Genomic DNA, 56,796 nt, shown 5'->3' on the forward strand with positions numbered 1-56,796 from the left:
AGTCTTTCCCCTGTCCCGCCCCTTCCCGAAACCGGGGCGCTGCCCCGGGCCCCGGTTCCGCGCACGCGGCGCTGCTTCCGCAGGGCCTGGCCCCGCTTCCCAGGGCAGTGGGCCGGCATCCGGAGTGCGTGGCGCCGCGGGGCAGTCGCCGCGACGGGGGGAGCCGGGGCGGGTCCCGGGCCCGGGGCCGGGCTGTGCCCTTCCGTCCTGTCCGGGCCGGATCTTCGCCCGCGCGCGGCGGTCAGCGGCGGTCACGGGGGCGGGGTCCGGGGGAAAGAAACCCCCGCTGACCTGCGGGGTGGTGGGGAACGGAATACCGGGGGCGGGCTCGGGGTTCCCGACGCATGGGCACGAGCACTGTGGAACTCACCAAGGACAACTTCGACGAGATCGTCTCGGGCAGCGATTTCGTCCTGATCGACTTCTGGGCCTCCTGGTGCGGCCCCTGCCGGATGTTCGCACCGGTGTACGAGAAGTCCGCGGAGCGCCACTCCGACCTGATCTTCGCGAAGGTCGACACCGAGGCGCAGCCCGAGCTGGCTGCCGCGTTCGACATCCAGTCGATCCCCACGCTGATGATCGTCCGCGACAACATCGCCGTCTTCTCCCAGCCCGGCGCCCTGCCCGAGCAGGCCCTGGAGGACGTCATCGGGCAGGCCCGGGACCTCGACATGGACGCCGTACGCGCCTCTGTCGCCACTCCGGCGCCCTCCGACGGCCGTGGCTGAGCTGGTCCTGATCCGGCACGGCGAGACCGAGTGGAGCCGTACGGGGAAGCACACCAGCTGGACCGATCTGCCGCTGACGGCGCGCGGTGAGGAGCAGGCCCGGGCGCTGCGGCCGCTGCTGGCGGGCCGGAAGATCGGGCTGACGCTCGTGAGCCCGCTCGGGCGGGCCGCGCGCACCGCGCGTCTTGCCGGGCTCACCGACGTACACACCGTGGCTGAGCTGCGCGAATGGGATTACGGGGGGTACGAGGGGGTCACCACCGCCGAGATCCACGAGACGCGGCCCGACTGGGAGCTGTGGAGCGACGGGGTCGCCCCCGGTGATGCCGACCACCCCGGGGAGACGCCCGAGCAGATCGGGGCACGGGTCGACCGGGTGCTGGCCAGGATCGAGCCCGAGCTGGGCGCCGACGGCGGCGACGTCGTCCTGGTGGCGCACGGGCATGTGCTGCGGGTGCTCACCGCCCGCCGACTCGGCCTGCCGCCGTCCGCGGGGGCGCTCTTCCGGCTGGACACCGCGACCATCAGTCGACTGGGAACCGAGCACGGGCGTCCGGCCGTCGTGGCGTGGAACGTAGGCTCGGGGCAGCAGGTCCCGTAAGTTCCGTACGCCACCGAACAGAGGAAGCAGGGAACAGCGAGCATGGCTACGACGCGTACCGCGCACACCGTCTGGCAGGGCAATCTGGCCGAGGGCAAGGGGACGGTCACCTTCGACTCGTCCGGGATCGGCGAGCAGCCGGTTTCCTGGCCGTCGCGTGCCGAGCAGGCGAACGGCAAGACCAGCCCCGAGGAGCTGATCGCCGCCGCCCACTCCAGCTGCTTCTCCATGGCGCTGTCGCACGGCCTGACCCAGGCCGGTAACCCGCCCACCCAGCTCACCACCCAGGCCGAGGTCACGTTCCAGCCGGGCACCGGCATCACCGGTATCCACCTCACCGTGGAGGGCACGGTCGAGGGTCTTGACGAGGCCGGGTTCACGGCGGCCGCCGAGGACGCGAAGAAGAACTGCCCGGTGAGCCAGGCGCTCACGGGTACGGAGATCACGCTGACGGCGAAGCTGGCCTGACGTCCTCCACCCGCTGCAGCAGTCCCCAGGTGAACTCCGCCACGTGGTGGCGGAGTTCACCGCTTTCCGCGGCCGGGGCGTCGAAGGCCAGCCGGGAGCGGGTCGGCGCCGAGCCCTCCATCGGCCGGGCGGGCGGGAAGGCGCGCGCCACGTCGTCCACCGTGCAGGACCAGGGGGCGAGGTCGGCGGCCGTGCGCAGGGCGGGCGCGGGGGCGCCGGGGGCGCGTACCAGCCACTCGTTCCACACCGCCCCGCCCTGCGCGGTCAGCACCTCGAACCGCAGATCCGGCCACAGCGGTACCGGCCAGCTCAGCGCGTCACACGTCAGATCGCCGATGCGGCGCCGCGCGGTGGTCTCGGGCGGGCCCAGCACCGAGCGGTAGCGGGCGACGGCGGGGCGCCGGCGCGGCGAGCGCTGCATCGCCTGCCAGCGGCGGTTGGCCTCGCGCATCACGGCACGCCCGTGGCCCAGGTCGCGCAGCGCGTCCTCGACCATGCCCGGCTGGTAGTCGGCCATGCGGCGCAGCAGTACGAGGACGAAGGGGAAGGGGGTGGGGAACGCGTCGGGTGACGGGTCTTGCGCGGAGTCCATGGTGTCCATCGTGGCCTACGGATCGGACAGGGTCAGGGCGTGAGCCGCCGCGCCGGCCGTTCGTGTTCCTCATCCGGGACCCGCTCCCCGGACGACGGCAGCAGCTGCGCTCGGCGCCGTCTCGCCCCGCTCGCCGGGTGCGGTCCCGTCCAGGGGCGCCGCCGCCGTATGGTCGGTAACCACCAGTGCCTTTACGCAGCCATTGCCGTGCGAAGTGGCCTGCGCGTAATCTGTGTTCGCGATACCGGCCACCGGCCGGGATCTCGAACATTTGCCATCTGGACCAGAAGGGGTGGGCGAACCACATGGGACGCCTCGTGCCCGCGGTGACCCGGGCTCTGGACATTCTCGAGCTGTTCCTCGACGGCGACGGCACACTCTCCGCCCCCGAGATCACCCGCCGCCTCGGGCTGCCCCGGACCACCGTGCATGAGCTGGTGACCACTCTGGCCGCCCGCCACTATCTGGTCCACGTGCCCGACCAGCCCGGCCGCTACCGGCTCGGTGTGCGTCCGTACCAGCTCGGCAGCCGGTACGCGGAACAGCTCGACCTGGCCGCCGAGGGCCGGCAGGTGGCCCGGAGCGTCGCCGAGACCTGCGACGAGACCGTCCATGTGGCCATTCTGGAGGGCACGGACGTCATCTACATCGCCAAGGTCGACTCGACCCACGCCGTGCGCATGGTCTCCGCCGCGGGCCGCAAGCTGCCCGCCCACTGCACCTCCGTCGGCAAGATGCTGCTCGCCTCCCTCCCGGAGGACGAGCTGACCGCCCGGTTCCCCGAGGACCGGCCGCTGGTCGCGATGACGGACAACAGCATCACGTCCCCGGCCGAGCTGCACCGCCACCTGGCCACCGTGCGGGAGCGCGGCATCGCGGTCGAGCGGCAGGAGTCCAACCCGGATGTGAGCTGTGTGGCCGCACCGGTGCGGGACTCGGTGGGCAAGGTGGTGGCGGCGCTGTCCATCTCGGTGCCGACGATCCGCTGGAGCGAGGAGCGCCAGGCGGAGCTGGAGGAACTGGCGGCCAAGGGCGCGGGCGAGTTGTCCGTCCGCCTGGGACACCGGAGGGGGCGCGGCATATGAGCGCGCGGGGATGGGACGTGGCGGTCCGGGCGACCGCCGAACTGGGCGAGGGCCCGACCTGGGACGCGACGGCCGGGCGGCTGATCTGGGTGGACATCCTCTCCGCCCGCGTCCACACCCACGACCCGGCCACCGGCCGGAACACCACCATGGCCACCGAGCAGCACGTCGGCGCGGCGAAGCCGCGGGCGGGCGGCGGTCTTGTGGTCAACCTGCGCGACGGCATCGGGCTGTACGGCTCCGCCGTGGACGGCTTCCGCTGGCTCGTCCGGGACCCTGTCCCCGGCCGCCGCGGCAACGACGCGGCCGTCGCCCCGGACGGTTCGCTGTGGGCGGGCACCATGCGCTACGACGAGGCGGCGGGCGGCGGCACCCTGTCCCGTATCGGCTCCGACGGCGCCGTGGCGGAGATCCTGCCGGACGTGGCGGTCAGCAACGGCACCGGCTGGAGCCCGGACGGCCGCCTCATGTACTACGTCGACTCCCCGACCCGCCGCATCGACGTCTTCGACGTGACGGGCGAGGGCGTCACCGGCCGCCGCCCCCTCGCCCACATCGAGGACGGCGCGGGCTACCCGGACGGGCTGTGCGTGGACGCCGACGGCTGCGTCTGGGTCGCCCTCTGGGACGGCGCTGCGATCCGCCGCTACACCCCGGACGGCACACTCGATCGGGTGATCCGGCTGCCCTTCCCCCGCCCCACCGCCTGCGCCTTCGGCGGTACCGGCCTCAGCGACCTGTACGTGTCCTCGGCCCGCGTCGGCCTCGGCGCCGCCCCGCCGCTGGCAGGGTCGCTGCTGGTCATCCCGGATGCGGGGAGCGGGCTGGCGCAGCCGGCGTTCGCGGGCTGAGCTGGGCCGTACCCCGCCGGACCCGCCCGCTGTCCGCACAGGATCCTCACAGCGGGCGGCTCCCGCGCTCTGCGCAGGTCACATAATCTGCCGGGCGAAATGAACGATCCGCGCACGTCCCGCCGAAAGCCGAAGCTCCGCGGCCGCGGCCGCCGCGCCCGCCGGGGGCGCGGCCGCCGGGTCCTGATCATGGCCGCGGTGCTGGGCCCCGTCCTCGCCGCGGTGTTCGTGGCGGAGCTGGCCACCGAGGGCTACTGGCGCGCCCCGGCCCCGGCCCCGGCCTCGAAGCCGTCTCCGGAGCGCCCCTCCTCGGACCGTACGGAGCCCACCGCCCCGCAGCCGTCGGACGGCCCGAGTACGGCCGCCCCGGCCGAGGATGCCGACCGCGAGCCGGACGAATCGCCCACCTCGGACGACGCACCCCCGCCCACCGACCGGGGCCCCTCCTCTACGGGTGCAACCCGCGCCCCCACCCCCGGGGACAGTCCGCCCCCGGCCCGTATGACCCACTCACCCCCGTCCTCCCCGGCACCCCCGGCGCCCAGCCCGTCACCGACCTGCACCCGTTTCCTGTGGTGGTGCGGCTGAGCGAGGTGCCACTGGGGCCCTTCCGCGACCGGCCCTTCAGCCTCGCCGACGTACCGTCAACTCGCCTTGGCCGGGTCCGACGTGTCGATGGCGAGGCTGATGGCGAGGGCGCCGAGCACCGTGCCCATCATGTAGCGCTGCACCCTGAGCCAGGAGGGGCGGCGGGAGAGGAAGACTGCGATCGTGCCGGCGGCGAGGACGATGGTGAGGTTGACCGCGACGCTGACCACGATCTGGGCCGAGCCGAGGATGAGGCCCTGGAGGAGTACATGGCCCTTGTCCAGGTCGATGAACTGAGGGATGAGCGAGACGTACATGATGGCGATCTTCGGATTGAGCAGGTTCGTCAGCAGCCCCATCGTGAACAGCTTGCGCGGCGAGTCGTGCGGCACGTCCTGCGGGGTGAAAACAGAGATGCCGCCCGGCTTCAGGGCGTTCCAGGCGAGGTGGGCGAGGTAGGCGGCGCCAGCCAGTTTCACCGCGAAGTACAGCTCCGGCACTGCCGTGAAGACGACTGACAGTCCCAGATTCGCGGCAAGCAGGTACACCATGAAGCCCAGCGCCACACCGCCGAGGGAGATCATCCCGGCGCGCCTGCCCTGGGTGATGCTGCGGGAGACGAGATAGATCATGTTCGGGCCGGGGGTGAGCACCATACCGAGCGCCACCACCGTCACGCCGAGGATCCCGCTCAGTTCAACCATGAGTATCCCTTCCCGGTGGCGCCGGGCGGTATCCGTATCCGTTCCGGCGCATCATCTCGGTGCAATGCCCGGAGCTTATGGCAGTGCATAACTCGATGCAATATTTACATTGCTCTCGGTGCAATAGTGTGGTCGGGTGAGGTCATCTCACGAGGGGAGAACACACCGTGAAGGACTACCGGAGCGTCGCCGACACCGTGGCTGCAGAGATCAGAGCAGGCACCCTCCGGCCGGGCGACCGACTCCCCCCGCAGCGCGAGTTCGCGCGGCGGCACAGCATCGCCAACTCCACGGCCACGCGCGTGTACCAGGAGCTGGCCCGCCGAGGGCTGACGGTCGGCGAGGTCGGCCGGGGCACCTTCGTCCGGGCGGTGTCGGCGGTGTCCGGAACGTCCGTTCCCGCGCTCACCGAACCGGCTGACAGCCGGATCGATCTGGAGCTCAACTACCCGGTCGTACCGGAGCAGAGCGCGCTCCTCGCCGAAGGGCTCGGCGGGCTGCTGCGGCCCGACGCGCTCGGCCACGCCCTGCGCCCGGTCGGCGTTTCAGGCCTTCCGGCCGTCCAGGAGTCCGCCGCCGACATCCTCGCCCGAGGCGGCTGGCGCCCCGACCCCTCGAGGATCCTGTTCGCGGGCAACGGGCGGCAGGCCATCTCGGCCGTTGTCACCGCGCTGGTGCCGCCCGGCGCGCGACTCGGCGTCGAAGAGCTGACGTACCCCGTCGTCAAGGCCGTCGCCGCCCGGCTCGGCATCACTCTGGTCCCCCTGGCCATGGACGGGGCCGGCCTGATCCCGGAGGCTGTTGAAGAGGCGCACGCCGCCGCACCCCTGCACGCCGTCTATGTACAGCCCAGGCTGCACAACCCGCTCTCGCTCACCATGCCCACCCAGCGCGTCGAGCGGCTGGCCGAGGTGCTGGTGCGGCTCGGGATCCCCGCGGTCGAGGACACCATCTGGGCCTTCCTGCGGGACGAACTGCCGCCGCTCGCCGTCCACGCGCCCGAGCAGACCGTGCTGATCGACAGCCTGAGCAAGCGCCTCGCGCCCGGCCTGACCCTCGGCTTCGCGGTGGCGCCCGCCGCTCTGGCCGGAGAGATCGCCGCCACCCTGCGCTCGGGTGGCTGGGCCCCCATGCGGTTCGCCCTGGAGGCCGCCCACCGCTGGCAGCAGGACGGCACCGTGAAGAAGCTGGTCGAGGCCAAGCAGCGGGAAGCAGCCGTACGGCAGGAGATCGCGGCCCGGCACCTTGCCGGTTTCGCCGTGCAGAGCGATCCGTGCTCCTACCACTGTTGGTGGCAGCTCCCCCGGCCGTGGCGCGCGGACACCTTCGTCGCAACCGCCGCCCGGCACGGCATCGGGGTCGTGCCCGCAGCCGCGTTCACCATCGGCAGCAACCACGCCCCCAACGCCATCCGCTTGGGCCTCGCCTCGCCCCAGCGGGATGTCCTCTCCCAAGCGCTCGGCACGCTCGTCGAACTCGCGCGGTCAGCACCGGAGGACAACGTCACCGATTGACGCCCGCGGCGGTGAGCCGACCGTGGTCAAGGCCCACCAACTGCTTCGGCCCCTGATGAACACGGCCGTGGATGACACGCTGATCCGGCGCAACCCATGGCGTATCAAGGAGCGGACCGCTACGACGTGCCCGAGCGGCCGGTCTGTCCCCACGCTGGTGGGGGTCGGCAAGCTCGACTCGCCGACCCCCAAGGACATCGGCCGCCGATACGCCGCTGAGATCCCCGACGTCACTCTGGTCGAGTTTGCTGCCGCTGCACAGCGGGCCGCACGGCCGGGCCGTTGCGCCTAATCTGCACGGGTGACCATCGACCTGACCCTGCTGCCGCGTGTCGCCTATCGCGGGCGGGAGGTCACCGCGCCCCGGCTCCGGGCCCTCCTGGCGCTGCTCGCGGGTGACCTGCGCACGGGCTGCGGCACCGAGCGGCTGGTGTCGGGGCTGTGGCCGGACGCGTTGCCGGAGCGGCCGGGGAAGGCGGTGCAGGTTCTCGTGTCCAGGGCGCGGGCGCAGTTGGGCGCCGACGTCATCGCGAGCACACCGACCGGGTACCGGCTCGCCCTCGCCGAGGCGCAGGTCGACAGCTCCGCCCTGCTGCTGCACGCCGCCGCGAGCGCGGACCGGGCCAGGGCCGGGGACCACGCGGGATCGCTGTGCGCGGCCGAGGCCGGGCTCGCGCTGTGGGAGGGCACCCCTGACGGGGCCGGTGACACCGACGACCCCGTAGCCGCGCTGCGCGCCGAGCGCGCCCCCGTCCGGGGGGCGCTCGTCCGCGCGCGGGCGCTCGCGCTGGCCCGGCTGGGGCGGCACGCGGAGGCGGCCGTGCCGCTGGCCGCGGCCGCCGCGGAGCGTCCGCGCGACGAGGAGGTGCTCGCCGAGCTGCTGCGCTGTGAGGCGGCGACGGCGGGCCCGTCCGCCGCGCTGACGCGGTACGAGGCGTACCGCCGTGAGCTGCGCGACCAGCTCGGCACGGACCCGGGAGCCGGGCTTCAGGCCGTGCAGCGGGAGCTGCTGCGCGGCGAGGCGCCCGCGGGCGGGCACGGCGTGCCGCACGAGCCGAACCCGCTGCTGGGGCGGGATGAGGACATCGCGGAGGTGCGGCGGTTGTTGCGCGCCTCCCGGGCCGTCACCGTCGTGGGCCCCGGCGGCCTCGGCAAGACCCGGCTCGCGCACGCGGTCAGCCGCCGGGCTGAGCAGCGGGTGGTGTATTTCGTGCCGCTCGCAGGCGTCACCGCGGACGAGGACGTGGCCAGGGAGGTGGCCTCCGCGCTCGGTGCGGGCGAGGGGCGGCACGGCGCCCTGAGCGGCCTCGCTTCGGCCGACCCGGTGGCCGGCATCCTCGGCGTGCTCGGCTCCGGGCCCGCACTGCTGGTGCTGGACAACTGCGAGCACATCGTCGGGGGCGCCGCCGGCCTCGTACAGGCCCTGGTCTCGTCCTCGAAGGACCTGCGGGTGCTCGCCACCAGCCGGGCCCCGCTGGGCCTCACATCGGAGGTGGTGTACGCGCTGCCGGAGCTGGGTCTCGACACCTCGGTCGAGCTGTTCGCGCAGCGTGCCCGGGCCGCCCGGCCCGGTGTGGAGCTGCCGCCGCACGCGGTGGCCGAGCTGTGCCGCCACCTCGACGGGCTGCCGCTGGCCGTGGAGTTGGCGGCGGCGCGGGTGCGGGTGCTGTCGGTGCCGGAGATCGCCCGCCGCCTCGGCGACCGGTTCGCGCTGCTGCGCGGTGGGGCACGAGACGCGCCGGAGCGCCACCGCACGCTGCACGCGGTCGTGGAGTGGAGCTGGAACCTGCTCGCGGAGGACGCCAGGGCGGCGCTGCGCACGCTGTCCGTCTTCCCGGGCGGCTTCTCCGGCGAGGCGGCGGAGCGGGTGCTGGGCGAGGAGGCGCTGCTCCTGCTGGAGCAGTTGGCCGGTCAGTCGCTGCTGACCGTCGCCGACACCCCGCTGGGCGTACGGTTCCGGATGCTGGAGACCGTACGGGAGTTCAGCGCGGCCCGGTGCGCGGAGGCGGGCGGGGAGGAGGAGGCGGTCGGCCGGTTCCTCGTCTGGGCACGGGACTTCGGCGTCGCGTACCAGGACGTGCTCTTCGGCCCGGAACCCCTTGCCGACCGGGAGCGGATCAAGACCGAGCAGGACAACCTCGTGGCGGCGCTGCGGCACGCCCTGGCCCGTACGGACGGCCCCGCCACCGCCGCCGTCACCGCCGTTCTCGCCGCCCTGTGGTCCACCGACTCCGACTTCCCCCGCCTCGCCGTCCTGGCCGCGGACACCGGCCCGCCGCTGTCGCACTACCACCCCGAGCCGGAGTACGTCGAAGTCGCCCGCGCTGCCGCGGTGTTGTGCACGGCGGCCCTGTTCATGAACTTCGGCCCGCACGTCGTACGCCACCTCGTCACCCTCCGGCGGCTGCCCCCGGCCCCGCCGGACACGCTGCTGCGCGCCACCTCGGTGGTGCTGAGCGCGGTCCCCGAGATGCTGCCTCCCCACTACGACGTGCTGCGGAAGCTCTGCGACAGCGAGCAGCCGCTGGTCGTCGGCATCGCCGAGTGCGTCGCCACCTACGTCTGGGAGTACGAGCACGACTTCGACCGGGCGCTCGCCTCGGCTCGCCGGATGATCGCCGCACTGGCACCGATCGAGAACCATTCCCTACGGGTCATGGCCCACTCCCGGCTGAGCGAGCTGTGCTTGAAGCTGGGGGAGGGCGAGGCCGCGTACGGGCACCTCAGGACCGCGCTGGAGACGCTGCGGCGGCTCGGCGGCGAGCACGACTACATCGGCATCCGCTGGGGCCTCGCCCTTGCCTGCCTGCAGCGCGGCGATCCCGATGAGGCCGAGTACTGGCTGCGGCAGGCGGAGGGTGACAGCGCCCGGCCGCAGGACGCCTTCTACAGCCCCGATCTCGGCGTGCGCGCCGAGATCGCGCTCGCCCGTGGGCTGCCGGAGGCCGGGCTCGGCCTGTGGCGCCGCGCCGTGGAGCGGATGCGCGAGGCCGGCTCGCCGTACGGCGGCGACCTCTGGGTCGACCAGTGGGCGCTTCAGATCCGCTCGGCGGCGGTGACGGCGCACGCGCAGGCCGGCCGCCCCGACCTCGTCGCGGAGTCGGCCGACCGGCTGCGGACGCTGTTCTCCGGCCCGTCCTGCCCACCTGTGGAGCTGCCCGTTCTCGGGACGGTGCTGCACGCGCTCGGCATGGCGTGGCTCGCGACCGGCGACGCCGGTGCCGTACGGCTGATCGCGCTGGCCGAACGGCTGCGGGTGCTGCGCGATTTCCAGCCGACGATGTCGGAAGCCCGCGCCCGGCGGGCGGCCGAGGAGGCCGACGGGACGGCGTACGCCGACGCGGTGTCGGAGTACGCCGCCCTGGGGCGGGACGAGTTGCGGGAGGCAGCCCGCGCGCTCATTTCGGGTCGCGCTTGAACAGCGCCTTCGACCAGCAGTAGCCGAGCGCGGTCAGGCCCAGGCACCAGCCGATCGTGATCCACCCGTTGTTGCCGATCTCGCTGCCGAGCAGCAGCCCGCGCAGGGTCTCGATGGCGGGCGTGAACGGCTGGTACTCGGCGACCGGCTGGAACCAGCCCGGCATCGCGTCGACCGGGACGAAGGCGCTCGAGATGAACGGGAGGATGATCAGTGGCATCGCGTTGTTGCTGGCCGCCTCGACGTTCGGGCTGGCCATGCCCATTCCGACGGCCATCCAGGTGAACGCCGTGGCGACCAGGGTGAGCAGTCCGAATGCCGCCAGCCACTCCAGGACGGTGGCATCGGTGGACCGGAAGCCGATGGCCACGGCGACGGCGCCGACGAGCACCACGCTGATGACCGCCTGGAGCACGCTGCCGACGACATGCCCGATGAGCACCGACCCTCGGTGGATCGCCATCGTGCGGAAGCGGGCGATGATGCCCTCGGTCATGTCCATGGCTACGGATACCGCGGTTCCCGCCGGGGTGGCGCCGATGGTCATCAGCAGGATGCCCGGAACGAGATAGGCGATGTACTCGGAGCGGTCGGCGCCGCCGCCCCCGATGCCCGCGCTCATCACGTCGCCGAAGACGTAGACGAAGAGCAGCAGCAGGATGATCGGCGTCAGCAGGATGTTCAGGGTGAGGGACGGGTAGCGCCGGGCGTGCAGGAGGTTGCGGCGCAGCATGGTGGCGGAGTCGCGTACGGCGAGGGTCAGAGCGCTCATCGGACGGTCTCCTTGGGCTGGTGGGGGATGTCGGCGCCGCCGGTGAGGGCGAAGAACACGTCGTCGAGGTCGGGGGTGTGCACGGTCAGCTCATCCGCCTCGATTCCGGCCGAGTCCAGCCAGTCGAGGAGGGAGCGCAGCTCGCGCTGGCTGCCGTCGCTGGGGATCCGCAGCGACTGCGCCTCGTCGTCCGTCGTGACCTCGCGCAGGGCCAGGGCGGCGGACTGGTACGCGGCCGGGTCGGCGAACCGCAGCCGGACGTGTCCGCCCGGGATGAGCCGCTTCAGCTCCTCGGCGGTGCCCTCGGCGGCGATCTTGCCGTCGCTCAGCACCGCGATGCGGTCGGCGAGTTCGTCGGCCTCCTCCAGGTACTGGGTGGTGAGGAAGACGGTCACGCCGCCGGAGACGAGTTCGCGGATGATCTGCCACATGGTGTGGCGGGAGCGCGGGTCGAGTCCGGTGGTGGGCTCGTCGAGGAAGATGATCCGCGGGTTGCCGACCAGGGTCATGGCGATGTCGAGGCGGCGTTTCATGCCGCCGGAGTAGGTGGCGGCGGGCCTCGACGCGGCCTCGGTGAGGTCGAAGCGCTCCAGCAACTCGGCGGTGACCTGGCGTCTTTCGCGCTTGGAGAGGTGGTGCAGGTCCGCCATGAGGAGCATGTTCTCCTCGCCGGTGATCAGGCCGTCGACGGCGGAGAACTGCCCGGTGACGCCGATCGCGGCGCGGACCGCCTGCGGGTCGGTGGCGAGGTCGTGGCCGCCGACGCGCAGGTCACCGGCGTCGGCGGTGATGAGGGTGGAGAGGATCTTGACGGCGGTGGTCTTGCCCGCGCCGTTGGGGCCCAGGAGGGAAAAGACCGTGCCCTGCGGCACGGTCAGATCGATGCCGTCGAGGACCTTCTTCTCGCCATAGGCTTTGTGCAACCCCCTGGCCGCGATGGCGAGTGCTTGCGATGTCGTCGTCATGCCGCACAGCGTGCGGCGGGGCGGGTTCAGCGCGGTTTCATCGCGGTTTCAGTGCCTACGGCGTGACGCCCAGCATCCGTTGCAGCAGGTCCCGCAGCACCGTCCGCTCCTCCGCCGACAGCCCGGCCAGCGGCTCGCGGGCGAAGTCCAGCGAGCCGCGCAGCCGCTCGGCGGTCTCGCTGCCCGCCTCCGTCGCGGCGGCGAGCTTGACGCGGCGGTCGGCGGGGTCGAGGCGGCGCTCGGCGAGGCCGCGGGACTCCAGGCGGTCCACGATCCCGGTGACGTTCGACGGCTCGCACTTGAGCTGCTGCGCTATCCGCCGCATCGGCGTCGGCCCCCGGGAGAGCAGGCCCAGGACGCGCGCCTGGGCGCCGGTGAGGGCGTGCTTGGCGGCGGCTTCTTCGTACTCCTCGTGATAGCGGACCACGATGGTGCCGATCAGCTCGACGACCTCGAGCGTCAGCGGGTCGATGGGGGGCGTCATGCCTCCCAGGTTACTCGTTTACTTGACAACATGAAATATCGAGGCCCATGATTGTTTTAGTTACTGAAGTATTCATGAGGAGGCAGTTCGATGTCCGCGATCCCCGCCACCGGCCGTGAATGGCACCTCGTCGCCCGCCCCCAGGGCTGGCCGAAGCCGGAGGACTTCGCGCTGCGCGAGGTTCCGGTGGCCGAGCCGGGCGCGGGTCAGGTGCTGGTCCGCAACCTGTACATGTCGGTGGACCCGTACATGCGCGGGCGGATGAACGACGTGAAGTCGTACGTGCCGCCGTTCCAGCTGGACCAGCCGATGGAGGGCGGCGCGGTCGGCACGGTGATCGCCTCGAACGCGGACGGCCTCGCGGTCGGCGACCACGTCCTGCACTTCAGCGGCTGGCGCGAGTACGCGGTGGTGGACGGCAAGCGCGCGGTGAAGGTGGACCCGCAGGTCGCCCCGCTCACCACGTACCTCGGGGTGCTCGGGATGACGGGCCTGACCGCCTACTCGGGGCTGCTGGAGGTCGCGTCGTTCAAGGAGGGCGACGCGGTGTTCGTCTCCGGCGCGGCGGGCGCGGTCGGCAGTGAGGTCGGCCAGATCGCCAAGCTCAAGGGCGCCTCGCGGGTCATCGGCAGCGCGGGCTCGGACGAGAAGGTGCGGCTGCTGCTCGACGAGTACGGCTTCGACGCGGCGTTCAACTACAAGAACGGCCCCGTAGCCGAGCAGCTGAAGGAGGCCGCCCCCGACGGCATCGATGTCTACTTCGACAACGTCGGCGGCGACCACCTCGAGGCCGCCCTCAGCAGCCTCAAGGTGCACGGCCGCATCGCCGTCTGCGGCATGATCTCGCTCTACAACGAGACCGAGCCGCCCGCCGCCCCGCGCAACCTCGCGCTCGTCATCGGCAAGCGGCTGCGCATCCAGGGCATGCTGGTCAGCGACCACAACCACCTCCAGCCGCAGTTCTTCGAGGAGGTCGGCGCCTGGGTGCGCGAGGGCAAGCTGCGCTACCGCGAGACCATCGTCAAGGGCGTGGACAACGCGGCGGACGCCTTCCTCGGCATGCTCCGCGGCGAGAACATCGGCAAGATGATCGTCTCCTTCGAGGACTGAGCGAGGACCGGCTGCGGGGAGGCCGGCGCGCGCCCTACGGCAGCACCACCGTGGTCAGGGCGCGCGGCGGAAGCTCCACGTCCAGCGCGCCGCCCCGCACCACGGCCCGGCCGACCCGGCTCAGCGAGTGGGTCTCGTCGGTGCGGTACACCGAGCCGTGTCCGGGGCCGCCGCTCACCGTGAAGTCCGTACGGACCGCCTCCCGGCCCGTGTTCAGGATCTCCAGTACCCGGCCCCCGTCCCGGTTCCGGAAGGCCGTCACCTTCACGCCGTCCGCCGCGGCGGCCCCGGCCGACGCTGCCACCCGTACCGCGCCCGGCCGTACGAAGCGGCTGTACGCGGCGAGCGCCCACAGCCGCTTCGAGACGTGGTAGTCCGCGCCGTCGAGCTGGATGAGCCCCCGCGTCGCCCCCACCGAGGCGCCGAACCAGTACACGTACGCGCTCGCCCGCGCGTCCGCGAGGGTGGTGTGGATCGCCTCGGCGACGGCGAGCCCGTCATAGCTGCTGCCGTCGTCCCACGCCTCGTTCCATGTCGTGCCGTTGGGGCTCCACTCCGACATCCAGGTGCGCCGGTCCGTCGGCAGCGGGTGGTCCGAGGGCGTGACGTACGGATGGCCGGTGTGCGTGCCCACGTACCGCGACGCCTCCGGGTCGGCCTCGATCGCCGCGCTGTACTCGGCTTGCTGCTTCCAGCCGGCCGCGTCGCAGCACACCAGGTCGATCCCGGCGCGCCGGACCGCCGGGCCGACCGCCTTCACGGTCTCGGCCGCCTCCTCCGGTGTGAACTGCATGGAGGCGTAGGACGTGGCGAGATCCGGCTCGTTGGTGAAGCCGAGGTCGGTGATCCGGATGCCCTCCTGGCGGTAGAACTTCGCGTACTGGACGAGATAGTCGGCGTAGGCGCGCCGCCATTCCGGCTTCAGGGTCCCGCCGTTCGCGTCCGTCCCGTTGGTCTTCATGTAGCCGGGCGCGCTCCAGGCGTCGGCGTAGAAGCGCTGCACGCCGTACCGTTTCGCCTCCTTGGCCAGCCACACCTGGCCGCCGTCCTTGCCGTCCCACTGGTAGCGCGGCGGGGCGTCCGGGCCGCCCGGGTCGGTGGGCTGGATGGACTTCATGTGGTCGTAGACCTCGTCCGAGGACGAGCCGATGCCGAGCCGCAGGATGCTGAGCCCCGCGCCGGTGCGCCGATCGAGCAGCAGATCCAGCACCTCCCGCCGGTGCTCGGGGGTGAGCCCGCCCGCGCCCCGCATCAGATCGGCGCGCTGGAAGGCCTCCGAGAAGCCGAAGCCGTCGATCGGCTGGAGAGGTCTTCCGAAATCCGCACCGGGGGTGGAAGGTTGCTCAGCGGCTGCGGACGGCATGGCCAGAGGGATCAGGGCGGCGGCGAGTGCGCCGACGAGAGCGGTACGGGCAGTCTTGATCACGAAAACTTCCCTTCCCAGGCTCCGAAAACTTCCGGAACGTTTCCGTAACGTCGGCCGCACGCTAGAGGCGACCCCCACACCGGTCAAGAGAGCACCGACAACTCACCACGAGAGGAGAACCGCCGCATGACCACGCGTCACCGCACCGGATGGCTCGCCCTGCCCGCCGCGCTCCTGCTCGCCCTGCTCCCGACCAGTGCCTCCGCCTACCCGAACTAGGGCCGGGTGACGGGCGACATCACCGTCCACGACCCGACGATGCTCCGCGCCACCGACGGCACGTATCTGCTCTGCTCCACCCACGGCGGCCTGGAGGACCGCACCTCCACCGACCGGATCGCCTTCAGCCGCTCCGGTAACGCCTTCAACTCCCCGCCGTCCTGATGCCGTCCGTCGGAGCTGGAGTGGCGGCTGGCCGACCGCGTACTGAGGCGCAGGGCCCGCACGCCGTGGCGGGGGCGTTGACGCGCGGGCGACCAGCTCTTACCGTCTCGTTCGGATATGCGATCTCTATCCGGTATATCGAACAGCAGAGAGGCGCCGCCATGCAGTCGACCGCCCCCGCCCGGTTCACGCTTGACCCCGCCTTCGCCGTCGGCGATGTCGACCCCCGTCTCTTCGGCTCGTTCGTCGAACACCTCGGCCGCTGCGTCTACACCGGCATCTACGAGCCCGGTCACCCCGCCGCCGACGAGGCCGGGCTGCGCACCGACGTCCTCGGTCTGATCCGTGAACTCGGTGTCACCGCCCTGCGCTACCCCGGCGGCAACTTCGTCTCCGGCTACAAGTGGGAGGACGGCACAGGGCCCGCCGAGGAGCGCCCCCGTCGCCTCGACCTCGCCTGGCGCTCGACCGAGACCAACCGCTTCGGTCTCTCCGAGTACGTCGACTTCGTCCGCAAGGTCGGTGGCGAGCCCATGATGGCGCTCAACCTCGGCACGCGCGGCGTCGCCGAGGCGCTGGAGCTGCAGGAATACGCCAACCACCCGTCCGGCACCGCCCTGTCCGATCGCCGCATCGGCGACGGCGACAAGGACCCGTACGGGATCCGGCTGTGGTGTCTGGGCAACGAGATGGACGGCCCCTGGCAGACCGGCCACAAGACCGCGGAGGAGTACGGCCGGCTGGCCGCCGAGACCGCCCGCGCCATGCGGCAGATCGACCCGGACGTCGAGCTCGTCGCCTGTGGCAGCTCCAATCAGGCCATGCCGACCTTCGCCGCCTGGGAGGCCACGGTCCTCCAGCACGCTTACGACCTGGTCGACTACATCTCCCTGCACGCCTACTACGAGGAGCGCGACGGCGACCGCGACTCCTTCCTCGCCTCCGCCGTCGACATGGAGTCCTTTATCGAGAACGTGATCGCGACCTGCGATCACGTGGGGGCCCGGCTGAAGTCGAAGAAGAAGATCAACCTCTCCTTCGACGAGTGGAACGTCTGGTACCAGACCCGCTTCCACGACGCCGAGCCGCCCGACTGGGATGAGGCGCCGCGCCTGCTGGAGGACAACTACTCCGTCACCGACGCCGTCGTCTTCGGCTCGCTCCTCATCGCGCTGCTGCGCCACGCCGACCGCGTGACGGTCGCCTGCCTCGCCCAGCTCGTCAATGTCATCGCCCCGATCATGACCGAACCGGGCGGCCCGGCCTGGCGCCAGACCACCTTCTTCCCCTTCGCCCAAGCGTCGGCGTACGGCCGCGGCCGGGTGCTCCAGGTCGCGGTCGAAAGCCCCGCGCGCGAGACGGCGACGTACGGCGAGGTGCCGCTGCTGCACGCCACGGCCGTGCGGAACGACGAGACCGGCGCGGTCACCGTCTTCGCCGTCAACCGCGACCAGCGCCGGTCGCTCCCGCTGGAGGTGGCGCTGCACGGGATGGCGCCCGGTCGTGTCGTCGAACACAGCGTCCTCGCCGACGCCGACCCGGAGGCCCGTAACACCCTCGCCGAGCCCGAGCGCGTCACCCCGCACCCGGGCGAGGGCACGGCGCTCGCGGACGGCGTGCTGACGGCCATGCTGGAGCCCATGTCGTGGAACGTGATCCGGCTGGAGTGATGCGGCTGGAGTGATCCGTTTGGGGTGCACGGAAAACACCGCCGCAAGCCCGGAAGCCGACCCTCACACGATCGAGCTAATTCACCCTCGTACGCACTCCCCGGCGAGCAGTTGGCAACCCCTCGCACCGCACACCGCACGGAGGTTGGGGACCTGGCGCGGTCCGACGGCCGAGGAACTGCTGCCGTCACTGGGCGCGCCCGCTCGGCTCGATCCTCGGCGGCCTCGCCGCCTGGGCCGCTCTGCGGCCCGCTTGGTGGACGCCGGACGGGCTGGTCGTCGCCGCGTGCTGCTCACCGTGTGCGTCTTCCTCACCCTGCGTGTCGGCCAGTTGGTGCTGAACTTCTTCATCACCGCCTGGCTCGTCGTGCTCATCACCCGCCTGGGCAAGGCCCCCGACCTCATCGCCTGGGGCCGTCCCGCGGACACCCTCCTCGGCGCGATGATCGGGCTCCTCGTCTTCGTCGTCCTGCCCACGTATCACCACGACCGGCTGTCCTCGCTGGTCGCCGCGTGGACGGACGTCCAACGGCGGCTGCTGAACGTGCTGGTCGGCGGGTTGACCGAGCCGGGGGTCGTGCGGCACGAGGACATCGACGCGCTGCGCTCCCGCAGCCGCCACACCCGTGAGCGGCTGGAGGCCGCGGTCGCCGCCGTACGCCACGAACCGCGCGGCCACCGCGCCCGCTGGAGCGCCACCGAGACCGAGGCCGTCCAGCGGTCGATCGCGGACCTCAACCGGTGTGCGTCGCAGCTGTACGCCGCGCAGCCGCGCCGTGAGGCGGACGCCGTGCCGGAGGCCGCCGAGATCGCGGCCCTCTTCGACGCTCAACTGGTCGCCCTCGCCCACGCCCTGGACGCCGGCGCCCCGATCCCGGCCGCCACTCTGCGGGCGACCTTCGACGACTCGGCCCGGCGCGGTGGCCTCACCGACCTCACCGACCACCGCTCCCCGGACGGCGTCGCCCACGCCCGGGCCCGCGCCCCGACCCTCTGCCTGCGCACGGCCCTGGCCGTCGACACCTTCGCCACCGGCCTGGCCCCGGCCGCCGAGCGCTCCTCGTACGCCATGGCCCGGTGAGCCGGGCGCTCAGGAGCCCTTCGCCGGGTTGACGAACCTCCCCGGGCGGGCGGCCGTGTTCGGGGAGAGGACGGTCACGATGGATGAGTCGTCGTACGCGGCGAGCCCGGCCCGCTCGCCCAGCAGATACAGCTGCTCGGCTGCCGACGCCAGCGGCACCGGGACATGTGCGTCCTTCGCGATCCCGGTCACGATGCCCATGTCCTTCACGAAGATGTCCAGCCGCGACCGCACCTCGACCGGGTCCGCCTCGTCCTCGTAGACCTGTGCCATGCGCGGCCCCCGGTCGGCGAACATGAACGACCCCGCCGCGCCCCGGCTCAGGCTGTCGATCACCGTCCGCGGATCGAGCCCGAGTTCGCGGGCGAGGGCCACGGCCTCGGCGGCCGCGGCGATGTGCACTCCGGCGAGCAGCTGATTGATGGCCTTGAGCGCCTGCCCGTCGCCCGGCTTGTCGCCGATGACGGTGAGCGTGGACGCGAGCCGCTCCAGCACGGGGCGCGCCGTGTCGAGGGCGTCGGGCTCGGCACCGACGACGATCAGCAGATCGCCCTCCCCGGCCCGCGTCGGCCCGCCGCTGACGGGCGCGTCCACGAGCCGTACGCCCCGCTCGGCGAGCGCGGCGGCCGTCGCCCGGGCCGCGACCGGCCCCACGGTGCTGGTGAGGACGACCACGGCCCCGGCGCGCAGCGCGCCCGCCGCGCCGGTCTCGCCGAACAGCGCGCTGTCGACCTGGGCCTGATCCCGTACGGCGAGGACGACGACGTCCGCGCCCCGCACGGCCCCGGCCGGGGTGACCGCCTCGGCGGCCCCCACGGCAATGGCCGCGGCCCGCCGCTCGGCGTCGATGTCGAACACGGTCACGGGGAAGGCCCCGGCCGCCAGGCGCCGGGCCATGGGAAGCCCCATGGCCCCGAGGCCGATGACGGCGGTGCGGGGGGAGTTGCCGGTTTCGGGGGTGGGAGCAGGCATACGTGTTCCTGTGGGGGAGAGTGGGGTGGGTGTTGTTGTCTGCCGGTGGGTGAGGTGGGGGATCAACCCACTGGCCGCCCCCGCGGTGGCCAACTGGCTTACGCCACCGGCTCGATCGCGTCAGCAGGGGGTGAGCGGGGAGCCGGTCGCCAACCGCGGCCGGGGCGGCCGGGTCCCGGCCCGCCGCCCACGGCGCGACGGCGTCCCGGCGGCGGTCGGCGCGCCGGTTCCGGTGAGCAGCATCATCGGCTCCTGAGCAGGTCGACGGCGTCCGCGAGCGCGTGGTCGTCGCCGACGTTCCCGGCGAACACGATGTACGGGATGCCGACGCTCGGGCCGGAGTCCGGCTCCCACAGCGAGACGATCCCGGGCAGCAGGGTGCCGCGGGCCCAGGCCCGGCGGATCTCCAGGCCCTCGGTCGCGATGTCGCTGGAGGTGATGCCGCCCTTGGCGACGACGTACGCGGGGCGCCGGGCCGCCGTGACGGCTCGTACGGTGGCGACCAGCGCGGCGGACACGCTGCGCGCGATGGCCAGGGAGTCGTCCGCGCCGTCGCCGGTCACCAGGGTGCGGCTGGTGCGGACGACGACCTCGCCCGTGCCGAGCGCCCGTGCACACGCCTCCGCCACCTCGGCGATGTGCGCCGCGCGGCGTACCTCGTCGAGCAGGGCGGGCACCTCCAGCTCGAACTCGGCGATCCCGCCGCGCTCGCGCAGCCGGTCCAGCTGCCGGGTGGTGAGCCCGACATGGGACCCGACGGCGATGAGCCCGTGTGGCGCCCGGTCGCCGGAGTGGCGCAGCTCGGCCGGGGTCAGCGGCGCCCGGGCGGCCTGCCCGGCCCGGGCCCGTACGAACGAGGGGCCGCACCGGTAGAGCAGCCGCGTGCCCTCCGCCTCCGCCGCCGCTCCCGCGAGGGCCAGGACGCGCAGGTCGTCGTCGCAGAGCGCGTCCGCCACCGCCGTCCGGCCGTCGCGCAGCGAGGCCAGCAGCTGGGCGACATGGCCCGGACCGCGCAGCCGCAGGTCCTCCACGGTGATCCGCAGCACGTCCCCGGCGGGCACCCGTCCGCCGGTCTTCTCCTCGACCCACTCCGGCAGCCGGGAGTTGACGTACCCGAACGTCGCGTCGCGCGCGAACTCGCTCCGGCCGACCGGAAGCATCCCCTCGGCCGACCGCATCCAGTGCACGGAGTCGACGGTGAGCCGGCCCGCCTCGATGTACGCGGGGACGAGGACGACGCCGTCCACGGGCGTCTCCTCGGCCAGGACGTCCGTCTCCAGCGGGAAGTGGCCGCGCAGCGTGGAGTCGCTGCGGCTGGCCAGCACGTAGCCCACGCCCTCGGCCGCGGAGGCCGCCGCGAGGGCTCGTACCACTTCGCGGTTGCGGGCCGCGGCCGTGTCCGGGGAGAGGCTGCGGGTGTTGGTGAGCACGAAGAAGGCCGTGCTGTCCTGGCGCAGCGCCCAGCGCAGGTCGTCGACCGTCCACGTGGTGAGGACGGGGACCCCGGCGACGGTCTGGGTGCCGGTGGGGTCGTCGTCCAGGACGACCAGGCGGCGGCCCGCGGCGACAGCGGCGGCGGCCACCTCGGCGGGCTCGACCTCGCGGGGCGGAGGCAGCTCGTGCGCCTCGGGGAAGTGCGGGGTGTCGGGCATGTGCGGCTCTACTCTCCTGACGCGTTCGTGCTGTTGCCGGGCGGACCGGGGCACCACCGGCGCGGGGGTGGCTAGTGGGGCGGCTCGATGACGTGCGTCCGCAGGTCGCCCGCCGTCTGCGTCATGTGGGCGGCCATCGCGCGGCGGGCCTTCTCGGGGTCCCCGCCGCGCAGCGCCTCCAGGACGCGTTCGTGGTGGGCGACGGCGTTGGTACGGATCTGGGGCACGGCGGAGGTCTGCCGACGGCCCTCGATCAGCAGCTGTCCGAACGGCTCCAGCAGCAGCGGGACGAACGCGTTGCCGGAGGCGCGCATCACCACGTCGTGGAACGTGATGTCGGCGGTCACGAACTGTTCGGTGTCCCCGGCCGCGGCCGCGGCCCGCATCTCGTCCAGCATCTCGGCGAGTTCGGCCAGGTCGTCGTCGGTGCGCCGGACCGCGGCCAGCTGCGCGGCGCCGACCTCGATCATCTGCCGGGCCTCGATCAGCTTCTCGGAGATCGCCCCGCCCGCCCGTGGCCCGGTGGCGGCCGCGCGGATCATCGGCTCCAGCGCGGTCCACTGGTCGGGATTGTTGACGTACGTACCGCGTCCCCGGTGGATGCGGACGACGTTCTGCGAGCGCAGGACCTTGATCGCCTCGCGCAGCGTGAGCCGGCTGGCGGCGTGCTGCTCGGCCAGTACGGGCTCCGGGGGGAGGGCCGTGCCGGGCGGATAGTGGCCGTCGATGATCGAGGTCAGCAGCGCCTCGGCGATGTCGTCGGACAGCGGCATTGCTGTCGGACCTCCTTGCCGGAATCGGGGACATCAGACATCTGATGTCCAGGAGAACGTAGGTAAGGTCTCGGCCACCGTCAAGACCTCTTGGGGACTTCCCGGCGAAAAAGCGGGCCCCGCCCGGGGAACCGGGCGGGGCCTGGTGGGGGGTGCTGAGCGGTAGAGGGCGGAGGGGTGGGGATGGTCCGTGGGGGACGGGGGTGGGCGTCGCCGGTCAGGCGTCCGCGTCGATGCCCAGGGTGAGGGTGCCGCGGTATCCGGCCGACGGTGTGCTGCCCAGCGCCGTCACGGCCATCAGCCCGGCGGCGGTGCCGCCGTTGCCGTAGATGCCGTCGGAGGACAGCGGGGTGCGGGGGACGGTGTTGGTGGAGTACGGGGTCAGCTTGGCGACCGCCTGGGTGATCGTCTCGTTGAAGAAGAGCTGGCCGGTGTGGATCTCGTTGCCGCCGGTGAACGAGCCGTCGGAGGTGAGGGTGACGCCCGTGTGCACCTTGACGTGGATGTGGATGCAGCGGCCTCGGTACCAGCCGGGGTAGATGCCGGTCAGCTTGGCCACGCCGTCGGTGCCGGTGAGCACACCGCCGCGCAGGAACTTCCCGTTGTCCGGCTCCTGGTGGCCGTTGTTGCCGACGAAGCCGGAGTACTCGCCGAGCGCGTCGCAGTGCCAGATCTCCACGAGCGCCTTGTTGAGCGGTGTGCAGGTGTCGCGGTCGACGACGGTGAGGGCGAGTTCCAGGGGCACGCCCTGCTTGTCCTCGGTGACGTTGGCCCGTACGAGGGCGTGGTCGAGGTAGTACGGGCCCTCGGTCAGCTGCTTGGTGAGCGTGCAGATCGCGTGGGCGGCCGGGGCGATGTCGCCGGCTCCGCCGGCTCCGGTGGCGGCCGCTTCGGGGCGGGTGGCGGCGGTTCCGGCGCCGATGCTGACGGTGGCCGCGGCGGCACTTCCGGCGATCAGCACTCTGCGTCGCCCGATGGGGGCGGAGGATGAGTCTGTCATGGGCATGGAAAGTAGGGGTGGTGTCTGTGAGACGCCTGTCAGTTCGGCAAAGTCTCCGCGCGTCAACTCTTCTTATCGCCAACTCCCTTATGAGTCAGCGGTGTTGACATTTTGAACAAGCGCTTACTAGCTTCTCCTGTGATGGCTGTCGTCTGCTGGGGCGGTCCTGACCACACAGCGCCCGGGCAGCGAATTCCGCCACCGTCACACACCTGTCAGACACCGTCAGAGCCACACCTTTGACGATCTCCACCGGCCCCGGTGACCAGCGCGCTTGCCGCGTGCTCCCGCAAGCGTTTGCCCCTCCGGGTGGGGATCCGCCGACCGACCGAGAGGGCTCCTTCTTGACTTCCTCCCCCGCTAAAGGCGAGGGGTCCCAGCGGTCGCCCGCTGGGGTTCCTGCTTCACCGACGACCGCCCCGTCCGGGAGGACTCCCGTTGAGGTCTTACACCGTCTCCACAGGCAGACGCCGCCAGCCCGGCGGACAAAATGTTGCGCGCCGCGTTCACGCCGCGGTCATGCACGGCTCCGCAGTCGCACGTCCACTCCCGGACGTTCAGCGGCAGCTTCTCGCGGACCGTGCCGCAGGCCCCGCACAGCTTCGAGCTGGGGAACCAGCGGTCGATCGTCACGAGTTCGCGCCCGTACCAGGCGCACTTGTACTCCAGCATGGACCGGAGTTCCGTCCACGACGCGTCACTGATGGCGCGCGCGAGCTAGCCGTTCTTCAGCAGGTTGCGGACGGTGAGGTCCTCGATCACGACCGTTTGGTTCTCACGGACGAGCCGAGTCGACAGCTTGTGCAGGAAGTCCCGGCGCCGGTCGGCGATCCGCGCATGGATGCGAGCCACGCGGCGGCGGGCCTTCTCCCGGTTCGCGGAGCCCTTCGCCTTCCGAGACAGCTCCCGCTGCGCCTTCGCGAGACGGGCGCGGTCGCGGCGCTCGTGCTTCGGGTTGGCGATCTTCTCCCCGGTGGACAGGGTCACCAGAGAGGTAATCCCGGCGTCCAGACCGACCACGGCCGTGGTGGCGGGCGCGGGGGTGACGGTGTCCTCGCACAGCATCGAGACGAACCAGCGCCCGGCGCTGTCGCGGGAGACCGTCACCGTCGTGGGCTTCGCCCCCACGGGGAGCGGACGCGACCAGCAGATGTCGAGAGGCTCGGCCATCTTCGCCAGCGTCAGACGCCCGTCGCGCCACGTGAAAGCGCTGCGGGTGTACTCGGCCGACGCACCGGACTTCTTCCGCGACTTGAAACGCGGGTATCTGGCCCGCTTGGCGAAAAAGTTCCCGAACGCCGTCTGAAGATGGCGCAGCGCCTGTTGGAGCGGGACGGAGGACACCTCCGAGAGGAAGGCGAGTCCCTCGGTCTTCTTCCACTCCGTCAGTGCGGCGGACGACTGCATGTAGGAGACGCGGCGCTGCTCGCCGTACCAGGCCCGCGTGCGCTCCTCCAGCGCCTTGTTGTACACGAGGCGGACACAGCCGAACGTGCGCGACAACTCAGCCGCCTGCCCGTCCGTGGGGTAAAAGCGGTACTTGAATGCCCGCTTGACCTGCCGTGCCATACCTCACATTCTCTCGGCTCCCAGGTGAGTAGGTGTCGGCTCGGGGACGGTAGACGCCGAATCGCCCTGTCGGCGAACCGGCTTTCCCTGCCCTGCTCCGCCAGCGCTTCGTTTCCCCTCGACCTGAAGGCCGGGGTATCCACGAAGGGAAGACCCGATGAACTCCGCAGGCGACCACTTCACGACGGACACCACCGCCGCCGGCCACCACCGGCGCCGGCTGACGGCCCTCGCCGCGGGCGTGGCCGCGACCCTGGTGCTCGGGGGCCTGGCCGCCGTCTCGGCGCCGGACGCGGACGCCGCCACGCACGTGGTGGACGCCACCGCCGAGACCGCCCCCATCGGCTTCGGCGCGGGCACCACCGGCGGTGGCAACGCCACCGCCACCACCGTCACCACCCTGGCCGCCTTCACCGCCGCGGTCGCCGGTGACAGCGCCAAGGTCGTGAAGGTGTCCGGTCTGCTCTCCCTCACCGGCCAGGTGGACATCGGCTCCAACACCACCGTGCTGGGCGTCGGTTCGGGCTCCGGATTCACCGGCGGGGGCCTGCGGCTGAAGGAGGCCACGAACGTCATCATCCGCAACCTCGCCATCAGCAAGCCGAGGAAGCCGTCCGACGGGGTGACCGTCCAGGAGTCCACCAGGGTGTGGATCGACCACAACACGTTCTCGGTGGACCGGGACCACGACAAGGACTCTTACGACGGCCTGCTGGACATCAACCACGGCTCCGACAACGTCACCGTCTCCTGGAACAAGTTCGCCGACCACTTCAAGGGCAGCCTGGTCGGGCACAGCGACAACAACGCCGGTGAGGACACCGGACACCTCAAGGTGACCTACCACCACAACTGGTTCAGCAACGTCTCCTCCCGCATCCCCAGCCTCCGCTTCGGCACCGGCCACTTCTACGACAACTACGTCCAGGGCGCGGACACCGCCGTCCACTCCCGGATGGGCGCGCAGATGCTGGTGGAGAACAACGTCTTCCGCGACACCAAGGTCCCCGTGACGACCAGCCGGAGCAGCGACGTGGACGGCTACGCCGTGTTGCGCGGCAACGACCTGGGCGGCGGCGCCACGGAGATCTCGCAGACCGGCACCTTCACCAAACCGCCGTACGCGTACACGGCGGAACCCGCGTCGTCGGTGGTCGCCACCGTGACCGCCCAAGCGGGCACCGGCAAGCTCTGATCGAGAGGACTCATGTCGTGAGATTCATCGGCCGCCTGGCCGTCGCGGCCGCCGCGGCGCTCGCCACCTGCGCGGGCACGCTCGGCGCCACCACACCCGCCGCGGCGGCCACCGCCGCCCCCACGCCCGGCACTGCCGCCCCCGCCTCCGGCTCGTTCAATGTCCTCACGTACAACGTGGCCGGGCTCCCCGAGGGCCTGTCCTCCGGCCACCCGGCGAAGAACACCCCGCTGATCTCGCCCCGCCTGGGCGCGTACGACATCGTCAACGTCCAGGAGGACTTCAACTACCACGCCGCGCTCTACGCCGGTGACGACCACTCGTACCGCACCCCCACCAGCGGTGGCGCGGCCTTCGGCGATGGCCTCAACACCCTCTCCGACCTGCCGTACGACGACTTCGAGCGGGTCAAGTGGACCAAGTGCAACGGCACCGACTGCCTTACCCCCAAGGGCTTCTCCCTGGCCCGGGTGCGGCTCGCCGAAGGCGCGTACCTCGACCTCTACAACGTGCACACCAACGCCGGGACCACCGACGCCGACCTCGCCGCCCGCCGCGCCAACGTCACTCAGCTCTCCGACTACATCGCCGCCAACTCGGCCGGAAACGCGGTGCTCGTCATGGGCGACACCAACACCCGCTACACCCGCGCCGCCGACAACATCCGCGACCTCGCCACCCGCAACGGCCTCACCGACGCCTGGGTGAACCTCGTCCGCGGCGGCTCGGCCCCGCCCGCCGGGTCCGACGCGCTCGTGTGCGACCCGGACCACGTCACCAACACCTGCGAGGTCGTCGACAAGGTCCTCTACCGCTCCGGCCCGCTGCTCTCCCTCACCGCCACCCGCTACAACAACGAGAACACCGCCTTCCTCGACGCCGAGGGCAAGCCGCTGTCCGACCACTACCCGCACACCGTGGACTTCTCCTGGAAGGCGGCCGACACGCTCCGCGCCGGGGACCAGTTCGGCGGACCGCACGGCACCGCCTTCAACGACGCCGACGACCTGCCCGCCACCCCCGCGCCCCGCACCCTCACCCTGCGCGGCGGCTCCCGCCTCGACGCGGTGTCCCTGACCCTGAACGGCGGCACCACCCTCACCCACGGCGGCAGCGGCGGCACCCCCGCCACCCTCACCCTCGGCCCCGCCGAACACCTCACCTCCGTCACCCTCACCCGCGGCCAGAAGGACGGCCGCACCCGCCTCTTCTCCGCGGCCTTCACCACCGACACGGGCCGCACCGTGGCCGCCGGAACCCCCACCTCCGACACCGCCACCTACACCGCCCCCGCCGGGTGGCAGATCGTGGGCTTCACCGGCCGCGCCGGTGAGGAGATCGACAAGCTGGGCGTCATTTACGCGCCGCGTTAGCCAAGTAGGCTTTCGCCCATGCGCGATCTTGGAGTGGGCATCGGCTATCTGGTGAAGGGCCAACGCTGGGTGGCCCAGCACGGCAGGTGGTGGGGGATCGGGATGCTCCCGGCCCTCATCACCCTCGTCGGCTACGCGGCGGCCCTCGTCGTGCTCTTCTACTGGACCGACGACGTCATCGCCTGGGCCACCCCCTTCGCCGACGACTGGTCCTCACCCTGGCTCGCCGTCTTCCGCGGCGCCCTCGCGATTCTCTTCGCCGCCGCCTGCCTCTTCCTCGCGGTGATCACGTTCACCGCGGTCACGCTCCTGGTCGGCCAGCCCTTCTACGAATCCCTCTCCGAGGAGGTCGATCGCTCCGAAGGCGGCGAGGTCCCCGAATCCGGGCTCTCGACCTGGCAGGAGGTGTGGATCGGCCTTCGCGAGGCCATCGTGCTGCTCATCCGCGTCACCCTGTGGAGCGTGCTCTTCTTCGCGCTCGGCTTCATCCCGGTCGTCGGCCAGACCGTGATCCCCGCCCTCGCCCTCTGCGTGACCGGCTTCTTCCTCGCCGAGGAGCTGACCTCGGTCGCGCTGCTGCGGCGCGGAGTGCTGCTCACGGAGCGCCGCCGCATGCTCCGCGACCGCCGCCTCCTCACCATCGGCTTCGGCCTCCCCCTCGCCGTGCTCTTCCTGCTCCCCCTGGTCGCGGTCTTCCTCATGCCGGGCGCCGTCGCGGGCGCCACCCTGCTCGTACGCGACCTCACGGGCGAGGACGAGGCCCCCACCCAGGGCGACACCGCGGCGAACGCGCTGGGCGGGGCGTAGCCGACTACTGCGCCGTGGTCGCGACCACCGTGAGGACCGCGTGCACCTGGGCCGTGATGGCCTCGCGGTTGCGGACGAAGTCCGGGTCGGTCACCTGGCCCGTCGCCGGGTCGGTGTTGCCCTGGCCGAATTGCAGCACGGGGGTGTGGAGATGGCCGCCCGGGGCCTTCAGACCGACGGCGTCGCGCAGCAGCGTGGCGCGGTAGGCGATCTCGTTGGAGAGGTAGTCGCCGCCACCGCCCGCGCGGGCCGTCGAGCCGGGGGTGGGTCCGTCCGGGCGGACCCCCGGGGTGGTGGCGCCGGCCGGGATCTCGGTGACGGTGGTGTTGTCGTACACGGGGACCGGCCCGGTGGCAGACGCGACGATCTTCGCGTACGGGAGGGTGGTCGTCGTCCACTGGGGCTGGGGGTGCGGGGTGGGGACGTCCGCCGGGATGGGGACGGTCTCGGTCCGGGAGACGCCCGCGTTGTCCGGAACGCCGCCGCGCCAGGCGCCGTTGGTGCGCTCGACGTCGAAGCGGCCCACCCGGCCCTGGCTCACCGTCATGAAGGCGTCGACCTGCCGGGGCCCGGAGCGGAAGGCGGGCAGCAGCGTGCGCTCCACCGTGCCGTCGGCGAAGTCCGCCCAGCGGACGGGGAAGACGGCGGTCTCGATCCGCGCCGGTCCGTCGGGCGTACGGAGCGTCATCCCGTCCAGCGCGAGGGCCGCCGCGCCGGACGGGTTGGAGCGGCGTACGTCGGCGTCCAGCTGGAACGGGTCGAAGCCGGTCACGACGATGCGCTTGATGTGCTTGCCCGTGGGGAGATCGATCGAGTCCTGTCCCCGGGAGCCCCGCTCCAGCGATGTGAGCAGCGCGGTGCGGCGGGCGTCGGTCAAGGGGAAGCTGGGCTCCCACTCGCCCAGCACCCGCGTCATCCCCAGCCGGGCCCAGTACAGCGGCCGGTCGTCGTCCCGGCTCAGGTCGCCACCGGCGGGCCCCCGCCCCTGCACCCGGTCCACCGCACGGCGCCACAGCCGCCCGCCGTCCCGCCGTACGACGCGCTCGGCCTGCGTGGCGGACGTTACGTGCGCCAGGTCCCGTACGAAGTCCGGCGCCACGTCGTCGAACCCGCTGCGGCGCAGGATCTCCTGCGGCGCGGCCCGGTCGAGGCGCTGTTCCTCCACGGTGGGGGTGCGTTCCCGGGCGGTCGCCGGGGTGGTCTGGGTCAGGGGGAGGGCGGCCAGGGCCAGGGCCAGGAAGGTGCGTATCGGTCGCATTCGGGGCCTCTCGAACGGGCGGGGGAAACGACGAACCTCCCGCCCCGCGCGGACGCGGAGCGGGAGGGACACGGGAAAGCGGGGTTCAGCGGGTGGAGAAGGAGTGCACCGTCGTGGAGCGGTAGGTCTGGCCCGGGCGGAGCACCGTGGAGGGGAAGGAGGGCTGGTTGGGGGAGTCCGGGAAGTGCTGGGTCTCCAGGCAGAAGCCGTCGCCCTGCCGGTAGACCCGGCCCGAGGTGCCCGCGAGGGTGCCGGTCAGTTGGTTTCCGGTGTAGAACTGCACACCCGGCTCGGTCGTCGCGATCTTCATCACCCGGCCCGACTCCGGCTCGGTCACCGTCACGATGTGCTCGGGGCGGCGGGTGAGGCCCTTGTCCAGCGCGAAGTTGTGGTCGATCCCCTGCCCGTACAGCACCTGCTGGTGGGCCTCGCGGATGTCCCGGCCGATCTCCTTGGCGCGGCGGAAGTCGAACGGGGTCCCGGCGACCCTGGCCAGCTCGCCGGTCGGGATGAGGGTCTTGTCGACCGGGGTGTAGCGGGAGGCCGCGATCTGGACGCGGTGGTCGTAGACGGCCCCCGAGCCCTCCCCGGCCAGGTTGTAGTAGGTGTGGTTGGTGAGGTTGACGACGGTGGCCTTGTCCGTCGTGGCCTCGTAGTCGATGCGGAAGTCGCCCGCCGCGGTCAGGGTGTAGTCGACGCGCACGGTGAGCGTGCCCGGGTAGCCCATCTCGCCGTCGTCGCTGACCCGGCGCAGGGTGAGGCCGACGCCCGAGCCCTTGCGGAAGGGCTCGACGGACCAGACGCGCTTGTCGAAGCCCTTGTCGCCGCCGTGCAGGCTGTTGGGGCCGTCGTTGACGGGCAGCTGGTACTTCTTGCCGTCGAGGGTGAACGTACCGCGGGCGATGCGGTTGCCGTAGCGGCCGATGAGGGCGCCGAAGTACGGGCTGCCGGCGACGTACGCGTCCAGGTCGGCGAAGCCCAGCGAGACGTTTGCCCGGCGGCCGTGGCGGTCGGGGATCTCCAGGGTCTGGACGACGCCGCCGTACGACAGCACGCTCAGCTTGGTGCGGCCGTTCTCGATGGTCCAACGGTCGACCTTCGTGCCGTCGGCCAGCGTGCCGAAGTGTTCCTTCACCGCGTGTCCCTCACCGTCGGATCGGTCCTTCGCGAAGGCGGTGCCGGTGCCGGTGGCCGCCACCGCGGCGGTGGCCGCGGCGGCAGTGATCACCGTGCGTCTGCTCGTGCTCATGCCCGTGCTCGTTTGGTGCGTCATGTGCGGCTCCACAAGAAGTAGTTGGATGACGTACTACGAACCGACCCGGCGCTTGTTCCAGACGTCGAAGCCGACCGCCGCCAGCAGCACGAGTCCCTTGATCACCTGCTGGTAGTCGGTGCCGATGCCCACCAGCGACATGCCGTTGTTGAGCACACCGAGCACCAGACCACCGATGATGGCGCCCAGCACCGTGCCGACACCGCCGCTGGCCGACGCGCCGCCGATGAACGCGGCGGCGATGGCCTCGAGTTCGAAGTTGAGGCCCGCGCTCGGGGTGGCGGAGCCCAGCCGGGCGGCGAAGACCAGGCCCGCGAGGGCGGACAGCACGCCCATGTTGACGAACACCATGAAGGTGACGCGCTTGTCCCGGACACCCGACAGCTTGGCCGCCGACTGGTTGCCGCCGAGGGCGTACACATGCCGTCCGACGACGGTGTTGCGCATGACGAAGCTGAAGATCACGAAGAGCACGGCCAGGATCAGCAGCCCGTACGGCGCCCCGTGCCAGCTCGACAGCGTCATGGTGAAGGCCATCACGGCGGCCACGATCGCGGCGCACTTGACGAAGAACAGCCCGAGCGGCATGACCTCCAGCTCATAGGCCGCGCGCTGCTGCCGGCCGCGCCACTCCTGCCAGACGGCGGCAGCGCACACGACGAGGCCGATGACCATCGTGGGGTTGTGGTACTGCGTGTACGGGCCCATCTCCGGGATGAAGCCGGTGCTCATCTTCTCGAAGCCGTCGGGGAACGGCGACAGGGACTGCCCGTCGAGCAGGATCTGGGTGCCGCCTCGGAAGGCCAGCATGCCGGCCAGGGTGACGATGAAGGACGGGATGCCGATGTACGCGATCCAGAAGCCCTGCCACGCCCCGGCCACCGCGCCGAGCAGCAGGCACAGGACCACGGCGAGGCCCCAGGGCACATCGTGTTTGATCATCATCACGCCCGCTGCCGCGCCGATGAAGGCGACGAGCGAACCGACCGACAGGTCGATGTGCCCCGCGATGATCACGACCATCATGCCGATCGCGAGGATCAGGATGTAGCCGTTCTGCTGCACCAGGTTGGTGACGTTCAGCGGGCGCAGCAGGATGTTGTCCGACCAGATCTGGAAGATGACGATGATCAGGGCGAGCGCGACCAGCATTCCGTACTGCCGCATATTGGTCCGCATGCCCTGCAGCAGCAGCGTCCCGAGGCTCTTGGAGCCCTCGGCCGGCGGTGGGGCCGGGCTCTCGGTCTTCTGGGTGGCCGTGCTCATCCTTCGTCTCCTCTGTCCCTGTCCCTGGTCATGTGGCGCATCAGAACTTCCTGGGTCGCCTCGGCCCGGGGAACCTCCCCGGTCAGCCGCCCGGCCGCCATCGTGTAGATCCGGTCGCACATCCCCAGCAACTCGCCCAGCTCGGAGGAGATGAAGACGACGGCCTTGCCCTGCGCCGCGAGGTCGTTGATGACCGTGTAGATCTCGTACTTCGCCCCGACGTCGATGCCGCGGGTGGGCTCGTCGAGGATGAGCACCTCGGGACCGGCGAAGATCCACTTGCTGAGGACGACCTTCTGCTGGTTGCCGCCGCTGAGCCGGCCGACCCGCTCGAAGACCGTCGGTGCCTTGATGTTCATGGTCTTGCGGAACCGCTCGGCGACCCGCGACTCCTCGTGCTCGTTGACCACGCCGCGGCGCGCCACCTTCGGGAGCGAGGAGAGGGAGACGTTGCGGCTGATGGTGTCCTCGAGGTTGAGCCCGAACGTCTTGCGGTCCTCGGTGACGTACGCGATGCCGTGGTCGATGGCCTCGGGCACGGTACGGGTACGGACCTCCTGGCCGTCGCGGAGGACCCGGCCGCTCGCGTGGCGCCCGTATGTCCGCCCGAAGACGCTCATCGCCAGCTCCGTGCGGCCCGCGCCCATCAGCCCGGCGATGCCCACGATCTCGCCGCGCCGGACGTTCAGCGACACCCCGTCCACGACCTTGCGCTGCTGGTCGATGGGGTGGTGCACGGTCCAGTCCTCGATGGCCATGGCCACCCGGTCGGCGTCCTCCCCCTCGTACGGGGTGCGTTCGGGGAAGCGGTGGTCGAGGTCGCGGCCGACCATGCCGCGGATGATGCGGTCCTCGGACACCTCCGGCTTGGACTCCGGGGTCTCCCGCACCGTCAGCGTCTCGATGGACTGGCCGTCGCGCAGGATGGTGACGGAGTCGGCCACCTTGCGGATCTCATTCAGCTTGTGCGAGATGATGATCGAGGAGATGCCCTGGGCCTTGAACTCCAGCAGCAGATCGAGGAGTTTGCCGCTGTCCTCGTCGTTGAGCGCCGCGGTCGGCTCGTCCAGGATGAGCAGCTTCACCTCCTTGGAGAGCGCCTTGGCGATCTCCACGAGCTGTTGCTTGCCCACGCCGATGTCGGTGACCCGGGTCTGCGGCGAATCCGTCAGGCCCACCCGCTTCAGCAGCGCGTTGGCGTGCTTGAGGGTTTCGTTCCAGCTGATCAGGCCGCGGGTGGCGTGCTCATTGCCGAGGAAGATGTTCTCGGCGATGGACAGGTACGGGATCAGCGCCAGTTCCTGGTGGATGATCACGATGCCGCGCTGCTCGCTCGCGCGGATGTCCTTGAAGGAGCAGGTCTCGCCGTCGAAGAGGATCTCGCCGTCGTAGGAGCCGTGCGGATGGACGCCGCTGACCACCTTCATCAGGGTGGACTTGCCCGCGCCGTTCTCCCCGCACAGGGCGTGGATCTCGCCCTGGCGCACGCTCAGGTTGACGTCGGAGAGCGCCTTGACACCCGGGAAGGTCTTGGTGATGGAGCGCAGTTCGAGAATGGTGCTCATATCCGGTACCCCGCCCTACTTCAGCTGCGACGCGGTGTAGTAACCCTGGTCGACCAGCACCTGGGTGTTGGACTTGTCGACGCTGACCGGGTTGAGCAGGTACGTCGGCACGACCTTCTCGCCGTTGTCGTACGACTTGGTGTCGTTGACCGGGGGCTTGCCGCCCGTCAGCTCCGCCTTGGCCATCTGCACGGTGGCCTTCGCCAGCTTGCGGGTGTCCTTGTAGACCGTCTGCATCTGCGCGCCCCGGAGGATGGACTTCACGGAGGCCAGCTCGGCGTCCTGCCCGGTCACCACCGGGAAGGGCTTGGACTTCGTGCCGTAGCCGACGCCCTTGAGCGCCGACAGGATGCCGATCGACATGCCGTCGTACGGCGAGAGCACGGCGTCGACATCGCGGCTGCTGTACGCCTTGTTGAGCAGGTCCTCCATGCGGTCCTGGGCGGCGCTCCCGCTCCACTTCTCGGTGTAGAGCTGGTTGAGGCTGGTCTGCTTGGAGCGGACGACCAGCTCGCCCTTGTCCATGTACGGCTTGAGGACCTTCATCGCGCCGTTGAAGAAGTACTTGGTGTTGTTGTCGTCCGAGGACCCGGCGAACAGCTCGATGGAGAACGGGCCCTTGCGGCCCTTGGACAGCCCCAGCTTGTCGGCGATGTACTGGCCCTGGAGCCTGCCGACCTTCTCGTTGTCGAACGTCGCGTAGTAGTCGACGTTCTTCGTGCCCAGGAGCAGCCGGTCGTAGGAGATCACCGGGATGTTGGCCTCATGGGCCTGCTTCAGCACGTCGGAGAGTGCCCCGCCGTTGATCGGCGCGATCACCAGCAGCCGGTGGCCCTTGGTGATCATGTTCTCGATCTGGGACACCTGCTGGCGGACGTCGTCCTCGCCGTACTGGAGGTCCGTCTTGTAGCCCGCGGCCCGGAACTGCTTGGCCATGTTCCGGCCGTCCGCGATCCACCGCTCGGAGGACTTGGTCGGCATCGCGATGCCGATCGTCCCTCCCTTTTCCTTGCTCTTGTACCGACTGCCGCCGACCGCTTCCTGGCCACAGGCCGTGGCGGTCAGCGAGAGCGCGAGGAGGCCGGCGCCTATCGCCGCGACCCGTGCGCCTCTTACCGTACGCATGGTGATGGGGTCCTTCCCTGGGGCGTCATTGCTCAGGACTTCTGTGGGGCCGCGCCGCTGGCGGCATCGGATGCTTCGGTGACGGGGAAGCGCCGCAGCGGCCCCGGCAGCCGGGAGCCCAGCGGCGACAGTCCGCCGTCCGCGCCCAGCCGGGCGAGCAGATCGAGCACGAGCCGGCCGCGGCGCACCCGTTCGCGCGCGCTGTTCAGCGCCACGTCCCGCAGTTGCGCGCCGTAGGGGTAGATCCCCGGAGACTTGCTGAGCCCGAATTTCAGATAGATGGGGGCGCCGCGGCGGATCAGCTCGGCCGCGTCGTAGAGCCGAACGTAACCCCCGAGGTCGTCCGGTGCCTCGATGTAGAAGTCCATCGGGGCGCGGGAGACCCGGCGGATCTCGGTGAGGTGTTCCAGCGTCAGATCGGAGGGGATGTTGATCGAGTCGGCGCCCAGTCGCTCGTACACCGCGAACGAGGCCGGGTTGACCGGGCCGACCAGCGCGGACAGCTTGAAGGTGGTGTCCGCGGGCAACTCCCCGCGCTCGCGGAGCTGGTGCAGCAGCCACAGCACGCCCTCGTCGGCGACCAGCAGACACTTCACGCCGAGCGAGGCGGCGCGCAGGGCGTCCTCCACGCATCCGGCGACCGCGTCGTGGCCGCGGGCCCGCAGGCCACCGCCGCCGGAGTCGGAACGGGTGGCGCCGCCGATGTCCCAGGTGCCGCGCGGCCCGGTGAACAGGCACAGCTCGGCGTTGCGCTCGGCGCAGGACTCCACCATCTCGGTGATCTCGGCGTCGGTGAGCATCCACACGCCGCTGCCCTGGCTGATCCGGTGGATCGGTACGTCGAGCCGCCCGGCCTCCTTGAACACGGTGGCCAGCGCCTCCGGGCCCTCGACGGAGGGGACCTCGGTGCGCCAGGTGCCGCCGTCGGGGAAGGAGTGCGCGGAGGCGTCGGCGGGGTCGGGCGCGGGCGCGGCGTGGCCGAGCTGGGCGAGGGCGGCGTCGGCGGGACGTCGGGGGCCGGGGGGAAGGTCAGAGGCGGCGGTCGTCACGGTGCTCCTTGTATCGCCGTAAGGACTAGGTGTAGCCCTCGTCTTTGAGGACCGTTCAGGTTTTCGGGGGGGCGGGGGGCTTCCCCCGGGGAGATACGGAAGGGGTCAGGCGGGTCGCAGCAGCACCTTGCCCACCTTCGGATCACCGCTCCCCACCAGCTCGATGGCGGTGGCGAAGTCGATGAGCGGCAGTTCGTGCGTCACCAGCGGCAGCAGCGTCAGCAGCCCCGCGTCGAAGACCCGCACCGCGTGCGCCCACGCGTCCGGCGCGGCCCCGAACACGGTCTGCACCTCGATCTGCCGTACGACCAGGTCGGTCGGGTCGAGCCCGTCCGCCGTCCCCGCCGCCGGGATCCCGGTCAGCACCAGCCGTCCGCCGCGCCGCAGCAGGGACGCGGCGGTACGGGCGGCGGGGGCGGACCCGGCGGTCTCGATGACGATGTCGAAGCCGCCCTCGACATCCTCCAGCCGGTCGTTCGTGCGGAACGCCATGGCCCCGAAGGACAGCGACAGCTGCTCCCGGTCCGGCCGCGTCCCGACCACCAGCAGCTCGGCGGGGGAGACGGCGGCCAGGAACTGCACCGCGATCATGCCGAGCGTCCCGGTGCCCACCACCGCGACCCGCTGCCCCGGCTGCGCGTTCGCCTTGAGCGCGGCGGCGGCGATGCACGCGGCGGGCTCCAGCAGGGCGGCCGCGGTCAGATCGGCGTCGTCGGACAGCGGATGCAGCAGCCGGGCGGGCAGCGTCAGGGTGGTGGCCATCGCGCCCGGCTGGGTGAAGCCGGTCTCCTCGTACCCCGCCGTGCACAGCGTGGTCTCGCCGGCGTGACAGCGGTCGCACACCTGGCAGTTGCGGAACCCCTCGCCGACGACCTTGCGGCCGACGAGCGCTTCGGGGACGCCCGCGCCGACCGCCTCGACCGTCCCGGACCACTCATGGCCGGGGGTGACCGGATACCGGACGTACCCCTCGGGCCGGTTCCCCTCGTACACCTCGCGGTCGCTGCCGCAGATCCCGGAAGCGTGGACCCGCACCCTTGCTTCGCCCGGGCCCGGCTCGGTCACGGTACGGCTCTCCAGCCGGTGGCTGCCGGGTCCTTCGAGGACGAGCGCGTCTTCCGTGCGGCTCATGTCTGCTCCGTTCGTGTCGTCGCTGCCCGGCCCGCCGGTGGAACCATGCCGACAGGCCGGACCGGGGCAGGCCCGGCCGTGGCGATGGCGGGACGTTCCACGGCGCTCATTCGCCACGTCCCCCGGAGGGATTCCGCTTCTCCCAGCCCTCGGCCCACAGGTCGAACCGGGCCTGCTGCTGCGGGAATTCGGCGGCCGCGTCGGTGTCCAGCTCGACGCCGAGGCCGGGCTCGTGCGACAGCTCGAAGTAGCCGTCCACGACCTGCGGCGCGCCCTTGACCACCTTCTTGATCTCCGCGTCGGCGAAGTCGTTGAAGTGCTCGAGGATCTTGAAGTTCGGGGTGCAGCCCGCGACCTGGAGCGACGCGGCGGTGAGCACCGAGCCGCCGACGTTGTGCGGCGCGATCAGCACGTAGTGGGTCTCGGCGGTCGCGGCCAGCTTGCGGGTCTCCAGGATGCCGCCGATGTGGCCGACGTCCGGCTGGATGATGTCGGCGGCCTGCGACTCGAACAGCTCGCGGAACTCGATCCGGTCGTGGATGCGCTCACCCGTCGCGATCGGCAGGTTCGTCTTCTCCGTGACCTTCGCCAGCGCCTTCAGGTTCTCCGGCGGCACCGGCTCCTCCAGCCACGACGGCCGGAACCGCTCCAGCTCGCCCGCGATCCGCACCGCGGTCGACGGGCTGAACCGCCCGTGCATCTCCACCAGCAGCTCCGCGTCCGGCCCGATCGCGTCCCGCACCGCCTCGACCAGCGAGATCGAGTGCAGCGTCTCGGCGTGGTCCAGCTCGAAGTGGCCGGTGCCGAACGGGTCCAGCTTCAGCGCCCGGTACCCGCGCTCGACCACCGTGGTGGCCGCCTTGTGGAACGCCTCGGGGGTGCGCTCGACCGTGTACCAGCCGTTGGCGTACGCCTTGACCTTGTCGGTCACCTTGCCGCCGAGCAGCTGCCAGACCGGCACGCCGAGCGCCTTGCCCTTGATGTCCCAGCAGGCCATCTCGACACAGGCGATCCCGGACATCACGATCTCGCCGGCCCGGCCGTAATCGCCGTACTTCATCCGGCGCACCAGGTCCTCCACCGCGAACGGGTCCGACCCGGCGATGTGGTTCTTCTCCGCCTCGTGGAGATAGCCGAGGAGCGCATCGGTGTGGCCGAGCATGCGGGTCTCGCCGACGCCGGTGATGCCCTCATCGGTGTGGACCTGCACATACGTGAGATTGCGCCAGGGGGTGCCGACGACATGCGTGCTGATTCCGGTGATGCGCAAGGCTATGACCCTTCGCGATGTTCGATATTTCGTCACACGTTCGAAATCTTGGCGTGACGTTAATCAGCGGGCGTGAGGGGTGTCAATGGTCCTGCGTCGAATGGTTATCGAACAGCAGCCGATGCTCCCCCACCCCGGGCCATTCGGCGGACGCTGCCGTGTCGGTGCCGCATCCCGGTTCCGCCGCCCGGCAGGCTGCGCCGCTGACGCGAAGGTTTCGTCGAGAGAGGCGGTCAGATGAAGAGAGTACTGCGAACGGTCGTTCTGGGTACGTGTGTTGCCGCGGCTGTCGCCTTCGGTGGCGTCCATCAGGACGGTGGCACCCACTCCACACGGGCGCAGCAGGGCCCGATTCCCAGCGTCCCGTTCAGCCCCTTCATCCTGGGCGGACCGATGCAGGACAACGACTGCGACACCCGGATCGGGGGCCAGGTCACAGGGGGTACCAGCGGGGGCAGTAGTGGTGTCGACAGCGGGGCGAGCAGTAGCGGGGGCGGCAGCAGCAGCGGTGCCAGCGGCATGTCCATCGCCGCGTTCAGCGTCCCGGCGAGTGCCCCCCACGCGCCTCGCGGCATCGGGGTGAACTGCCGCAACTTCCGTGGATAACGGCATCGGTATCCGGTCGCGGTGAGCGGAGCATGATGGAACAGCCCACCAAGGCCCCTGCCGGGCGGCCCGGGGGCGCAGGCGCCGGGCCGCGGACGACCGCCCGGGTGTGTGCGCCCCGGGCGCCCGTGCCGGCGGGGCCGGGCGAGCCCGGACAGACCTGGTCCGCCCCCTCCCTCGCCCTGCTGACGGTGACCGCCGCCGTGCTGCTCGGCGCCGCGCTCTGGCATCTGGCCCTGGTGTTCCTGAGCATCGCGCCGCCAAGTCCGGTGCAGCGGACGTACAACCACGCCATCAAGGGGCACGTCCATCCCGAATTCGACCAGGACTGGCAGCTGTTCGCGCCCCAGCCGCTCCACGCGAACATCCGCGTCGAGGCCCGGGTGCGGACCGCGGAGGGTTCCGGCGTGCGCCGTACGGGACAGTGGACGAGCCTCACGGCGCAGGACATCGCGGGCGTACGGCACAGCCTGCTGCCGAGCCACGCGGACCAGAACCTGCTGCGCCGCGCCTGGGACTTCTACCGGGACACCCACAACCGGCGCGAGGTGCCGACCGACGCGCGGGGCGGGCTCTCCGCCGAGTACCTCAAGCGGATCGCCCTGAGCCGCCTCGCGCACGGCACGCACGGCACGCACGGCGAACGGATCATCGCACTGCAGATGCGCGGCCGGGCCGTTCCCGTGCCGCCTCCGCACTGGAGCGCCCGCCCGCCCGTACGGAACACCTCCCACCGCACCCTGCCCTGGTGGCCGGTGACGGACGACGACCGCAGGGGACTGTGACGTGACCCGACTGGCCCGGCTGATCACCTTCGCCGCCCGCACCCACGCCCCGTACCAGGCCGCCCTGTTCCGCATCGGGCTCGGCGCCATCGCCGCCGCCTTCCTGCTCCGGGAATGGCCCCACCGGCGGCTGCTGTACGGCGACCGCAGTCCGTGGGCGCCGGACATGGCGGCCCGCGTCATCGCGGAGGACCACCGCTTCAGCGTGCTGCTGTGGTCCGGGGGCCACTGGTGGTTCGAACTCGTCTACCACGGCGCGATCGTGGCCGCCGTCCTGCTGATGCTGGGCTGGCGCACCCGGGGCACGTCCGTGGTGTTCCTGGTGGCCGTGCTCTCGCTCGAGAGCCGCAACACCTATCTGGGTGACGCAGGGGACAACGCGATGCGGGTGATGGCCGTGTACCTGGCGTTCACCCGCTGTGGGGCGGTCTGGTCGCTCGACGCGCACCGCCGCGCCCGGGCCCGGCGGCAGCGGAAGCCCGCGTACGACCGGGCCGGGGTCGCGCTGTGGCAGGGGCTCGGGGTGCTGCTCCTGTGGGTGTCCGACGGCTTCCCGCGCACCGCGTGGGCGGCGGTCCTCTGGGCGTTCTGGGCGGCCCACGGCGTCTGGTACGCGGCGCACCGGTGGCCCTGGGGACGCCAGGCGCGCGAACTGCTCGACGCGGCGACGGCGATGCTCCACAACTCCGCGATGCTGGTGATCGCGGTCCAGGTCTGCCTGATCTACGGGACGGCGGGCTGGTACAAGGTCCAGGGCGCCCTGTGGCAGGAAGGCAGCGGGATGTACTACGCCCTGCACCTCGACTACTTCATGCCGTGGCCCGCCCTCGCCGGGTTGCTCACCCACAGCATGCTCGCGGTCTACCTGCTGAGCTACGGGACGGTCGTCGCGCAGGTGGCCTTCCCCTTCCTGCTCGGCTACCGGCGGCTCAAGAACGCCCTGCTGGCGGCGATGATGCTGGAGCACCTGGCGATCGCCGTCGTCCTCGGCATCCCCTTCCTGTCCGCCATGATGATCATCTCGGACGCGGTCTTCCTGCCCACGTCCTTCCTGCTCCTGCTGGGCGCGCACTGCTCCCGCCTGACCCGGCGCCTGACCGGAGCGGTGGTCAACCCGATGGCGGGGGAGCACCCGCCCAGCGGTATCGGACACGCCGCACGGGGGTGACGTTCCCGCGGACCGCGTCGCGCGCCCGATAGCTCTACAGGGACTTCGCCCCTCACAGGGAATCCGCCCCGCTCACGGAGGTCCGTACCCCATGCGCAACCGTCGTCGCTTCCTCGGTGTCGTCACCGGCCTGCTCATCGCCGCCCCCGTCGTCCCCGCCGCCCAGGCGGCCCCGGCACCCGCCCCCGGACCCGCCGCCCCGGCACCCGCCGAGGCCGGGGAGTTCGCCGGGGTGCCGGGGATGCCGCGAAGCCTGCCGCTGCCGTGGGGCAACAACGTCACCGTGAACCGCATCGGCTACGTGGGCGGGCCCGGGACCGTCGCCCTGTCGGGCACGTACCGCTGCCTGCGGGACGGCGCCACCATCCCGCGCGCCGACATCCTCATCACGCTCAGCCAGGGTCAGGTGCGGCAGGGGATCGGGGGCGGCTCGGCGCTCTGCGACGGGCTGACGCACACCTGGTCGGTGCAGGAAGTCACGGGTGCGCGGTTCGTGCCGGGCCCCGCGTACGTGGAGAGCAGCCTGCTGCGGTTCGAGGTGCAGCAGGAGCTCCTTCCGCTTCCGCGGACCGCGGCCGTGGGGGAGCGCGCGATCACATTGGAGGCGCGCGACATGTGAGACCCGCCCCCGTCGCCGCGCATGAGCCCCTCCCCCGCGGGGGATATCCCTTGTTTCCACCGCCTTTGTCACGGGGTGGGCAGGGAGAAGGGGGACGGGGACGATGGCGACGGGGGATCCGCAGGACCGCATCCCGGCGTATCCGGGTGTCGAGCGCTTCGTGGAGGCGTTCGACAAGCTGGTCATCCAGCAGCGGCGCAGCCGCAGCAGGGTGCCGGTGGTGCTGTTGACGGAGGAGGGCGCCGGGCGGGCCGGCCGGAGGATCGTGGGAGGGCTGCGGTCGCGGCTGCGCGGCCGCAGCGAGGTGCTGGCGCCGCACGCGTATGTCCCGGCGCTCCCGCCCGGCGCCGATCCGCCGCCGCTGGAGCTGTTCGAGCAGATCGCGCTCCAGCTGGCGGAGTCGATGCCGGTGGACACCGGGCAGTTACGGCTGCCGGGCTACCGGCTGCTGCACTCGGTGGTCACGGCCCCGGCCATCGACGGGCCCATCGAGTACCGCCACCGCGATCTGCGCAACCACTGCTACGACGAACACCGCCGCTGGTCGCGCACGGCCAACACGCTGTGGCGGATCGGCGGACGCGACCACGCCAGCGGCGGCTCGGTCGTGGAGCTGCTGTGGAACTTCGTGGCCGGGCCGCTGTGCCAGACCCTGCCACGCTGGCTGTTCGGGGTCCGGGCCAGCCGCCGGATGCTCGGCCGCGGCCGGCACCGCCGCTGGTACGCGGAGTGGTCGCGGCTCCAGCGCGGCACCCCGCCCACCGACTTCTTCCGCTCCGCGCTCGACCACGTCCCCGGCGGCGAGGGCAGCGACCCGGAGCGCCTGGACCGGGTGCTGACGCACGCGCTCCTCGCGGACCTGGACGGGGCGGTGCGCCGCCGCCGCTTCAACCCGTGGCGGATGCGCCGCACCACCCGGTTCGTGCTGCTCTTCGAGGAGGCCGGGGCGCTGGACTCGCGGGTGCAGCGCTTCCTGCGCGAACTGCGCTCCGCCGTGGAGGACCTGCGCTGTACGTCGGTGATCGCGATCGCGGCCGGGGCGCGCTCGCTCGCGTCCCGCATCCCGGACATCGAGGCGGCCGACCTGGCCCACGCGGGCGCCGAGCTGGAGCTGGTCGAGCGGCAGGGCATGCGCGCGGGCCAGCCCACCGGGATCGTGGTGCCGGTGAGCGAGGGGCCGGAGGACGACGAGCGGGCATCGTACTGGCTCGGCCGCCGTCCCACCCTGCTCGCGCCCTCCCGCCGCTGGGGCCCGCGCACCGAGATCGCGGGGGTGGCGGTGGTCGCGCTGCTCACGCTGGGGCTGGTGGCCGGCGGCATCTACCGGCCCCTGTGGGGCGGGGGTGACGACAGCTGTTCGGGCCAGACCTTCCTGGGCAAGAACGGCCAGTGCGTCGGGGTGACGACGGGCAAGCAGTTCGCCCAGGGCACCCACGAGCGGCAGCTCCGCGAGGTGCTGGAGCAGATCGACCGGCAGAACGGCGAGGTGGATGCCGCGATGCGCCGCCGCGAGGAGACATCGCCGCGCTACCGCACCGTGGTCTACATCGGCCCGTTCAGCGGCGGCGCGGGCGCCGACGACCCGGTGCGCGGCGGCACCCTGCCCGAGCTGCGCGGGATCGGGCTCGCCCAGGCCCATGTCAACGCCCTGGCACTGACGTCGGACGACCGGGTTCCGGTGCGGGTGCTGGTGGCCAACGCGGGCCATCTCTTCGAGGACGCCCCGGCCGTCGCCGACTCCATCGTCCAGCTGGCCCGGCGCGACCCGTCGATCGTCGGCGCCGTCGGCCTCGGTCAGAGCCGCGGGTCCACGTACTCCGCGATCCGCAGGCTGGACGCGGCGGGCATCCCCATGATCGGCACCTCCGGCACGGCCGACTCCCTGCTCTCCCAGGGCACGCACTACTACCAGCTCGCGCCCGTCGACTCCCGTGCCGCCCGGGTCATGGCGGCCTTCGTCCGGGAGGCGGCGATGGTGACCCGGCCCGGGCGCGCCCCGGTGAAGGCGCGCCGGGTGCTGCTGGTCGCCGATCCGAAGGATCCGTACAGCTCCGGTCTGGCCCGTTCGTTCCGTACCGCATACCGGCAGGGTCCCGTCGAGACGCTGCTGCTGGGGACGGGCGGCGGCGCCACCGGAATGGCCGGGCGGTCGTACGACACGATGGAGGACTTCGCGGAGCGGGTGTGCCGGGTGGCGGGCGGAGGCGAGCCGACGGGTGTCGTCTGGACGGCCCGCGGCAGCCAGTTCGTCACCTTCCTGTCCGAGTACGGCCGGATGGCCGATGGCTGCCCGACCGTCAGCGTGCTCGGCGGCGACGACGTCACCAACGCGCTGCTGCTGGGCCAGAACCCGTGGGCGATCTTCCAGGGGCTGAATCTGTACTACGTCTCGCACGGCGAGCCGTCGCGCGTCCGGGCCAAGAGCGCCCAGGCGTATCTGCGGGCGTACGACGCGCAGTACGGCCGCGAACGCGGGGTGCTGGCCCGGGCGATGCGCCTCGACGGACACTCGCCGCTGGCCTGGGACGCCCTGTGCTACCTGTCCCAGGCCATCGACGAGGCGTGGGTGGGCAGCGGGAAGCGGGACGGGCGCCTCGACCGGGCGCTGGTGCAGGCCGTGCTCTACCAGGGCCTGGGCAGCGGCGGTTTCAACGGGGCGACCGGCCGGATCGACGCCCACGGGGTGGCCGGGGGCGGGCGGCTGACCGCCGACAAGCTGGTGGCCGTCCTGCACGGCGCGCCCGAGGGCGCGCCGCGGCCCGCGCTGCTGTGCGGAGCGGTCACCGCGACCGACATCCGCAGGAAGTGGGGGCCGGGGGAGCGGTACACCTGCCCGACTCCCGCCGAGTGAAGGGCTATTCGGCCGCGCCTTCGTCTCCCCGGTTCAGCAGGGAGACGAAGGCGCGGAAGAGGGCGGGCATGTCCACCGCGTCCGGATCGTGGAGCCACTGGAACTGCAGGCCGTCCAGCACGGCGACCAGCAGCGGCGCGGCGGCCTCGGGGGTGAGCCCACCGGGCAGCCGGTCGCCGAACTCGCCGCGCAGGGTGTCCGCCATGTCGGCGCGCACCCGCTCGTAGCGGCGGGCGAACCACTCGCGCGCGGGATGGTCCTCGGTAACGCTCTCGCCCAGCAGCGCGGAGAAGGTCTGCACGATGCCGGGGCGCATCGCGTTGTACTCCACCAGGGAGGCGAGCAGCTCCAGCGGCCAGGCGCCGCCGCCGTCGCGCCGCGCGGCGCCGGTGTCCCACTGGTCGCGCTCGGCCAGCACGGCGATGAGCAGGGCTTCCTTGGTGGGGAAGTAGTGCAGCAGCCCCTGCTGGGTGAGCCCGGCGCGCTCGGCCACCGCGCTCAGCGTGGCGCCCCGGTAGCCGCGCTCGGCGATGACTTCGAGCGCGGAGCGGACGATCTCCGCGCGCCGCTCCTGGCCGCGCCGGGTCGGCGCATCGTCGTCCAGCTTCTCCATGGGAGTACCGTAAAGCAGGTTTGATAACAAAACAATAACGATACCTACCGGATTACAAGGCGACGGGTCCACGATATGGGCGACCTGAGGAGGCCGACCGTGGCAGATTCGATCAGTGCGGGCGCGATCAGTGCGGGCGTGAGCGGTGCCGTCGAGAAGGCGCTCGGCGTGCTCGATCTGGAGACCAAGGCCCGGCTGCTCGCCGGGCAGGACATGTGGTCCCTGCCCGCCGTCCCCGCCATCGGCCTGCGCTCCCTGGTGATGTCGGACGGCCCGATCGGCGTCCGGGGCGTGCGCTGGACCGCCGACGACCCCTCCATCGCCCTGCCCAGCCCCACCGCCCTCGCCGCCACCTGGGACCCGGTCCTGGCCCGCCGCGCGGGGCGGCTCCTGGCCCAGGAGGCGCGGCGCAAGGGCGTGCATGTGCTGCTCGCCCCGACCGTGAATCTGCACCGTTCGCCGCTGGGCGGCCGGCACTTCGAGGCGTACAGCGAGGATCCGTATCTCACCGGCGCGATCGGCACCGGCTATGTGCGCGGCGTCCAGGACGGCGGGGTGGGCACCACCGTCAAGCACTTCGTGGCCAACGACGCGGAGACCGAGCGCTTCACCGTCGACAACCGGGTGGGCGCGCGGGCGCTGCGCGAGCTGTATCTCGCGCCCTTCGAAGCCATCGTCAGGGACGCCCGCCCGTGGGGTGTCATGGCCGCCTACAACGGGGTCAACGGCGCCACGATGACCGAGCACCGCGCCTTGCAGCGCGGCGTGCTGCGCGGCGAGTGGGGGTTCGACGGCTTCATCGTCTCCGACTGGATGGCCGCCCGCGACACCGTCGGGGGGCTGACGGGCGGGCTCGACGTCGCCATGCCCGGCCCGGGGACCGTCTACGGGGAGGCGCTGGCGGCCGCCGTGCGCGAAGGGCTGGTGGCCGAGTCGGACGTCGACGACGCGGTGCGGCGGGTGCTGACCCTGGCCGCCCGGGTCGGCGCGCTGGACGGCGTGGAGCCCGCCGTCGCCCCCGCCGACCGGCCCGGGGCGATCGACGGCGACGCGCTCGCCCGCGAGATCGCCCGGCGGTCCTTCGTGCTGCTGCGGAACGAGACGGAGGTGTTGCCGCTCAGCCCCGGCGGGCCCTCCGGCATACGGTCCCTGGCGCTCATCGGCGCCGCCGCGCGGGACGCCCGGGTGCTCGGCGGCGGCTCGGCGCTGGTCTTCCCCGACCATGTGGTCTCCCCGCTGGACGGGCTGCGCGCCGCCCTGCCCGCCGGCGTCCGGCTGGACTACGCGGTGGGGGCCGACCCCACCGACGAACTCGCGCCCGCCGGGCAGGGCTTCGCGCTGCGCGCCGTCGTCCGCGCCGAGGACGGGCGGGTGCTGGGCGAGTCCCGGCTGCCCAGCGGGCAGGTGCAGTGGCTCGGCGACTTCCCCGAGGGGGTCGCCTACGAGGAGCTGCACACTGTCGAGGTCACCGGCACCTTCACCCCGCGCGAGAGCGGGGCGCACTCCTTCGGCACCCGGGGGCTTGGCGGCTTCCGGCTGGTGGTCGGCGGTGAGGTGCTGTTCGACGGGCATCAGGCCATGGCGGACGCCGACGACCCGTTCGAGGCGTTCTTCGGCGCGCCCGTGCCGCGCGGGCGGGCCGAACTGACGGCGGGCGAGCCGGTCGAGGTCAGCCTCACCAGCACGGTCGCCAAGCCGGAGGAGTCGAACTGGCCGGCCGTCGCCTTCAGCCTGGTGCACCGCGCCCCGGAGCGCGATCCGCGGGAGCTGATCGAGGAGGCCGTCGCCGCGGCGGCCGCCGCCGACACCGCCGTGGTCGTGGTCGCGACCACGGAGAGCGTCGAGAGCGAGGGCTTCGACCGTACGGACCTGCGGCTGCCGGGCCGCCAGGACGAGCTGGTGCGCCGCGTCGCCGCCACCGGCACCCCGACCGTGGTGGTCGTCAACGCGGGCTCACCCGTGGAGATGCCGTGGCGCGAGGACGTCGCCGCTGTCCTCCTCACCTGGTTCCCGGGCCAGGAGGCGGGCGCCGCCCTCGCGGACGTCCTCCTCGGCTCCGAGGAGCCCGGCGGCCGCCTCCCGACGACCTGGCCGGCCCGGCTGGCGGACGCGCCGGTGAGCCAGGTCGCCCCCGTCGAGGGGCAACTCTCCTACGACGAGGGCGTCTTCATCGGCTACCGGGCGTGGGAGCGGCAGGAGGGGGCCGCTCCGGCGTACTGGTTCGGGCACGGGCTCGGATACACCGACTGGGCGTACGAGGCGGTGGACTTCACTCCCGCGGGCCCCCTCACCGGCACCTTCGCGGGCGACCTGGGCACGATCACGGTCCGCGTGCGGAACGTGGGCTCCCGGCCGGGCCGGGAAGTGGTCCAGCTCTATCTGGCCCCGCCGCCCGGCGCCGCCGAGGAGCGCCCCGCCCGGTGCCTGGCGGGCTTCGCGGCAGCGGAGGCCGGTCCGGGGGAGGCGGTGGAGGTGGCGATCCCGGTGCGGCGCCGCGCGGCGGAGATCTGGGACGAAGAGGCGGAAGCCTGGCGTCTGATCCCGGGCCCGTACACGGCGGAGGCGGGCCGCAGCGTGGCGGACCTCCGCCTCACGGCGGGCGTGGTGGTGGGCTAGGACCGGCTCAGGGGCTGGTGATGCGGCGGTAGGCCATCGCGGCCAGCCGCTGCTGACCCGCCTTGCTGGGGTGGAACCAGTCCCACTTGCTCAACTCCTGCGCCGTGAAGCGGTAGTTGTGCACCGCGCCGTCGTAGCGGCACAGCGGGTCCTTCCCGCATACGTCCTTCAGCACCTGGTTGTAGTCGTCCACCTGCTCGTCCACCCGCTGCCGCCGCTCCGTGGAGGCCGCGTCCATCGCGTCGGAGTCCTTGAGCATCGACGGGCAGATGCCCAGCTTCCAGATCTGCCGCCCCAGCACGTTCTTCCGCCCCTGCGACCACAGCCGCTTCAGGTCCGGGACGCTCGCGACGTACACCTGCGTCTTCGGCACGGCGCGGCGCAGCCGGGTGAGGGCCGAGGCGAAGGTGGAGCGGAACTCGTCGGTGGAGGTCATGTCGGCGACCGAGTCCCGGCACGCGTCATTGGCGCCGATCATGATGGTCACCAGCTGCGGCTTGCGCGTCGCGGCCGCCGTCATCTGGGCGGGCAGGTCGGCCATGACCGCGCCGGTCCTGGCGTAGTTCCAGCTGCGCGCGCCCGAGCGCAGCCGCTGCGCGAGGCTGTTCACATCCGTGCCGGTGGACCAGGAGACCTTGGGGCAGTCGGAGAGCACCGAGCAGGCGTCGAAGCCCCGGGTGATGGAGTCGCCGACCGAGGCGATGGAGCTGGGGCGGGTGTTCCACGCGGGGCCCTCGGCGGCATGGCTCCTGCCGCTCCGGCTCGGCCCGTTCCGGGAGGGGTCCTCGGAGCTGCCGAAGCAGCCCGCCGTGCTCAGGACGGCGGCCGTCGTGAGCAGGACGGCACCGGTACGCACGGTGGTCCACTGCTTCCGGCGTGGTGCGCTGGCCCGCATGGCTGTTCCCCCTCCGACTGTTGGGTGATATCTATCCAGGACCGACGGTACGTCACTCCTCTGGCCGGTCCGCGCGGTACGTTTTTCTTGTGGCAGTTGAGCATCGGCCCGGCGCCAGGCAGAGCATTGCGATACCGTCACATTACGTTGCGTCACATCCTGTCCCTTTTCTAGAGAATTCTGCCCGAAAAATTTCACCGCAGGTAACCTCGGGACTGGTGCGAGGGTGATCATTAGGGCAGAATGTCGTGTGCTGTCCCGGGCGTGACCGGTACGGGCACGAGGCCGCTGGGGAAGGCGTACCTCGAACCGCACAGGAGGCCCCGGTGACGACACGTGGAGTTCTGTATGTGCACTCCGCTCCGCGCGCGCTGTGCCCGCACGTCGAATGGGCCATCGCGGGCGTACTCGGTGTGCGCGTCACCCTCGACTGGATCAAACAGCCCGCCGCCAACGGCACCTGGCGCGCCGAGTTCTCCTGGCAGGGCGAGGTCGGCACGGCCTCCAAGATGGCCTCCGCGCTGCGCGGCTGGCATCTGCTCCGCTTCGAGGTGACCGCCGAGCCCTGCGCCACCGCCGAGGGCGAGCGCTACAGCTCCACCCCCGAACTGGGCATCTTCCACGCCGTCACCGGCATGCACGGCGACATCCTGATCCCCGAGGACCGGCTGCGCGCCGCGCTGGCCCGCTCCGCCCGGGGCGAGGGCGATCTCCAGGCGGAGATCGCCAAGTTGCTCGGCAAGCCGTGGGACGACGAGCTGGAGCCGTTCCGCTACGCGGGTGAGGGCGCCCCCGTCCGCTGGCTGCACCAGGTCGTCTGACCGCCAGGACACCCCCTAGCGTGGCCGGATGACCGAACAACTCCCGGCAGCAACCTCCGTCGCGGTCCTCGGCACCGGCATCATGGGCTCCGGTATGGCCCGCAACCTCGCCCGCGCCGGACTCGACGTCCGCGCGTGGAACCGCACCCGCGCCAAGGCCGAACCACTCGAGCCCGACGGCGTGCGCGTCACCGACACCCCGGCACAGGCCGTGGACGGCGCCGATGCCGTCCTGACGATCCTGCACGACGGCCCGGCCGCCCTGGAGACGATGCGCCAGGCCGCCCCGGCGCTGCGCCCCGGCACGGTGTGGGCCCAGGCCACCACCGCGGGCCTCGACGGGCTCGACTCCCTCGCCGCGTTCGCCCGCGAACAGGACCTGATCCTCCTCGACTCACCCGTCCTCGGCACCAAGGCGCCCGCCGAGAGCGGACAGCTCGTGGTCCTCGCCGCCGGTCCACCCTCCGCCCGCGCCGCCGCGGCGCCGGTCTTCGACGCGATCGGCAGCCGTACGGTCTGGGTCGGCGACACCGGGGAGGAGGGCGCGGCCACCCGGCTCAAGCTCGTCATCAACAGCTGGGTCCTCGCCATCACCAACGGCACCGCCGAGGCGCTCGCCCTCGCCAAGGGGCTCGGCGTGGAGCCGCAGGGCTTCTTCGACGCCATCGCCGGCGGGCCGCTGGACAACGGCTATCTGCACGCCAAGGCGGGTCAGTTGCTCAGCGGCGATCTCGCGCCCAGCTTCGCGGCCAGGACCGCCGAGAAGGACGCCCGGCTGATCGTCGAGGCGGGGCAGCGGTCCGGCGTACGGCTGGATCTGGCGGCCGCGGGCGCGGAGCGGTTCCGGCGCGCCGTCGGCCAGGGCCACGGCGACGAGGACATGATCGCCTCGTACTTCGCCAGTTTCGAGGACGGCCCCGAGGGCGCATAGCCAAGGGCTGATACGCGAAGGGCGTGCCCCCGGCCGGAGCCGGAGGCACGCCCTTCACTCGTTCGAGCCGCCTCAGACGGTGCGGAACGCCAGCACCACGTTGTGGCCGCCGAAGCCGAACGAGTCGTTCAGCGCCACGATCGGACCCTCGCCCGGCAGCGCCCGCGGCTCGCCGCGCACGATGTCCGCGTCCACCTCCGGGTCCAGCTCGTCGATGTTGATCGTCGGCGGGGCGAGCCGGTGGTACAGCGCGAGCACGCTGGCCACCGTCTCCACACCGCCGGTGCCGCCCAGCAGATGGCCGGTCATCGACTTGGTGGCGGAGACCGCCATGTGGTCCACGTCGTCGCCGAAGACCTTGCGCAGCGCCTTCAGCTCCGCCACGTCGCCCTGCGGTGTCGAGGTCGCGTGCGCGTTGATGTGCGCGATCTCGACGGGCTTCAGGTCGGTGCTCTCCAGCAGGTTCTGGAGCGCGTGCGCGATGCCGTTGCCGGACGGCTCCGGCTGGGTGATGTGGTGGGAGTCGGCCGAGATGCCCTGGCCGACGGCCTCCGCGTACACCCGGGCGCCGCGCGCGGCGGCGTGCTCCGCCGACTCCAGGACGACGACGCCCGAGCCCTCGCCCATCACGAAGCCGTTGCGCTTGACGTCGAAGGGGCGCGAGGCACCCTGCGGGTCGTCGTTGTTCTTCGACATCGCCATCATGTTGCCGAAGGCGACGATGGGCAGCGGGTGGATGGACGCCTCGGTGCCGCCCGCGACGACCACATCGGCGCGGCCGGTGCGGATCATCTCGATGGCGTAGCCGATGGCCTCCGCGCCGGACGCGCACGCGCTGACCGGGGTGTGGACACCGGCGCGCGCGCCGACCTCCAGGCCGACGTTGGCCGCCGGGCCGTTGGGCATCAGCATCGGCACGGTGTGCGGGGAGACCTTGCGGACGCCCTTCTCCCGCAGCACGTCGTACTGGTCGAGCAGGGTCGTCACGCCGCCGATACCGGAGGCGACGACCGCGCCCAGCCGGTCCGGATCGACCGACGGGTCCTCGCCGGCCTTGCCGGTGAAGCCCGCGTCGGCCCATGCCTCACGGGCCGCGATCAGCGCGAACTGCGCCGACCGGTCGAGCTTGCGCGCCTGCGGGCGGGGCAGGACGGTGCCGGGGTCCACCGCGATGCTCGCGGCGATCCGGACCGGCAGGTCGGCTGCCCAGTCCTGCTCCAGGAGGCTGATGCCGGAGCGGCCGGCGAGCAGTGCTTCCCAGGTCGATGAGGCGTCGCCACCCAGCGGCGTCGTGGCACCAACACCGGTGACGACCACGGTGTGATTGGTCGAGTTCACAGGAATTCTTCACTCCTACGTAGGAGGTGCTGGACCTCTGCCACCGCACGGGTGGCGACAGACTCTCGGCTCAGCCCTGGTGCTTCAGGATGTAGTCGACGGCGTCGCCGACGGTCTTCAGGTTCTTGACGTCGTCGTCCGGGATCTTCACGTCGAAGCGCTCTTCGGCGGCGACGACGACCTCGACCATGGACAGCGAGTCGACGTCCAGGTCGTCGGTGAAGGACTTGTCCAGCGCGACGTCCTCGGCCGGGATACCGGCGATCTCGTTGACGATCTCGGCGAGACCTTCGAGGATCTGCTCCTGCGTGGCGGCCATTGCGGCGCTCCTTCTTCGGTGTGTTGCGGTGGGTGCGCAGCGCCCGACTCGTCCGGGGCTGCGTGGTTCTGGGCTAGAGAGCCTATGGGAGGGTAACGACCGTCGCTGCGTAGACGAGACCCGCCCCGAAGCCGATGACGAGCGCGGTGTCACCGCTCTTTGCCTGCCCCGTCGCCAACAGCCGCTCCATGGCGAGCGGAATGGAGGCGGCGGAGGTGTTGCCGGTGGTCTCCACGTCACGGGCGACCGTGACGTGCTCCGGCAGCTTGAGAGTTTTGATCATCGAGTCGATGATCCGCATGTTGGCCTGGTGGGGGATGAACGCGTCGAGGTCGTCCGCGCTGACCCCCGCCTCGTCCAGGGCCTGCTGGGCGACCTTCGCCATCTCGTACACCGCCCAGCGGAAGACCGCCTGGCCCTCCTGGCGCAGTGCCGGGTAGCGCACCTCGTCGGTGGAGTGGTCGCGGTAGACGTCCCAGGGCAGCGTCTGGGTGATGGTGTCGGACTTGTCGCCCTCCGAGCCCCAGACGGTCGGGCCGATCGCGGGCTCCTTGGACGGGCCGACGACCACGGCGCCCGCGCCGTCGCCGAACAGGAAGGCCGTCGCCCGGTCCTCCAGGTCGGTCAGGTCCGAGAGCCGCTCGACGCCGATGACCAGCACGTACTCCGCGGTGCCATCGGTGACCATGCCCTTGGCGAGGGTCAGCCCGTAGCCGAAGCCCGCGCAGCCCGCGGAGATGTCGAACGCGGCGGGCTTGCCGGTGCCCAGCAGGTGGGCGATCTCGGTGGCGACCGCCGGGGTCTGCTTCATGTGCGAGACGGTCGAGATGATCACGGCGCCGATCTGCTCGGGCGTCAGCCCGGCGTCGGCGATGGCCTTCCCGCCCGCCTCGACGGACATCTGGGCGACCGTCTCGTCCGGACCGGCCCAGTGGCGGGTGGCGATGCCGGAGCGGGAACGGATCCACTCGTCCGAGGAGTCGATGTGCTTGAGGATCTCCTCGTTCGGCACCACCCGGGTGGGGCGGTAGCCGCCGACGCCGAGAATGCGCGCGTACGGGGCGCCCTTGCTGGGCCTGATCTTCGCGGTCATGCTCTCGGAGCTCCTATTCGGCTATACGGCCGGGGTGTCGGCGGCGGGTACGGCGTGCTCGGCGATCAGCGCGCGTGCCGCGTCGAGGTCGTCCGGAGTCTTGAGCGCCAGGGTCGCCACACCCGGCAGGGCCCGCTTGGCGATACCGGTGAGGGTCCCGCCCGGAGCCACCTCGATCATCGCGGTGACGCCCAGCTTCTGGAAGGTCTCCATGCACAGGTCCCAGCGGACCGGGTTGGACACCTGGGTGACCATGCGCTGGATCACCTCGGCGCCGGACGCCACGACCCCGCCGTCCCGGTTGGAGACGTACGCGGTGCCCGGGTCGGCGATCGGCACGCCCGCGACCAAATTCTCCAGCGTGGCCACCGCCGGGGCCATGTGGTCGGTGTGGAACGCGCCGGCCACCTTCAGGGGAACGACGCGGCGCACACCCTCCGGCTTGTCCTCGGCCAGCGCCGCCAGCTGCTCGGCGGTGCCCGCGGCGACGATCTGCCCGGCCCCGTTCACATTGGCCGGGGTCAGCCCGTGCTTGTCGAGGTGCGCGACGACGGTCTCCTGCTCACCACCCAGTATGGCGGCCATGCCGGTCTCGGCGCGGCCCGCGGCCTCGGCCATCGCCAGACCCCGCTGACGTACGAGCACCATGGCCGCCTCGTGGCTGAGCACACCGGCGGTCGCGGCCGCGGTGATCTCGCCCACGCTGTGGCCCGCGGCGGCGCCGACCACGTCCTGGACGCGGTGCGGGCCGTCGGCGAACAGCGCCTGGGCGGAGAGGAGTCCGGCGGCCACCAGCAGCGGCTGGGCCACCGCGGTGTCGCGGATCGCCTCCTCGTCGGCCTCGGTCCCGTAGTGGATCAGATCCAGGCCGGAGACGGCCGACCACCACCGCAGGCGTTCGGTGACGCCGGGGAGATCGAGCCAGGGGGTCAGGAAGCCGGGCTTTTGGGCTCCCTGGCCGGGAGCGACGAGTACGAGCACTCTCACACTCTCTCTTGTGGGTGGTCCCGCCCGCCCGTGGGGACAAGGACGAAGAACGGTCAAGGGAATTGTTGGAGTCCAACAAACAGCTACGGAAATATGTCCCCGTCGGCAAGACGTCCGAGGATCAGGGCTATCCGTAGTGTGAAGGCCGACCGGACGTCAGATGGTGACCACCCGGTGACGTCGGTCACACGTCGTAGCCGGTAGCGCACGGTGTTGGGATGCACAAAAAGCATCCGGGCGGCGCCCTCAAGACTGCTCGCCTGCTCCAGATACACGCTCAGGGTCTCCAGCAGCGCCGAGCCCGCTTCTTCCAGCGGTCTGTAGATCTCCTCCACCAGCTGGGCGCGGGCGGCCGGGTCCCCGGCCATCGCGCGTTCCGGAAGAAGATCGTCCGCCAGTACCGGGCGGGGGGCGTCCGGCCAGGCCGTACACGCCTTCAGGCCGGCCGCGGCGCACGCCGCCGAGCGGGTGGCCGCCAGCAGGTCCGACACCACAGGACCGGCCACCACCGGGCCCGCGGCGAACGGCCCGATCAGCGCCTTCGCCGCCTGGAGCGGATTGTCCGAACCGCCCGCCACCACCACCAGCCGGTTGCCGAGCACCCCGGTGAGCACCTGGAGCTTGGCCTGGCGGGAGGCCCGCCGGATCGCCTCCACGGTCAGCTCGCTGTCCCCGTCGGGCGCCGTGCCCAGCACCACGCACACGTGCTCGGGCGAGTTCCAGCCGAGCGCCGCCGCCCGGGACAGCGCGCCCTCGTCCGCCTCCCCGGACAGCACCGCGTTCACCACCAGCGACTCCAGCCGGGCGTCCCAGGCGCCCCGCGCCTCGGCCGCCTGCGCGTACACCTGGGCGGTGGCGAAGGCGATCTCCCGCGCGTACACCAGCAGCGCCTCGCGCAGCACCGCCTCGTCGCCGGGAGCCACCACCTCGTCGATGGCCGACTCCATGACCTCGATGGTCGTACGGACCATCTCCACCGTCTGCCGCAGTGTGATCGCCCGGGTCAGCTCGCGCGGCGCCGTACCGAACACATCGGTGCTGATCGCCTGCGGTGCCTCCGGGTGCCGGAACCACTCCGTGAAGGCCGCGATGCCCGCCTGCGCCACCAGCCCGATCCACGAGCGGTTCTCCGGTGGCATCGCCCGGTACCACGGCAGCTGCTCGTCCATGCGCGCGATGGCGGCGGCGGCGAGCTTCCCGGACGACTTCTCCAGACGTCGCAGGGTGGCGCTGTGCGGATGCGGGGTGTTCGCGGCTGGTTCAGGCACGAGGACAAGACTGCCTTATCGGAGGGTGAACGCTGGGGGCGGGAGGCTACGCGGGGGTAGGTAAGGGGGCGGGAGCGGGCCGGTCCGCGGCGCACTACCGTGGACCGGATGATGTGGGTACAGCGGTCCGGTGCACGGTATCCGGGCGGGGACGGAGCGGGCGTCGAGACGCGCCACGCCTTTTCCTTCTCTGGACACTACGACCCGGACAACGTGCGGTTCGGGCCCCTCGTCGCCTGCAACGAGGAGCGTCTCGCCCCCGGCGCGGGCTTCGCCGAGCACCCGCACCGCGATCTGGAGATCGTGACCTGGGTCGTCGAGGGCGAACTCACGCACGAGGACTCCACCGGCCACCGGACCGTGGTCCGCCCCGGCGACGTCCAGCGGCTCAGTGCGGGCAGCGGCGTACGCCATTCCGAGCGCAACGAGTCCGCGGCGCCGCTCACCTTCGTCCAGATGTGGCTGGCGTCGGGCACGGTCGGCGCCGAGCCGGAGTACGACGTGGTGCGCGGCATCGCCGACGGCACCCCGTACGCCCTGGCCCGCGCCGAAGCGGTGCTCCACGTACGGCGCCTCGGCGACGGCGAGCGCACCGCGCTGCCGGACGCGCCCTGGGCGTACGCGCACGTGGTGCGCGGTGAGGTGCGCGTCGCGGACGACACCCTCGCGGCGGGCGACGCGGCGCGCATCCGGTGCGCGAAGGACCTGGAGGCGCGTGCGGTGGGGGCGGCGGAACTGCTGGTGTGGGAGATGCGCGCGGAGCCGGTGTACGGCTAGCCGCGACCCGTAACGCCGTGGCCCCGTACACCTGCTCCGCGTGTGGTCAGCGGCCCAGCCAGCCGCCGTCGACCGGCAGCACGGTGCCCGACACATAGTCCGACGCGGCACTGGCGAGGAACACCGCCGCCCCGGCGAGGTCCTCGGGCCGCCCCCACCGCCCGGCCGGGATCCGGTCCAGGATCGCGCGCGACCGTTCGCTGTCGTCGCGGAGCGCCTGGGTGTTGTCGGTGGCGATGTAGCCCGGGGCGATGGCGTTGACGCCGATCCCGTGCGCCGCCCATTCGTTGGCCAGCGCCTTGGGGAGCCCGGCGACGCCGGACTTGGCCGCCGCGTAGCCGGGGACGGTGATGCCGCCCTGGGTGCGCGGCGGCCGCTGTCCGCCGGATCGTCCCCGCGTTGTTCACCAGGATGTCCACGGGCCGCTCCAGGGCGGCGAGTTCCGCGCCGAGGGCGCGCACCGCCGCACGGTCGGCGAAATCGACCCGGCGCGCGGTGAACGTCCGCCCGTGGGAACGGACGGCCGCCTCCACCGCGCTGCCCTCGGGTTCGAGCGTGGCGACGCTCACCCCGATGACGTCCGCGCCCGCCGCGGCGAGGGCCTCCGCCATCGCCTTGCCGATGCCGCGCCTGGCGCCGGTCACCACGGCGAGCTTGCCGGTCAGATCGAAGGGGTTCGGGGTCATGAGGCCACCTCCTGGCAGTCGACGAGGACCTTCATGGCCCTGCCCGCGGACAGCTGCTCGAACGCGTCCGCCACGCGGGTCAGGGGCACCGCGCCGGTGATGAGCCGGGCGGCCGGTACGACCCCGTCGGCCGGCATCGTCACGCCTTCAGGTCCACCGGCCGCGGCTGGGGTGGATCGCGACGATGACCACCCGGCTGTGACCGGATCGCCCACCGCCCAGCCCGTCATGCCCTCGCCGACGGCGGCGATCCGCCCGGACGTTTCGCGGCCGATCACGGCCGGGAGCGTGACCCGGGCGTCCATCGCGCCGTGGCGCCGGGTGCTTCAGCGTCCGGCCCAGTACGAGCCGTCGGGGAAGGCGTACGCGGCCAGCGAGGCGTCGTGCATCCGGGCGCTGTAGCCGGGCCGGTCGGGCAGGACGTACGCGCCGTCGCGGACGACGCAGGGGTCGGCGAAGTGTTCGTGGAGGTGGTCGACGAACTCCGTGACGCGGCCGTCGAGGCTCGCCGACACGGCCACGTAGTCGAACACCGAGAGGTGCTGGACGAGTTCGCACAGCCCCACGCCACCCGCGTGCGGGCACACCGGAACGCCGAACTTCGCCGCCATGAACAGCACGGCCAGCACCTCGTTGACGCTGCCCAGGCGGCAGGCGTCCAGCTGGCAGTAGTCGAGCGCCTCGGCCTGGAAGAGCTGTTTGAA

At 71.8% G+C, this 56,796-nt stretch carries 50 protein-coding genes and 2 pseudogenes (1 of these 52 only partly in view); 23 read left to right on the plus strand and 29 right to left on the minus strand.

The annotated features are described in order from the left end of the window. The first annotated feature begins 344 nt into the window (after positions 1-344). Genes trxA through ACH4SI_RS33490 form a run of 3 tightly spaced genes read left to right on the plus strand, consistent with a single transcriptional unit; the run spans position 345 to position 1,797 of the window. Positions 345-728 carry a thioredoxin gene (gene trxA, locus ACH4SI_RS33480; RefSeq protein ID WP_398302416.1) on the plus strand — a complete coding sequence of 128 codons (384 nt, stop codon included), beginning with the start codon at positions 345-347 and terminating at the stop codon, positions 726-728. Beyond that, on the plus strand, positions 721-1,329 hold the full coding sequence (locus ACH4SI_RS33485) for a histidine phosphatase family protein (protein ID WP_398302418.1): 609 nt from the start codon (positions 721-723) through the stop codon (positions 1,327-1,329). Before trxA ends, ACH4SI_RS33485 begins: the two co-directional genes overlap by 8 nt. A 42-nt stretch (positions 1,330-1,371) precedes the next feature. Next, positions 1,372-1,797, plus strand: a complete 426-nt coding sequence (locus ACH4SI_RS33490; protein ID WP_123099646.1) for an OsmC family protein — start codon at positions 1,372-1,374, stop codon at positions 1,795-1,797. Here ACH4SI_RS33490 and ACH4SI_RS33495 read toward each other — a convergent pair. Beyond that, complete coding sequence (locus ACH4SI_RS33495; RefSeq protein WP_398302421.1) at positions 1,772-2,389, minus strand: hypothetical protein; 618 nt, start codon at positions 2,387-2,389, stop codon at positions 1,772-1,774. The genes ACH4SI_RS33490 and ACH4SI_RS33495 overlap by 26 nt on opposite strands. 305 nt (positions 2,390-2,694) lie before the next feature. On the opposite strand from ACH4SI_RS33495, the gene ACH4SI_RS33500 reads away from it, so the two are divergent. The 3 genes from ACH4SI_RS33500 to ACH4SI_RS33510 all read left to right on the plus strand — a co-directional run bounded on the left by ACH4SI_RS33500 (position 2,695) and on the right by ACH4SI_RS33510 (position 4,913). After that, positions 2,695-3,474 (plus strand): IclR family transcriptional regulator, encoded by a 780-nt coding sequence (locus ACH4SI_RS33500; protein WP_398302423.1) that lies wholly within the window; start codon positions 2,695-2,697, stop codon positions 3,472-3,474. After that, positions 3,471-4,325: an SMP-30/gluconolactonase/LRE family protein gene (locus ACH4SI_RS33505; protein ID WP_398302425.1), complete on the plus strand. Its 855-nt coding sequence runs from the start codon at positions 3,471-3,473 to the stop codon at positions 4,323-4,325. The genes ACH4SI_RS33500 and ACH4SI_RS33505 overlap by 4 nt, the downstream gene beginning before the upstream one ends. Before the next feature lie 99 nt (positions 4,326-4,424). Next, complete coding sequence (locus tag ACH4SI_RS33510) at positions 4,425-4,913, plus strand: hypothetical protein (protein WP_398302427.1); 489 nt, start codon at positions 4,425-4,427, stop codon at positions 4,911-4,913. 56 nt (positions 4,914-4,969) lie between these two features. Here the strand turns inward: ACH4SI_RS33510 and ACH4SI_RS33515 are convergent, their stop codons facing one another. Further along, a complete protein-coding gene (locus ACH4SI_RS33515) occupies positions 4,970-5,617 on the minus strand; it encodes a LysE family translocator (protein ID WP_398302429.1) in 648 nt (215 codons plus the stop codon). 167 nt (positions 5,618-5,784) lie between these two features. On the opposite strand from ACH4SI_RS33515, the gene ACH4SI_RS33520 reads away from it, so the two are divergent. After that, on the plus strand, positions 5,785-7,131 hold the full coding sequence (locus ACH4SI_RS33520) for a PLP-dependent aminotransferase family protein (protein ID WP_398302431.1): 1,347 nt from the start codon (positions 5,785-5,787) through the stop codon (positions 7,129-7,131). 301 nt (positions 7,132-7,432) lie between these two features. Continuing rightward, a complete protein-coding gene (locus ACH4SI_RS33525; RefSeq protein ID WP_398302433.1) occupies positions 7,433-10,549 on the plus strand; it encodes an ATP-binding protein in 3,117 nt (1,038 codons plus the stop codon). Here the strand turns inward: ACH4SI_RS33525 and ACH4SI_RS33530 are convergent. Genes ACH4SI_RS33530 through ACH4SI_RS33540 form a run of 3 tightly spaced genes read right to left on the minus strand, consistent with a single transcriptional unit; the run spans position 10,530 to position 12,770 of the window. Next, complete coding sequence (locus tag ACH4SI_RS33530) at positions 10,530-11,321, minus strand: ABC transporter permease (RefSeq protein WP_398302436.1); 792 nt, start codon at positions 11,319-11,321, stop codon at positions 10,530-10,532. The genes ACH4SI_RS33525 and ACH4SI_RS33530 overlap by 20 nt on opposite strands. Further along, positions 11,318-12,286 (minus strand): ATP-binding cassette domain-containing protein, encoded by a 969-nt coding sequence (locus ACH4SI_RS33535; protein WP_398302438.1) that lies wholly within the window; start codon positions 12,284-12,286, stop codon positions 11,318-11,320. Before ACH4SI_RS33535 ends, ACH4SI_RS33530 begins: the two co-directional genes overlap by 4 nt. 55 nt (positions 12,287-12,341) lie before the next feature. After that, entirely contained in the window at positions 12,342-12,770 is a 429-nt protein-coding gene (locus ACH4SI_RS33540) for a MarR family winged helix-turn-helix transcriptional regulator (RefSeq protein WP_398302440.1), read from the minus strand. Between the two features lie 90 nt (positions 12,771-12,860). On the opposite strand from ACH4SI_RS33540, the gene ACH4SI_RS33545 reads away from it, so the two are divergent. Further along, entirely contained in the window at positions 12,861-13,880 is a 1,020-nt protein-coding gene (locus tag ACH4SI_RS33545; protein WP_398302442.1) for an NADP-dependent oxidoreductase, read from the plus strand. A gap of 34 nt (positions 13,881-13,914) precedes the next feature. On the opposite strand, the gene ACH4SI_RS33550 is transcribed toward ACH4SI_RS33545, so the two are convergent. Next, entirely contained in the window at positions 13,915-15,306 is a 1,392-nt protein-coding gene (locus ACH4SI_RS33550) for a glycoside hydrolase (protein WP_398302444.1), read from the minus strand. A gap of 225 nt (positions 15,307-15,531) precedes the next feature. Here ACH4SI_RS33550 and ACH4SI_RS33555 point away from each other — a divergent pair, with 225 nt between their 5' ends. The 3 genes from ACH4SI_RS33555 to ACH4SI_RS33565 all read left to right on the plus strand — a co-directional run bounded on the left by ACH4SI_RS33555 (position 15,532) and on the right by ACH4SI_RS33565 (position 18,441). After that, the gene (locus ACH4SI_RS33555) at positions 15,532-15,690 is read left to right on the plus strand and encodes a hypothetical protein (protein ID WP_398302446.1); all 159 of its coding nucleotides are present in this window, start codon (positions 15,532-15,534) and stop codon (positions 15,688-15,690) included. A 161-nt stretch (positions 15,691-15,851) separates the two neighbouring features. Then, a complete protein-coding gene (locus ACH4SI_RS33560; RefSeq protein ID WP_398302448.1) occupies positions 15,852-17,360 on the plus strand; it encodes an alpha-N-arabinofuranosidase in 1,509 nt (502 codons plus the stop codon). A 286-nt stretch (positions 17,361-17,646) separates the two neighbouring features. Further along, a complete protein-coding gene (locus ACH4SI_RS33565; protein WP_398302450.1) occupies positions 17,647-18,441 on the plus strand; it encodes a hypothetical protein in 795 nt (264 codons plus the stop codon). Between the two features lie 9 nt (positions 18,442-18,450). Here the strand turns inward: ACH4SI_RS33565 and ACH4SI_RS33570 are convergent, their stop codons facing one another. From ACH4SI_RS33570 to ACH4SI_RS33590, 5 genes and pseudogenes are all read right to left on the minus strand, one after another. Then, positions 18,451-19,413 (minus strand): NAD(P)-dependent oxidoreductase, encoded by a 963-nt coding sequence (locus ACH4SI_RS33570; protein WP_398302452.1) that lies wholly within the window; start codon positions 19,411-19,413, stop codon positions 18,451-18,453. Between the two features lie 242 nt (positions 19,414-19,655). Continuing rightward, positions 19,656-21,065, minus strand: coding sequence for a four-carbon acid sugar kinase family protein (locus ACH4SI_RS33575; protein ID WP_398302454.1), 1,410 nt, complete (start codon positions 21,063-21,065; stop codon positions 19,656-19,658). A 71-nt stretch (positions 21,066-21,136) separates the two neighbouring features. After that, positions 21,137-21,838, minus strand: a complete 702-nt coding sequence (locus ACH4SI_RS33580; protein WP_398302456.1) for a FadR/GntR family transcriptional regulator — start codon at positions 21,836-21,838, stop codon at positions 21,137-21,139. Between the two features lie 217 nt (positions 21,839-22,055). Continuing rightward, positions 22,056-22,844, minus strand: a complete 789-nt coding sequence (locus tag ACH4SI_RS33585) for an intradiol ring-cleavage dioxygenase (protein WP_398302458.1) — start codon at positions 22,842-22,844, stop codon at positions 22,056-22,058. A 354-nt stretch (positions 22,845-23,198) separates the two neighbouring features. Continuing rightward, positions 23,199-24,407 (minus strand): annotated as a pseudogene (locus ACH4SI_RS33590) (RNA-guided endonuclease InsQ/TnpB family protein). A gap of 157 nt (positions 24,408-24,564) precedes the next feature. Here ACH4SI_RS33590 and ACH4SI_RS33595 point away from each other — a divergent pair. The 3 genes from ACH4SI_RS33595 to ACH4SI_RS33605 are packed head-to-tail and all read left to right on the plus strand — an operon-like array spanning position 24,565 to position 27,782. Further along, complete coding sequence (locus ACH4SI_RS33595) at positions 24,565-25,602, plus strand: polysaccharide lyase family 1 protein (RefSeq protein ID WP_398302460.1); 1,038 nt, start codon at positions 24,565-24,567, stop codon at positions 25,600-25,602. 17 nt (positions 25,603-25,619) lie between these two features. Then, entirely contained in the window at positions 25,620-26,975 is a 1,356-nt protein-coding gene (locus ACH4SI_RS33600; protein WP_398302462.1) for a jacalin-like lectin, read from the plus strand. 18 nt (positions 26,976-26,993) lie between these two features. Next, positions 26,994-27,782, plus strand: coding sequence for an EI24 domain-containing protein (locus ACH4SI_RS33605; RefSeq protein WP_398302464.1), 789 nt, complete (start codon positions 26,994-26,996; stop codon positions 27,780-27,782). Between the two features lie 4 nt (positions 27,783-27,786). Here ACH4SI_RS33605 and ACH4SI_RS33610 read toward each other — a convergent pair whose 3' ends face one another. From ACH4SI_RS33610 to ACH4SI_RS33645, 8 genes are all read right to left on the minus strand, one after another. After that, positions 27,787-29,040, minus strand: coding sequence for a pyroglutamyl peptidase (locus ACH4SI_RS33610; RefSeq protein ID WP_398302466.1), 1,254 nt, complete (start codon positions 29,038-29,040; stop codon positions 27,787-27,789). Between the two features lie 85 nt (positions 29,041-29,125). Continuing rightward, a complete protein-coding gene (locus tag ACH4SI_RS33615; protein ID WP_398302468.1) occupies positions 29,126-30,289 on the minus strand; it encodes an aldose epimerase family protein in 1,164 nt (387 codons plus the stop codon). Positions 30,290-30,346: 57 nt separating this feature from the next. Then, the gene (gene mmsB, locus ACH4SI_RS33620; protein WP_398302470.1) at positions 30,347-31,579 is read right to left on the minus strand and encodes a multiple monosaccharide ABC transporter permease; all 1,233 of its coding nucleotides are present in this window, start codon (positions 31,577-31,579) and stop codon (positions 30,347-30,349) included. Next, positions 31,576-33,144, minus strand: a complete 1,569-nt coding sequence (gene mmsA / locus ACH4SI_RS33625; protein ID WP_398302472.1) for a multiple monosaccharide ABC transporter ATP-binding protein — start codon at positions 33,142-33,144, stop codon at positions 31,576-31,578. The genes mmsB and mmsA overlap by 4 nt, the downstream gene beginning before the upstream one ends. A 15-nt stretch (positions 33,145-33,159) precedes the next feature. Next, on the minus strand, positions 33,160-34,269 hold the full coding sequence (gene chvE, locus ACH4SI_RS33630; protein ID WP_398302474.1) for a multiple monosaccharide ABC transporter substrate-binding protein: 1,110 nt from the start codon (positions 34,267-34,269) through the stop codon (positions 33,160-33,162). A gap of 32 nt (positions 34,270-34,301) precedes the next feature. After that, positions 34,302-35,318, minus strand: coding sequence for a hypothetical protein (locus ACH4SI_RS33635; protein ID WP_398302476.1), 1,017 nt, complete (start codon positions 35,316-35,318; stop codon positions 34,302-34,304). A 105-nt stretch (positions 35,319-35,423) separates the two neighbouring features. Further along, positions 35,424-36,449 carry a zinc-binding dehydrogenase gene (locus ACH4SI_RS33640; RefSeq protein WP_398302478.1) on the minus strand — a complete coding sequence of 342 codons (1,026 nt, stop codon included), beginning with the start codon at positions 36,447-36,449 and terminating at the stop codon, positions 35,424-35,426. Between the two features lie 106 nt (positions 36,450-36,555). Then, positions 36,556-37,719, minus strand: coding sequence for a mandelate racemase/muconate lactonizing enzyme family protein (locus ACH4SI_RS33645; protein WP_398302480.1), 1,164 nt, complete (start codon positions 37,717-37,719; stop codon positions 36,556-36,558). A 638-nt stretch (positions 37,720-38,357) separates the two neighbouring features. Here ACH4SI_RS33645 and ACH4SI_RS33650 point away from each other — a divergent pair. The 4 genes from ACH4SI_RS33650 (at position 38,358) to ACH4SI_RS33665 (ending at position 43,748) form a co-directional block, all read left to right on the plus strand. After that, entirely contained in the window at positions 38,358-39,110 is a 753-nt protein-coding gene (locus ACH4SI_RS33650) for a DUF5819 family protein (RefSeq protein ID WP_398302482.1), read from the plus strand. Position 39,111: 1 nt separating this feature from the next. Then, on the plus strand, positions 39,112-40,278 hold the full coding sequence (locus tag ACH4SI_RS33655) for an HTTM domain-containing protein (RefSeq protein WP_398302484.1): 1,167 nt from the start codon (positions 39,112-39,114) through the stop codon (positions 40,276-40,278). A 91-nt stretch (positions 40,279-40,369) separates the two neighbouring features. Next, positions 40,370-40,897, plus strand: coding sequence for a DUF6299 family protein (locus ACH4SI_RS33660; protein ID WP_398302486.1), 528 nt, complete (start codon positions 40,370-40,372; stop codon positions 40,895-40,897). Between the two features lie 103 nt (positions 40,898-41,000). Beyond that, entirely contained in the window at positions 41,001-43,748 is a 2,748-nt protein-coding gene (locus ACH4SI_RS33665; RefSeq protein WP_398302488.1) for an ABC transporter substrate-binding protein, read from the plus strand. Between the two features lie 4 nt (positions 43,749-43,752). On the opposite strand, the gene ACH4SI_RS33670 is transcribed toward ACH4SI_RS33665, so the two are convergent. After that, on the minus strand, positions 43,753-44,361 hold the full coding sequence (locus ACH4SI_RS33670; protein ID WP_398302490.1) for a TetR/AcrR family transcriptional regulator: 609 nt from the start codon (positions 44,359-44,361) through the stop codon (positions 43,753-43,755). A gap of 75 nt (positions 44,362-44,436) precedes the next feature. On the opposite strand from ACH4SI_RS33670, the gene ACH4SI_RS33675 reads away from it, so the two are divergent. After that, positions 44,437-46,977 carry a beta-glucosidase H gene (locus ACH4SI_RS33675; protein ID WP_398302492.1) on the plus strand — a complete coding sequence of 847 codons (2,541 nt, stop codon included), beginning with the start codon at positions 44,437-44,439 and terminating at the stop codon, positions 46,975-46,977. A gap of 7 nt (positions 46,978-46,984) precedes the next feature. On the opposite strand, the gene ACH4SI_RS33680 is transcribed toward ACH4SI_RS33675, so the two are convergent. Then, on the minus strand, positions 46,985-47,872 hold the full coding sequence (locus tag ACH4SI_RS33680) for an SGNH/GDSL hydrolase family protein (RefSeq protein WP_398302494.1): 888 nt from the start codon (positions 47,870-47,872) through the stop codon (positions 46,985-46,987). A 326-nt stretch (positions 47,873-48,198) separates the two neighbouring features. Between ACH4SI_RS33680 and ACH4SI_RS33685 the strand changes: the two genes are divergently transcribed. Next, on the plus strand, positions 48,199-48,693 hold the full coding sequence (locus ACH4SI_RS33685; RefSeq protein WP_398302496.1) for a DUF3145 domain-containing protein: 495 nt from the start codon (positions 48,199-48,201) through the stop codon (positions 48,691-48,693). A 28-nt stretch (positions 48,694-48,721) separates the two neighbouring features. Beyond that, positions 48,722-49,624, plus strand: coding sequence for an NAD(P)-dependent oxidoreductase (locus ACH4SI_RS33690; protein ID WP_398302498.1), 903 nt, complete (start codon positions 48,722-48,724; stop codon positions 49,622-49,624). A 72-nt stretch (positions 49,625-49,696) separates the two neighbouring features. On the opposite strand, the gene fabF is transcribed toward ACH4SI_RS33690, so the two are convergent. The 5 genes from fabF to ACH4SI_RS33715 all read right to left on the minus strand — a co-directional run bounded on the left by fabF (position 49,697) and on the right by ACH4SI_RS33715 (position 54,629). Next, entirely contained in the window at positions 49,697-50,962 is a 1,266-nt protein-coding gene (fabF, locus tag ACH4SI_RS33695) for a beta-ketoacyl-ACP synthase II (protein WP_398302500.1), read from the minus strand. A gap of 70 nt (positions 50,963-51,032) precedes the next feature. Next, positions 51,033-51,281 (minus strand): acyl carrier protein, encoded by a 249-nt coding sequence (locus ACH4SI_RS33700; RefSeq protein ID WP_009718247.1) that lies wholly within the window; start codon positions 51,279-51,281, stop codon positions 51,033-51,035. Between the two features lie 82 nt (positions 51,282-51,363). Further along, complete coding sequence (locus ACH4SI_RS33705) at positions 51,364-52,374, minus strand: ketoacyl-ACP synthase III (RefSeq protein WP_398302503.1); 1,011 nt, start codon at positions 52,372-52,374, stop codon at positions 51,364-51,366. Between the two features lie 21 nt (positions 52,375-52,395). Then, on the minus strand, positions 52,396-53,355 hold the full coding sequence (locus ACH4SI_RS33710; protein ID WP_398302505.1) for an ACP S-malonyltransferase: 960 nt from the start codon (positions 53,353-53,355) through the stop codon (positions 52,396-52,398). An 89-nt stretch (positions 53,356-53,444) separates the two neighbouring features. Further along, positions 53,445-54,629 carry a PucR family transcriptional regulator gene (locus tag ACH4SI_RS33715; RefSeq protein WP_398302507.1) on the minus strand — a complete coding sequence of 395 codons (1,185 nt, stop codon included), beginning with the start codon at positions 54,627-54,629 and terminating at the stop codon, positions 53,445-53,447. 111 nt (positions 54,630-54,740) lie between these two features. On the opposite strand from ACH4SI_RS33715, the gene ACH4SI_RS33720 reads away from it, so the two are divergent. Beyond that, a complete protein-coding gene (locus ACH4SI_RS33720; protein ID WP_398302695.1) occupies positions 54,741-55,406 on the plus strand; it encodes a pirin family protein in 666 nt (221 codons plus the stop codon). 46 nt (positions 55,407-55,452) lie between these two features. Here the strand turns inward: ACH4SI_RS33720 and ACH4SI_RS33725 are convergent. From ACH4SI_RS33725 to ACH4SI_RS33735, 3 genes and pseudogenes are all read right to left on the minus strand, one after another. Beyond that, positions 55,453-56,092 (minus strand): annotated as a pseudogene (locus ACH4SI_RS33725) (SDR family oxidoreductase). Further along, the gene (locus ACH4SI_RS33730) at positions 56,089-56,370 is read right to left on the minus strand and encodes a hypothetical protein (RefSeq protein WP_398302509.1); all 282 of its coding nucleotides are present in this window, start codon (positions 56,368-56,370) and stop codon (positions 56,089-56,091) included. The pseudogene ACH4SI_RS33725 and the gene ACH4SI_RS33730 overlap by 4 nt, the downstream one beginning before the upstream one ends. Positions 56,371-56,418: 48 nt before the next feature. Further along, a protein-coding gene (locus ACH4SI_RS33735; protein WP_398302511.1) for an L-fuconate dehydratase crosses the window boundary here: on the minus strand, positions 56,419-56,796 show its end. Its footprint extends 921 nt past the window's final position; only the last 378 of its 1,299 coding nucleotides appear in the window; its start codon lies off the right edge, out of view; it ends in the stop codon at positions 56,419-56,421.

Origin of the sequence: Streptomyces sp. NPDC021212, assembly GCF_044332925.1 — a bacterium.
Classification (GTDB): Bacteria; Actinomycetota; Actinomycetes; order Streptomycetales; family Streptomycetaceae; genus Streptomyces.

Coding starts and splice junctions, on each gene's coding strand:
- trxA (WP_398302416.1), top strand. CDS start 345: ATGGGCACGAGCACTGTGGAACTCACCAAGGACAACTTCGACGAGATC.
- ACH4SI_RS33490 (WP_123099646.1), top strand. CDS start 1,372: ATGGCTACGACGCGTACCGCGCACACCGTCTGGCAGGGCAATCTGGCC.
- ACH4SI_RS33495 (WP_398302421.1), bottom strand. CDS start 2,389: ATGGACTCCGCGCAAGACCCGTCACCCGACGCGTTCCCCACCCCCTTC.
- ACH4SI_RS33500 (WP_398302423.1), top strand. CDS start 2,695: ATGGGACGCCTCGTGCCCGCGGTGACCCGGGCTCTGGACATTCTCGAG.
- ACH4SI_RS33505 (WP_398302425.1), top strand. CDS start 3,471: ATGAGCGCGCGGGGATGGGACGTGGCGGTCCGGGCGACCGCCGAACTG.
- ACH4SI_RS33510 (WP_398302427.1), top strand. CDS start 4,425: ATGAACGATCCGCGCACGTCCCGCCGAAAGCCGAAGCTCCGCGGCCGC.
- ACH4SI_RS33515 (WP_398302429.1), bottom strand. CDS start 5,617: ATGGTTGAACTGAGCGGGATCCTCGGCGTGACGGTGGTGGCGCTCGGT.
- ACH4SI_RS33530 (WP_398302436.1), bottom strand. CDS start 11,321: ATGAGCGCTCTGACCCTCGCCGTACGCGACTCCGCCACCATGCTGCGC.
- ACH4SI_RS33535 (WP_398302438.1), bottom strand. CDS start 12,286: ATGACGACGACATCGCAAGCACTCGCCATCGCGGCCAGGGGGTTGCAC.
- ACH4SI_RS33540 (WP_398302440.1), bottom strand. CDS start 12,770: ATGACGCCCCCCATCGACCCGCTGACGCTCGAGGTCGTCGAGCTGATC.
- ACH4SI_RS33545 (WP_398302442.1), top strand. CDS start 12,861: ATGTCCGCGATCCCCGCCACCGGCCGTGAATGGCACCTCGTCGCCCGC.
- ACH4SI_RS33560 (WP_398302448.1), top strand. CDS start 15,852: ATGCAGTCGACCGCCCCCGCCCGGTTCACGCTTGACCCCGCCTTCGCC.
- ACH4SI_RS33570 (WP_398302452.1), bottom strand. CDS start 19,413: ATGCCTGCTCCCACCCCCGAAACCGGCAACTCCCCCCGCACCGCCGTC.
- ACH4SI_RS33575 (WP_398302454.1), bottom strand. CDS start 21,065: ATGCCCGACACCCCGCACTTCCCCGAGGCGCACGAGCTGCCTCCGCCC.
- ACH4SI_RS33580 (WP_398302456.1), bottom strand. CDS start 21,838: ATGCCGCTGTCCGACGACATCGCCGAGGCGCTGCTGACCTCGATCATC.
- ACH4SI_RS33585 (WP_398302458.1), bottom strand. CDS start 22,844: ATGCCCATGACAGACTCATCCTCCGCCCCCATCGGGCGACGCAGAGTG.
- ACH4SI_RS33595 (WP_398302460.1), top strand. CDS start 24,565: ATGAACTCCGCAGGCGACCACTTCACGACGGACACCACCGCCGCCGGC.
- ACH4SI_RS33605 (WP_398302464.1), top strand. CDS start 26,994: ATGCGCGATCTTGGAGTGGGCATCGGCTATCTGGTGAAGGGCCAACGC.
- ACH4SI_RS33610 (WP_398302466.1), bottom strand. CDS start 29,040: ATGCGACCGATACGCACCTTCCTGGCCCTGGCCCTGGCCGCCCTCCCC.
- ACH4SI_RS33615 (WP_398302468.1), bottom strand. CDS start 30,289: ATGAGCACGAGCAGACGCACGGTGATCACTGCCGCCGCGGCCACCGCC.
- mmsB (WP_398302470.1), bottom strand. CDS start 31,579: ATGAGCACGGCCACCCAGAAGACCGAGAGCCCGGCCCCACCGCCGGCC.
- mmsA (WP_398302472.1), bottom strand. CDS start 33,144: ATGAGCACCATTCTCGAACTGCGCTCCATCACCAAGACCTTCCCGGGT.
- chvE (WP_398302474.1), bottom strand. CDS start 34,269: ATGCGTACGGTAAGAGGCGCACGGGTCGCGGCGATAGGCGCCGGCCTC.
- ACH4SI_RS33640 (WP_398302478.1), bottom strand. CDS start 36,449: ATGAGCCGCACGGAAGACGCGCTCGTCCTCGAAGGACCCGGCAGCCAC.
- ACH4SI_RS33650 (WP_398302482.1), top strand. CDS start 38,358: ATGATGGAACAGCCCACCAAGGCCCCTGCCGGGCGGCCCGGGGGCGCA.
- ACH4SI_RS33660 (WP_398302486.1), top strand. CDS start 40,370: ATGCGCAACCGTCGTCGCTTCCTCGGTGTCGTCACCGGCCTGCTCATC.
- ACH4SI_RS33665 (WP_398302488.1), top strand. CDS start 41,001: ATGGCGACGGGGGATCCGCAGGACCGCATCCCGGCGTATCCGGGTGTC.
- ACH4SI_RS33670 (WP_398302490.1), bottom strand. CDS start 44,361: ATGGAGAAGCTGGACGACGATGCGCCGACCCGGCGCGGCCAGGAGCGG.
- ACH4SI_RS33675 (WP_398302492.1), top strand. CDS start 44,437: ATGGGCGACCTGAGGAGGCCGACCGTGGCAGATTCGATCAGTGCGGGC.
- ACH4SI_RS33680 (WP_398302494.1), bottom strand. CDS start 47,872: ATGCGGGCCAGCGCACCACGCCGGAAGCAGTGGACCACCGTGCGTACC.
- ACH4SI_RS33690 (WP_398302498.1), top strand. CDS start 48,722: ATGACCGAACAACTCCCGGCAGCAACCTCCGTCGCGGTCCTCGGCACC.
- ACH4SI_RS33700 (WP_009718247.1), bottom strand. CDS start 51,281: ATGGCCGCCACGCAGGAGCAGATCCTCGAAGGTCTCGCCGAGATCGTC.
- ACH4SI_RS33705 (WP_398302503.1), bottom strand. CDS start 52,374: ATGACCGCGAAGATCAGGCCCAGCAAGGGCGCCCCGTACGCGCGCATT.
- ACH4SI_RS33720 (WP_398302695.1), top strand. CDS start 54,741: ATGTGGGTACAGCGGTCCGGTGCACGGTATCCGGGCGGGGACGGAGCG.